Source organism: [Eubacterium] eligens ATCC 27750 (genome assembly GCF_000146185.1).
Classification (GTDB): domain Bacteria; phylum Bacillota; class Clostridia; order Lachnospirales; family Lachnospiraceae; genus Lachnospira; species Lachnospira eligens.
Map to the genome: position 1 here is coordinate 288,358 of NC_012780.1, position 57,671 is coordinate 346,028.

General features: G+C 35.6%; 49 protein-coding genes (2 of these 49 only partly in view). 30 read left to right on the forward strand and 19 right to left on the reverse strand.

The genetic code is table 11. The annotated features are described in order from the left end of the window. The 3 genes from EUBELI_RS11895 to EUBELI_RS11905 all read right to left on the reverse strand — a co-directional run. Window positions 1–591, reverse strand: the 5' end (the start) of a protein-coding gene (locus tag EUBELI_RS11895) for an MATE family efflux transporter (protein WP_012740612.1). 750 nt of this gene lie to the left of the window's left edge; the window shows 591 of its 1,341 coding nt (coding positions 1–591); its start codon is at window positions 589–591; its stop codon lies beyond the left edge, outside the window. Window positions 592–593: 2 nt separating this feature from the next. Then, window positions 594–920: a hypothetical protein gene (locus tag EUBELI_RS11900; RefSeq protein WP_041688930.1), complete on the reverse strand. Its 327-nt coding sequence runs from the start codon at window positions 918–920 to the stop codon at window positions 594–596. A gap of 62 nt (window positions 921–982) precedes the next feature. Then, window positions 983–1,699: an acyl-[acyl-carrier-protein] thioesterase gene (locus EUBELI_RS11905; protein ID WP_012740614.1), complete on the reverse strand. Its 717-nt coding sequence runs from the start codon at window positions 1,697–1,699 to the stop codon at window positions 983–985. Window positions 1,700–2,204: 505 nt separating this feature from the next. Between EUBELI_RS11905 and EUBELI_RS11910 the strand changes: the two genes are divergently transcribed. Further along, window positions 2,205–3,032: a ParA family protein gene (locus tag EUBELI_RS11910; RefSeq protein ID WP_012740615.1), complete on the forward strand. Its 828-nt coding sequence runs from the start codon at window positions 2,205–2,207 to the stop codon at window positions 3,030–3,032. 2 nt (window positions 3,033–3,034) lie between these two features. Then, the gene (locus tag EUBELI_RS11915) at window positions 3,035–4,231 is read left to right on the forward strand and encodes a ParB/RepB/Spo0J family partition protein (protein WP_012740616.1); all 1,197 of its coding nucleotides are present in this window, start codon (window positions 3,035–3,037) and stop codon (window positions 4,229–4,231) included. Window positions 4,232–4,839: 608 nt separating this feature from the next. On the opposite strand, the gene EUBELI_RS11920 is transcribed toward EUBELI_RS11915, so the two are convergent. Together EUBELI_RS11920 and EUBELI_RS11925 are read right to left on the reverse strand one after the other, a co-directional pair. Then, the gene (locus EUBELI_RS11920) at window positions 4,840–6,030 is read right to left on the reverse strand and encodes a hypothetical protein (RefSeq protein ID WP_012740617.1); all 1,191 of its coding nucleotides are present in this window, start codon (window positions 6,028–6,030) and stop codon (window positions 4,840–4,842) included. 754 nt (window positions 6,031–6,784) lie between these two features. Continuing rightward, a complete protein-coding gene (locus EUBELI_RS11925; RefSeq protein ID WP_012740618.1) occupies window positions 6,785–8,191 on the reverse strand; it encodes a hypothetical protein in 1,407 nt (468 codons plus the stop codon). Between the two features lie 225 nt (window positions 8,192–8,416). Here EUBELI_RS11925 and EUBELI_RS11930 point away from each other — a divergent pair, with 225 nt between their 5' ends. Then, entirely contained in the window at window positions 8,417–9,352 is a 936-nt protein-coding gene (locus EUBELI_RS11930; protein ID WP_012740619.1) for a tyrosine-type recombinase/integrase, read from the forward strand. 66 nt (window positions 9,353–9,418) lie between these two features. Then, on the forward strand, window positions 9,419–9,838 hold the full coding sequence (locus EUBELI_RS11935; protein ID WP_012740620.1) for an acyl-CoA thioesterase: 420 nt from the start codon (window positions 9,419–9,421) through the stop codon (window positions 9,836–9,838). A gap of 63 nt (window positions 9,839–9,901) precedes the next feature. On the opposite strand, the gene fucO is transcribed toward EUBELI_RS11935, so the two are convergent. Beyond that, a complete protein-coding gene (fucO, locus tag EUBELI_RS11940) occupies window positions 9,902–11,050 on the reverse strand; it encodes a lactaldehyde reductase (protein ID WP_012740621.1) in 1,149 nt (382 codons plus the stop codon). Between the two features lie 221 nt (window positions 11,051–11,271). On the opposite strand from fucO, the gene EUBELI_RS11945 reads away from it, so the two are divergent. The 5 genes from EUBELI_RS11945 to EUBELI_RS11965 are packed head-to-tail and all read left to right on the forward strand — an operon-like array spanning window position 11,272 to window position 17,960. Continuing rightward, the gene (locus EUBELI_RS11945; protein ID WP_012740623.1) at window positions 11,272–12,429 is read left to right on the forward strand and encodes an FprA family A-type flavoprotein; all 1,158 of its coding nucleotides are present in this window, start codon (window positions 11,272–11,274) and stop codon (window positions 12,427–12,429) included. Between the two features lie 51 nt (window positions 12,430–12,480). Next, window positions 12,481–14,799, forward strand: a complete 2,319-nt coding sequence (locus EUBELI_RS11950) for a coiled-coil domain-containing protein (protein WP_012740624.1) — start codon at window positions 12,481–12,483, stop codon at window positions 14,797–14,799. Window positions 14,800–14,841: 42 nt separating this feature from the next. Beyond that, window positions 14,842–16,242: an alanine/glycine:cation symporter family protein gene (locus EUBELI_RS11955; protein ID WP_012740625.1), complete on the forward strand. Its 1,401-nt coding sequence runs from the start codon at window positions 14,842–14,844 to the stop codon at window positions 16,240–16,242. A 1-nt stretch (window position 16,243) separates the two neighbouring features. Further along, window positions 16,244–17,218 (forward strand): asparaginase, encoded by a 975-nt coding sequence (locus tag EUBELI_RS11960; RefSeq protein ID WP_012740626.1) that lies wholly within the window; start codon window positions 16,244–16,246, stop codon window positions 17,216–17,218. 1 nt (window position 17,219) lies between these two features. Continuing rightward, the gene (locus tag EUBELI_RS11965; protein WP_012740627.1) at window positions 17,220–17,960 is read left to right on the forward strand and encodes a DeoR/GlpR family DNA-binding transcription regulator; all 741 of its coding nucleotides are present in this window, start codon (window positions 17,220–17,222) and stop codon (window positions 17,958–17,960) included. 13 nt (window positions 17,961–17,973) lie between these two features. Here EUBELI_RS11965 and EUBELI_RS11970 read toward each other — a convergent pair whose 3' ends face one another. Further along, window positions 17,974–19,749 carry a GGDEF domain-containing protein gene (locus tag EUBELI_RS11970; protein WP_012740628.1) on the reverse strand — a complete coding sequence of 592 codons (1,776 nt, stop codon included), beginning with the start codon at window positions 19,747–19,749 and terminating at the stop codon, window positions 17,974–17,976. 179 nt (window positions 19,750–19,928) lie between these two features. On the opposite strand from EUBELI_RS11970, the gene EUBELI_RS11975 reads away from it, so the two are divergent. The 8 genes from EUBELI_RS11975 (at window position 19,929) to EUBELI_RS14495 (ending at window position 30,575) form a co-directional block, all read left to right on the forward strand. Further along, window positions 19,929–20,765 (forward strand): Cof-type HAD-IIB family hydrolase, encoded by an 837-nt coding sequence (locus EUBELI_RS11975; protein ID WP_012740629.1) that lies wholly within the window; start codon window positions 19,929–19,931, stop codon window positions 20,763–20,765. 74 nt (window positions 20,766–20,839) lie between these two features. Next, window positions 20,840–22,498 (forward strand): glutamate--tRNA ligase, encoded by a 1,659-nt coding sequence (gltX, locus tag EUBELI_RS11980; RefSeq protein ID WP_012740630.1) that lies wholly within the window; start codon window positions 20,840–20,842, stop codon window positions 22,496–22,498. Between the two features lie 44 nt (window positions 22,499–22,542). Beyond that, the gene (locus EUBELI_RS11985; protein WP_012740631.1) at window positions 22,543–23,400 is read left to right on the forward strand and encodes an NAD(P)/FAD-dependent oxidoreductase; all 858 of its coding nucleotides are present in this window, start codon (window positions 22,543–22,545) and stop codon (window positions 23,398–23,400) included. 21 nt (window positions 23,401–23,421) lie between these two features. Continuing rightward, window positions 23,422–23,925 carry an NUDIX hydrolase gene (locus EUBELI_RS11990; protein WP_012740632.1) on the forward strand — a complete coding sequence of 168 codons (504 nt, stop codon included), beginning with the start codon at window positions 23,422–23,424 and terminating at the stop codon, window positions 23,923–23,925. Window positions 23,926–23,950: 25 nt separating this feature from the next. Beyond that, the gene (locus EUBELI_RS11995; RefSeq protein WP_012740633.1) at window positions 23,951–25,678 is read left to right on the forward strand and encodes an ABC transporter ATP-binding protein; all 1,728 of its coding nucleotides are present in this window, start codon (window positions 23,951–23,953) and stop codon (window positions 25,676–25,678) included. A gap of 47 nt (window positions 25,679–25,725) precedes the next feature. Next, on the forward strand, window positions 25,726–27,549 hold the full coding sequence (locus tag EUBELI_RS12000; protein ID WP_012740634.1) for an ABC transporter ATP-binding protein: 1,824 nt from the start codon (window positions 25,726–25,728) through the stop codon (window positions 27,547–27,549). Between the two features lie 27 nt (window positions 27,550–27,576). Beyond that, entirely contained in the window at window positions 27,577–29,151 is a 1,575-nt protein-coding gene (gene cls / locus EUBELI_RS12005) for a cardiolipin synthase (RefSeq protein WP_012740635.1), read from the forward strand. Between the two features lie 551 nt (window positions 29,152–29,702). Then, entirely contained in the window at window positions 29,703–30,575 is an 873-nt protein-coding gene (locus tag EUBELI_RS14495) for an NUDIX hydrolase (RefSeq protein WP_012740636.1), read from the forward strand. Here EUBELI_RS14495 and EUBELI_RS12020 read toward each other — a convergent pair. Beyond that, window positions 30,518–31,411, reverse strand: coding sequence for a DegV family protein (locus EUBELI_RS12020; RefSeq protein ID WP_049777990.1), 894 nt, complete (start codon window positions 31,409–31,411; stop codon window positions 30,518–30,520). The two genes, EUBELI_RS14495 and EUBELI_RS12020, sit on opposite strands and share 58 nt — an antisense overlap. Window positions 31,412–31,654: 243 nt before the next feature. On the opposite strand from EUBELI_RS12020, the gene EUBELI_RS12025 reads away from it, so the two are divergent. The 7 genes from EUBELI_RS12025 (at window position 31,655) to EUBELI_RS14770 (ending at window position 40,680) form a co-directional block, all read left to right on the forward strand. After that, entirely contained in the window at window positions 31,655–32,287 is a 633-nt protein-coding gene (locus EUBELI_RS12025; protein WP_012740638.1) for an MBL fold metallo-hydrolase, read from the forward strand. A gap of 127 nt (window positions 32,288–32,414) precedes the next feature. After that, on the forward strand, window positions 32,415–33,752 hold the full coding sequence (locus EUBELI_RS12030; RefSeq protein WP_012740639.1) for an MATE family efflux transporter: 1,338 nt from the start codon (window positions 32,415–32,417) through the stop codon (window positions 33,750–33,752). A gap of 171 nt (window positions 33,753–33,923) precedes the next feature. Beyond that, window positions 33,924–35,186 (forward strand): thiamine phosphate synthase, encoded by a 1,263-nt coding sequence (gene thiE, locus EUBELI_RS14900; RefSeq protein ID WP_322576664.1) that lies wholly within the window; start codon window positions 33,924–33,926, stop codon window positions 35,184–35,186. 9 nt (window positions 35,187–35,195) lie between these two features. Further along, on the forward strand, window positions 35,196–36,263 hold the full coding sequence (mnmA, locus tag EUBELI_RS12040) for a tRNA 2-thiouridine(34) synthase MnmA (RefSeq protein ID WP_012740641.1): 1,068 nt from the start codon (window positions 35,196–35,198) through the stop codon (window positions 36,261–36,263). A gap of 28 nt (window positions 36,264–36,291) precedes the next feature. Beyond that, complete coding sequence (locus EUBELI_RS12045) at window positions 36,292–37,491, forward strand: cysteine desulfurase family protein (protein WP_041689112.1); 1,200 nt, start codon at window positions 36,292–36,294, stop codon at window positions 37,489–37,491. 483 nt (window positions 37,492–37,974) lie between these two features. Then, complete coding sequence (locus tag EUBELI_RS12050; RefSeq protein WP_012740643.1) at window positions 37,975–39,285, forward strand: O-acetylhomoserine aminocarboxypropyltransferase/cysteine synthase family protein; 1,311 nt, start codon at window positions 37,975–37,977, stop codon at window positions 39,283–39,285. An 87-nt stretch (window positions 39,286–39,372) separates the two neighbouring features. Further along, window positions 39,373–40,680, forward strand: coding sequence for a response regulator (locus EUBELI_RS14770; protein WP_012740644.1), 1,308 nt, complete (start codon window positions 39,373–39,375; stop codon window positions 40,678–40,680). Between the two features lie 46 nt (window positions 40,681–40,726). On the opposite strand, the gene EUBELI_RS12060 is transcribed toward EUBELI_RS14770, so the two are convergent. Genes EUBELI_RS12060 through alr form a run of 4 tightly spaced genes read right to left on the reverse strand, consistent with a single transcriptional unit; the run spans window position 40,727 to window position 44,348 of the window. Continuing rightward, window positions 40,727–40,957 (reverse strand): hypothetical protein, encoded by a 231-nt coding sequence (locus EUBELI_RS12060; protein WP_012740645.1) that lies wholly within the window; start codon window positions 40,955–40,957, stop codon window positions 40,727–40,729. Between the two features lie 17 nt (window positions 40,958–40,974). Then, window positions 40,975–42,168 (reverse strand): sodium/glutamate symporter, encoded by a 1,194-nt coding sequence (gene gltS, locus EUBELI_RS12065; protein WP_012740646.1) that lies wholly within the window; start codon window positions 42,166–42,168, stop codon window positions 40,975–40,977. Window positions 42,169–42,214: 46 nt separating this feature from the next. Next, the gene (locus tag EUBELI_RS12070; RefSeq protein WP_041688934.1) at window positions 42,215–43,174 is read right to left on the reverse strand and encodes a TAXI family TRAP transporter solute-binding subunit; all 960 of its coding nucleotides are present in this window, start codon (window positions 43,172–43,174) and stop codon (window positions 42,215–42,217) included. A 4-nt stretch (window positions 43,175–43,178) separates the two neighbouring features. Next, a complete protein-coding gene (gene alr, locus EUBELI_RS12075; RefSeq protein ID WP_012740648.1) occupies window positions 43,179–44,348 on the reverse strand; it encodes an alanine racemase in 1,170 nt (389 codons plus the stop codon). Window positions 44,349–44,589: 241 nt separating this feature from the next. Between alr and EUBELI_RS12080 the strand changes: the two genes are divergently transcribed. The 6 genes from EUBELI_RS12080 (at window position 44,590) to EUBELI_RS12105 (ending at window position 50,573) form a co-directional block, all read left to right on the forward strand. After that, on the forward strand, window positions 44,590–45,240 hold the full coding sequence (locus EUBELI_RS12080; protein WP_049777991.1) for a hypothetical protein: 651 nt from the start codon (window positions 44,590–44,592) through the stop codon (window positions 45,238–45,240). 24 nt (window positions 45,241–45,264) lie between these two features. Then, window positions 45,265–45,936: a response regulator transcription factor gene (locus tag EUBELI_RS12085; RefSeq protein ID WP_012740651.1), complete on the forward strand. Its 672-nt coding sequence runs from the start codon at window positions 45,265–45,267 to the stop codon at window positions 45,934–45,936. Between the two features lie 17 nt (window positions 45,937–45,953). Next, entirely contained in the window at window positions 45,954–47,168 is a 1,215-nt protein-coding gene (locus EUBELI_RS13810) for a sensor histidine kinase (RefSeq protein ID WP_012740652.1), read from the forward strand. A 99-nt stretch (window positions 47,169–47,267) separates the two neighbouring features. Then, window positions 47,268–48,425, forward strand: a complete 1,158-nt coding sequence (locus tag EUBELI_RS12095) for a rhomboid family intramembrane serine protease (protein WP_012740653.1) — start codon at window positions 47,268–47,270, stop codon at window positions 48,423–48,425. Between the two features lie 12 nt (window positions 48,426–48,437). Further along, the gene (locus EUBELI_RS12100) at window positions 48,438–49,961 is read left to right on the forward strand and encodes a GH25 family lysozyme (protein WP_012740654.1); all 1,524 of its coding nucleotides are present in this window, start codon (window positions 48,438–48,440) and stop codon (window positions 49,959–49,961) included. Window positions 49,962–49,985: 24 nt separating this feature from the next. After that, complete coding sequence (locus tag EUBELI_RS12105) at window positions 49,986–50,573, forward strand: ATP-binding cassette domain-containing protein (protein ID WP_012740655.1); 588 nt, start codon at window positions 49,986–49,988, stop codon at window positions 50,571–50,573. A 52-nt stretch (window positions 50,574–50,625) separates the two neighbouring features. Here the strand turns inward: EUBELI_RS12105 and EUBELI_RS12110 are convergent, their stop codons facing one another. From EUBELI_RS12110 to EUBELI_RS12140, 7 genes are all read right to left on the reverse strand, one after another. Beyond that, window positions 50,626–51,996 carry an NAD(P)/FAD-dependent oxidoreductase gene (locus EUBELI_RS12110; RefSeq protein ID WP_012740656.1) on the reverse strand — a complete coding sequence of 457 codons (1,371 nt, stop codon included), beginning with the start codon at window positions 51,994–51,996 and terminating at the stop codon, window positions 50,626–50,628. Between the two features lie 264 nt (window positions 51,997–52,260). Then, window positions 52,261–53,055: a hypothetical protein gene (locus EUBELI_RS12115; protein ID WP_041688936.1), complete on the reverse strand. Its 795-nt coding sequence runs from the start codon at window positions 53,053–53,055 to the stop codon at window positions 52,261–52,263. A gap of 18 nt (window positions 53,056–53,073) precedes the next feature. After that, on the reverse strand, window positions 53,074–53,853 hold the full coding sequence (locus tag EUBELI_RS12120) for a DUF6033 family protein (protein ID WP_012740658.1): 780 nt from the start codon (window positions 53,851–53,853) through the stop codon (window positions 53,074–53,076). A 125-nt stretch (window positions 53,854–53,978) separates the two neighbouring features. Then, the gene (locus EUBELI_RS12125; protein WP_012740659.1) at window positions 53,979–54,668 is read right to left on the reverse strand and encodes a TMEM165/GDT1 family protein; all 690 of its coding nucleotides are present in this window, start codon (window positions 54,666–54,668) and stop codon (window positions 53,979–53,981) included. A 16-nt stretch (window positions 54,669–54,684) separates the two neighbouring features. Further along, entirely contained in the window at window positions 54,685–55,686 is a 1,002-nt protein-coding gene (locus EUBELI_RS12130; RefSeq protein WP_041688937.1) for a calcium/sodium antiporter, read from the reverse strand. Window positions 55,687–55,983: 297 nt separating this feature from the next. Next, window positions 55,984–56,643 (reverse strand): hypothetical protein, encoded by a 660-nt coding sequence (locus tag EUBELI_RS12135; protein ID WP_012740661.1) that lies wholly within the window; start codon window positions 56,641–56,643, stop codon window positions 55,984–55,986. Window positions 56,644–57,093: 450 nt separating this feature from the next. After that, window positions 57,094–57,671, reverse strand: the 3' portion of a protein-coding gene (locus EUBELI_RS12140; protein WP_012740662.1) for a DUF1846 domain-containing protein. Its footprint extends 910 nt past the window's final position; only the last 578 of its 1,488 coding nucleotides appear in the window; its start codon lies off the right edge, out of view; the stop codon is at window positions 57,094–57,096.

Below are 57,671 nucleotides of genomic sequence, written 5' to 3' on the forward strand. Positions count from 1 at the left end.
TATTGCTGCACCATAAACGCCCATATGAAGCCCATATATGAACACTGGATCAAGAATGAGATTAATAATTGCACCAAGCATAACTGTCATCATGCCCTTTTTAGGATATCCCTGCGCATTAATAAATCCATTAAGTCCGGTTGAAAGCACTGAAAATATCGTTCCCAGAAGATATATTTTAAGATACTGGTCAGCATATACATAAGTTTCTTCACTTGCTCCGAAAAGGAACAGTACTGGTCTTTTAAATATATAGCATAACGCCATAAGTGCCAGCGATGTAATAAAAAGCAGTGATACAACCTGTCCTAGTATAAGTTCCGCTTTCTTTTCTTCTTTTGCTCCTCTTGCCATAGAAAAGAGCGGCACACCACCTGTTGAAAACAGATTAGTAAATGCCGCAACAAGTGTTGTAATAGGAAAAACCAGTCCTATTCCTGTTAAAGCATTGCTTCCAATAACAGGAAGATGCCCAATGTATATCCGGTCAACAACATTGTACAGAATCTGTATAAGCTGTGCGACCATAAGCGGAATTGCCTGATTAATAACATTTTTCCAGACTTTTCCCTGTGAAAAATCACTTTGCATTACTATTCCTCATCACTTACATGTTCTTTAATATCTTTGGCATCTACAATGATATCTGGTGCTTTGTTGCCTGTTGCAGCAGTACCAGCTGTCTTAGAAGATGCTCCACCTGCCTTATTCTTATAGCCCGCAACAATTTCTCCAGCGACCTCTCCAATCTTATTTCCTGCTATTTTAATACCTTTTTCGGCAGTTTTCGCAGCCTTCATAGCTTTCTTGTCAATTTCCTTTTCCTTAACAAATGAAGAAGCCTTATCTGCCATATTATTAGTAGCATCCACAGCTTTTCCGACTCCATTCAATACTTTTTCTTTATTAATAAGACTCATAATTGCACTCCTTTCCATGCGTTGGAATTTGCATTCCAGAATTATATAACAAATATTAATTTCTAATATTTCAGCATAATTACTGCATTTATCTTATCCGTATTTAAAGATATTATACATCCTTTGTCAATTTTATAAAAATGTGCTTTTACCTCATCATTTCTAAGCAATTCCTTACGATATTCAATACTTACAAAGTTGAATTGTGGTCCGTTAAAATATTCTTCTGGCATTACATCATAAGCAGCATCCAGATAACTGATATTATGCATATGACCAAGATAATCAACATCTCTCCTTAATATATTATATGGAATTTCAATATAACCAGTGTCTGGAGGATCTATTCTGTTTACTTTTTCAGTAAACACATGTATTTCAGGCTCTGATTCATATCTGTCCATTATTTCCGGTGTAATTCTTACCGGTCTTCTCCTGTTAATATCCATATATAACCAGCGTGATGTCGCAATAACAATTGTTTCACCATTCTTATCAGTAATCCTGAAATCTCTCTCCGCAAACAGCTTATCTGCGGATGTTGACCATGTATAAACAGTTAATTCATCATTATATGCAGGGCGCCTTATAATTTTCATCTGCCAGTTCAAAACAACCCATGCACAGCCTGTTTCATTGATTTCATTAAGTCCAAGCCCTACTGTAGCAGAATGCAAGCCTGCAATATCCTCCAAAATAGTAAGAATAGCCCTGTTAGTAGCCTTATTTTCCCTTCCACAATCTTCAAGACCAATTCTGTATGTGTAATTAAATACCATAATAACCTCATAATTCCATAAAAATAATTTGTTTGATAATTATACCGTTAGTTGCAAGATAACTCAATACATCTAATATTAAATTGTGTACTTAAAACATCTGAAGCACTATATATTGTGAAAATGTTTCACATGAAACATGATAAACATATGTTCTAATTTCCATTTTGATTATTCTATTTATTGTTAAAACTTTGAACTCAGTTCAAAAATCTTTCTGTTTTTCACTCATAAACTATCTTATTTGTACATATTATTATAATATTCCAATTTGTATTTCAAATTATATTCAAAGTGCAATACATCATTCCATTTTTTGAACTGAGTTCACTTTTTTCTGTTAAATCTAATTAAATATAAAACTATAAAGTAAAATTATGAAGTATGAACCATGAAGTATGAAGTATGAACTGTGAACTGAGTGCAAAGTTTTTCGAAAAATCAATTGAAAAGTATTTTAAATGATGTATAATTAACATATACTAATATTAAGAAAGGAAATACAATGGCAGAAGTAATTAGTTTAATTAATGAAAAAGGTGGAGTAGGAAAGTCTACCTCTGCAATAACTATTGCACAGATTTTAGCTATTTCAGAATACAACGTATTATTGATTGATCTTGATCCACAGATGAACACAACTAAAATGTTTGGACAGGCAGAAGCTAATCCTGATATTAATTATGAACATCTGTTTTGCGTAAAGCAAAATAATAAAGATGCCGTTATGAATTTTATAACAGATACAGACTACGATAATATATCTATTCTTGCTGCATCAAGGGAGCTTAACAGTCTTATATATAAGATATACGATAAAATGAAAGAAACTAATGTTGAACTTTATCTACGATATAATCTTAATCTTATTAAAGACGAATTTGATTATATTATAATAGACAATTCACCTTTTAAGTCTTATCTTACATCATGTGCAATGTGCGCAAGTGATAAAATTATTACACCTATCTGTGTAGATAATTTCTCTTATGATGGACTTATGTCTCTATTAGATACAATTGAAGAACTTAATGACAAATATGCACTAAGCATTGAATTTGCAGGTATATTTATGACTCGTGTAGCAGGAAGAACTACACTTTTCCGTCAGATGTATGAAAGTTATGAAAATATGTTCGGTGACAGATTTCTTCCAATTTCTATAAGGAACTGCATAGCTGTCAATGAATCAAACACTACATTTGAACCTTTGTTAACATATGACAAGAAGTGTCCGGCATCGCTTGATTATGTTGAACTTGTCAATTATCTTGGATTAATGGACACACCTCATTACCGTAAGCTTGCAAAATATCTGAAAGGAGAGAAGTAGTAATGGCAAAGAAATCATTTAGTGCCGGAACAACTAAATCCGGTGTACTCAATAACGATGGTGGTGAAAAGCTCCGTGAAATACAGGCTAAAGCCCAGTATAATTTTAAATACATTCCAAAAGAAAAGATTATTCCAAATCCTAAGAATGAGCAGTATTCACAGGATGGAATAGAAGCACTCAAAGAAAGTATTCTTGTAAATGGTCTGCGTCACAATCTGTCTGTTTTATATGATGCTGAAACAGACCTATACAGACTTATTTCTGGTGAAAGAAGATATCATGCCATATGCCAGATGACTGATAAAGAATACCGGGATAACTTTCCTGCAGGAATACCTTGTAAAGTAGAGAAATCTGATGTAAATGCTATTGATGAAGAAATTATGCTTATTTCCGCCAATCATGATGTCAGAGAATCAAGTATGGAAGTAAAAAGATGGGAAGTAAGCCGTTTATTAGAACTCTATGAAGCCAAGAAATTAAAAGGTGAAATTAAAAATATACACGCTGAAATTGCTAACCAGCTTAATATCTCTGAAAGACAGGCAAGAAAATATACAACAGCCGAGAAGCTTATACCAGAACTTTCTGAATTACTTAATTCTAATGGCATTGATCTTAATCAGGCAGATAAATTCGGCAAACTTGATGAAGATGCACAGAAAACAATTCTTTCTATTATTCAGAAGAATGGAACTATTGAAAATGCGGAATTCCAGTCTATAAAAAAATTATCAGAAGAACGTGCCGATGAAGCAAGAGAGTATAAGAAGCAGCTCGATTCAGCAACGAAAGAAATCGAAGATAAGGAACAGACAATCCGGTTATTAGAACAGAAAATCAGTTCTATACAGCAAAATGATAAGCCATCTAATACTGAACAGGACAAAGATGACATGGTTAAATTCGCAATGCTGGCAAAAGAAAAAGCCGAAAAGGAAAAGGCTAAGATGGAAGCCCAGGTAGAAAAGCTTAAGCAGCAGCAAAAGGAAAAAGAACAGCGACAGACATCTATCTCTGATTCTGAATTAAAAAGAATAAATTCAATTGCCAAGCTTGAACAGTCTTTAACCTTATTAGAAAATAATTTTGACATTCTTAAAAATAATAAATCAGTTATAAAAAATGATGCTGAGCTTAAAATAAGAGTTGAAATTTTAAAAGACAGACTGGTTGACCTTATAGATAACCTTTAATTTCCTCATATATGAATTTTTGACATATATATACATATTTCATCAAATACATAATAAAAATGCGTATATGGTCATTTTACAAAACCATAATTTTGACGGGTAGTATTCAATTTTAGTTAAATTTGAATATTTACCTGTCATTTTTTATTTAATAATAATTTATAATAGTTCTTTTTAAATCTATATATACATATATATTATTATCATTTAAACATATATTGTTAATTAGCAGTTATGTTAAACCGCATTATTACTAACTTTATTGAATTTTCATGTGTTATTTTTTTTCATTTATGATGACTTATTAAGGTCAATAAGAATTCTTTTTTTTCAAAAAATGTATTTAATTTTTTTATATATTTTTTTTCTTTCAAAAAAGGTATTTTGTTTAATAATTATGTGTTTTTTTATACTTTTTCTGTCGAAAACTTTCAAATAACATTTATTATAGTAGTCGCATAAATACACTTTTACACTATTTTATGTAACAATTTGATAGTAATAAGATGTATCTTCAACATTTTAAAGATGAGAATTTCTTAAATTATAATATTTGACTAAAATTTATGGGATAAATGAAAAAAAAGACACGAAAAAAAGACTGTTTTTTATGCAGCCTTTTTTGATTTATTAAATTCTGATCTTATAATTGTAGAAACCAGACCTCCAAGATTATTAACTGTCTTCTGATACATATAGTATTCTCTATATACAACAGATAAGGCATTAACTACAATGTCATAAGAATAGTGAACTGACAGACTTGCCAGATCATCAATCTCAATTTCTGTAAGTAGCATTGGTTTAAATGGAGCTGCAGATTTCTTATTTTTTATAGAGAAGAAATCGTTCAGATAATCAGGACAAATACCGCCAGAATTAACATAAGCCACATTCTGGTTGAACTCCCATATAAATTTTTCTAATGTTCTGGCATATTCATCATGAACACGAAGTTTTTCATTCTTAGGAATAAACTCTGTATCTATCTGGAATCTGACAACATCATCTTTAAAGGAAACAATAAAAATATCTGATTCCTGACCAAGCTTTTCCTTTATTACCGATGGCTTACAGTAAGCAGGAAGAAGATTTCTGATTTCTTTAATTTTCTTATAATCAACACTAGCTTGTCCTTTTAATTCAGGAGCATCAAGACTTAACAGTTCACGGATAAATATTCTCAATGAAACCAAAGATTTGATATTGCACAGTCTTTTATACAGTTCTTTGGATACAACAAGAAAACCTCGCCCACCCTTATTGGCAGGAAGGTAGTAGTTTTCGTAATCATTAAGAAGTATATTAATCAGTCCATATTCATTTTTAGAATATGAAATATATGTATATTCCTGAAGAGTCTTTAAGTTATTCCATATTGTGCGGACATTGCATCCAACATTAACTGCAAGTTCGCCGGCATCAAGATTTCTGATAATACCATTAGAATCAGGATGATAAAAATGCAGTAACATAAATAATTTTATCGCATTTGCTTTAAGCATAGGTCTATAGCCATAACGATTCTTTTCATTATGGTAAACTTTTTTATACACATTCTTATGGGCTAATGCTTTATGCGGACAATGCTCACAGGTACTGCATGCATCAGAATATGCCCGGCTGTCTTTGCCAAATGTTTCAATGACAGCTTTATATTTACAGTTAATGCAGGCTGCATTATTATAGTCAATGGTTTCTACAGTGGATTCAATTACTTCTGTGTAATTTTTCTGGATACCAAGAGACTGGATTATAACTGATTTACCTATATTTGCAAAATTATCCAAGCATTTCACCCCCTTTTAGACCATAATTTAACAGTATTTTGGCAGGAAATCAAATTCTCTGTTTTACTCCGTTTTTATCCACATTACTGATATTTTTCTCTATTTTTACTCCGTTTTTATCTACAATTTTTAAAAACTGTGGTATTTTACTCTAAATATGTCTACGAAATTTCTTTGATTTTTTTTATGTAGACCACAAATTGCATATTTTGTGTGATTTACTCCAAAAATATCTACATTTAGGTTATGATGTGTTCATATAAAAGGTGCTAAACTAAGGAAATCTAGTATTTAAGCCAAAAATGTAGACATCGAACAGTTTTTTTGAATAAAAAAATGTAGAAAAACAATACTAAAGGAATATATTGCATTCAAATAAGCATACTTATGAGATATATTTTTATGAAAAAAAGCAAAATTTACTCCAAAAATATCTACATTTAATAAATTTACTCCAATTTTATCTACATTATATTAACTTCTTATTATAAATTTACTCCAAAAATATCTACATTTTTTCTTCAAGAATTAATCAAAATTTCAAATAAATCTTTAATAAAATTAAAAATGGCTTAAATAGGGCAGTAGTGAGCATTTTTTATATTAAATTATAAAAATAAACGACAAAACTCTATAAAATCCCATATTTAAGCCAAATAAAAAAAGGATAATTGAAATTAATCAATTATCCTTCATTATTCGACATCAGATTGTCAAATTAAAAAATGTAGACTTACATTCAATATTAAATCGTTTATTAATATCAAATATCAAAACTATCAATCAGCAATCCTTTATCATTCTTATCATTATCAGAATTAAGATCTTCAATCTCAGCATCAGACAACGGCAGAAAAGTTATAATAAACACGCCATTCTTTAATTCAAACTTTTCAATAGCAATATGATTATCGACAAACTCCTGAAGACTTTCCTGGATAAGCTGCAGATTTTTCTTTTTATTCTTGAGCTTGAATCTTACAATCTTCTGGAAGTATGTATAACTATATTCGTTAACTCTTGTTTCCTGATTAGCTATCTGTTCACGCTTTATCGCATAGCATATAATCTTTGAAAGGTTATTATCAAGAACATCATAAGAAGCAGAAGTAATAGAGATAAGCTTCTTCTGAATAATTGCGTTGCTTAGAATCTCTCCAAATTGTGCTATGGCATATGGCCGTTCCGCATCCTCTTTAATAACAATATTATCAAACAAGTTGAAATATATCTTACTGCCTTCAGCTTCATAAGAGAAGTTATACTCTACCAGTTTACGGCATGAATTACTAATCTTATTAAGAACATTCTTGCCTACATGATAATCAACAACCTCTTTACCCAGAGTATTAAGATCGACAACAACAGATTTCTCTTTAGAGAACTCCTGCATATTAATATTAGAGATAAATGCATTGACAAGTTTAAGGTCATCTGTATCCATAGACTTAGGTGGCGTCAGCTTACCATTATCCACAGTGACCTCTAACAGTTCATCTCCATCATCATCAGTAATAATTTCCTTTAACAAATTATTGGAAGCTGTTTCCATCATCAGAGTAAAAGAAGATGGGCTGAATAATGGTTTATCAACAAGGTCAACCGGATACATTCTTAGATAAGAATCAATGTTTCCGGCCAGCTCACTTTCTATATACTTCCATGCACTGATAATTAAATCATTCTTAAGAGAATTATATATTGAATTATTAGTGAAAGAGTAGAGTCCTGGAAAATCAATCAGAAGACTTCCGGAATCATTCTTCCATTTATTAGCTGCAACCTTCTTATCTTTGATAATATCATCAAGCTCTTTATCTCCATAAAGCTTGGCATATTCGTCAGGTCTTAATGATCTGGCCAGAGAAATAAAACTGGCAAGAGGATGCTTGGGATCATCAAGATTCATATTATCAATGTCATTATTGTATGCCTTATACCATCTGGCGCGTTTCTGAAGACGCGACTTTTTTATCTTGTTAATAATAGGCATTAAATCTTCACGACTCGTTTTACCTTCAAGATACTCCATCAATGTTTCATCTATAAGCTCTGCTACATTATCAGCTGGAAAATTCATGAGATTTCTTTTTTTATTATAGAATTCTAGAATAGCAGGGTTGATATGCTTGGCAAGCTCTTCTATAAATCGCCTAGAATACTGTTCCATATTAACTCCTTCAATTTAAATATAAATATATTATACGGACTTTCGACATAAAAAGCAAATGTGAACTGAGTTCAATCAGGAAGCTTTTCTTAATTATTTTGGGTTTTGTTTATTTTATTTTGATTTTATTGTGGAGGAATGGTATAATTTTGTTTGTGGTTAAGACATATGTCGTCATATTTAACTAAACTATACTACACCACTGCTTTAGAGAAAGGATAACATATGATATCAGCTAAATTTGAAGATGAGATATGGATATATTTCCAGACGAATTTGCGTCCAAGAACACGGAAAGAATATTGGAATGTTATAAAAAGTTTTGATAAAATAATCGGACACGACCCACTTAAATTAACAAGAAAAGAGGCAATGAATTATTACAACAACCTTATAGAGAAAGTTAACTCTGGCAGATTGTCATATAATACTGCAGTTATGCGTCTTTCAGTTATGAAATCTGTATGCACATTTATAGAAACTTATACTATTAATCATGGCAAACGATATGTTAATCATTTTGAAAGTATGTCTCTTCCAGAACAGGATAAAATATTGCCAAAAGATGCAATACCTAATACTAAAGAAATTGATAATCTTCTGAGTGCGGCATTAGATGCCAATGACAATAAAGCATTTTTAATATTTTCACTAGTAATTAAGATGGGACTTACCAATCAGGAAATATGCAATCTAAACAAGGAGTATATATGCCGAAATCAGACAGGGAATCTGTGTATTAATATGCCACCAAAGAATCATATAAGCAGATTTCTTATTATACCTGATGACCTTGGTACAATTCTTGATAAATATATTATGGCAGAGAATATACAGAGCGGCGCATTATTTACAAACATACGAAAAAACCGTATTAAAATGCGCGATACAGAACGTCTTCTTGCTTCATACACAGATAAACTTGTGAAAGCCAAAAAATTGCGGAAGCATTATACAATGCAGACACTCCGTCATGCAGCTATAAGCTATATGTTAATGGGAGGAGCATCTAAAGATGAAGTTGCTTCATACACTGGAGTAACAGGAAAATGGATGAACAGATATGATAAAATAATAGCTGACAATGTAATAAATGTAGCTGCTAATTATAATGTAATTAATATCAATCCTTCTAAAATTGACAAAAATGTATCTGAATAACTATAATTACACAATGAAAAAAATTCATAACTGTGGATTATACAAAAACATGTCAGGAGGGATATTATGATATATAAACCATACAAACATCTGGTTCAGTATTATGAAACAGACCAGATGGGAATAGTTCATCATTCTAATTACATAAGATGGTTTGAGGAAGCAAGGTCATTTCTTCTTGAAGAGAATGGTTTCGGCTATAAGAAAATGGAAGAATCAGGCATAATAAGTCCTGTATTATCAGTTAATGCCAGATATAAGTCTATGACTCATTACTATGATACTGTTATTATTAATGTCAAGGTTGTTAAATACAATGGTGTGAAGATTACACTAGAATATACTGTGATTGATGAAAAGACTGGGGAAGTAAGATGTACTGGCGAAAGTGAGCACTGTTTTCTTGATACATCAGGCTGTCCTGTATCATTAAAAAGATCTTTACCAGAATTAAATGTAATGTTTATTGATATGGCTGAAAATTAATAATATACATAAACCGCGATATAGCAATTTACTATACCGCGGTTTATTATTTACATATATTACTTAGATAAGACTCTCATAAAGCTTTGTAATCTCTTCTACGCTTGTTTCTCTTGGATTACCTGGACGGCATGCATCATCATATGCAGACTGTGCAAGGAATGGAATATCTTCTGGCTTAACAATATCCTTAAGATTAGCAGGAATTCCAACATCAGCAGCAAGCTTCTTAACAGCATCAATAGCAGCTTTTCTGTATTCATCCTGAGTCATCTTTTCTGTGCCTTCAACACCCATTGCCTTGGCAATATCACGATACTTTTCACCAGTAGCAGGTGCATTATACTCCATGCCTGTTGGAAGAATAATAGCATTAGCTACACCATGTGGTGTATCATAAAGTGCTCCAAGTGGATGAGCCATAGAATGAACAATACCAAGACCTACATTAGAAAATCCCATACCAGCTATGTACTGACCTAAAGCCATTCCTTCTCTTCCTTCAGGAGTATTATCAACTGCACCTCTTAAACTCTTGGCAATAATCTCAATTGCTTTAAGATGGAACATATCAGATAATTCCCATGCACCAGCAGTAATATAACCCTCAATAGCATGTGTAAGAGCATCCATACCGGTAGCAGCAGTAAGACCTTTAGGCATGCTTGACATCATGTCAGGATCTACAACAGCAACAACAGGAATATCATGAGGATCTACACATACCATCTTACGATTCTTCTCTGCATCAGTAATAACATAATTAATTGTAACTTCTGCGGCTGTACCAGCTGTAGTAGGAACTGCAATAATAGGAACTGCCGGATTCTTTGTATCAGCAACACCCTCAAGACTTCTTACATCAGCAAACTCAGGATTATTGATTATAATACCGATTGCCTTGGCTGTATCCATAGAAGAACCACCACCAATAGCGATCAAGTAATCTGTTCCTGCATTCTTGAATGCTTCTACACCTGTCTGTACATTCTCAATTGTTGGATTAGGCTTGATGTTAGAATATAATTCATAAGAAAAACCATTGTCATCAAGAACCTTAAGAACCTTTGCTGTCACACCAAACTTAACAAGATCAGGATCAGAACATACAAATGCTTTCTTAAACCCTCTTGACTTAACTTCTGTTGCAATCTCCTGTATTGCACCTGCTCCATGATAAGAAGTTCCATTCAAAATAAATCTCTGTGCCATAAAAACGCCTCCATAAATATAAAATTGTTCACTTTTAAAAGTTGACTATATTTTACCACTATGACAAAATAATAACAAGTTGATTTTATTAAAAAAGCATAATAAAATCATGATTTCTTATAAACAATTACCATTTAACTTCTGTCAGATAAATGTTATACTTATAACAATTGATTTTAAGCAATTTATTAATTTCAGAACCAGAAAGAGAGGTACAAATTATGAATATATCAGATAAAATAAAATACATCGGAGTTGATGATACAACAATAGATCTTTTTGAAAGCCAGTATGCTGTTCCAGAGGGTGTTTCATATAACTCATATGTAATCCTTGATGACAAAACAGCCATTATGGATACTGTCGACAAGCGCGGAATGAAAGACTGGGAAAACAATCTTCTTAATACTCTGGATGGAAAGAATGCAGATTATGTAATTGTCCAGCATATGGAACCTGACCATGCTGGAAGCCTTGCCAGACTTATTGAACTTTTCCCTGAAATCACTGTAGTAGGTAATGCTAAGACATTTGTAATGATTAACCAGTTCTTTGAGAATATTAATATTAAGAATTCTCTTACAGTTAAAGAAGGAGATACTCTTAATCTTGGTTCCCACACTCTTACTTTTGTTATGGCACCAATGGTTCACTGGCCTGAGGTTATGGTAACTTATGAAAGCAGTGAGAAGGTTCTGTTCTCGGCGGATGGATTTGGAAAATTTGGTGCTCTGTCGCTTACTGAGAATGCTGACTGGGCATGTGAAGCAAGAAGATATTATTTTAACATAGTTGGTAAATATGGTGCTCCTGTCCAGACCTTACTTAAAAAAGCTTCGGCACTTGATATTAAGACTATATGTCCATTACATGGTCCTGTATTATCAGATAACCTCGGATATTACCTTGACTTATATAACACATGGAGCAGTTATCAGCCAGAAAGCAAAGGTGTATTTATAGCCTATGCTTCAATTCACGGCAATACTGCATATGCTGCTGAACAATTTGCAGAAATGCTTCGTAACAAAGGCGTTGAAAATGTTGTTATTACTGACCTTTCAAGATGTGATATTGCTGAGGCTGTAGAAGATGCATTCAGATATGACAGAATGGTTCTGGCTGCTGCAAGTTATGATGCAGGTGTATTTCCGATTATGCAGGATTTTCTTCATCATCTTCAGGCAAAAGCATTTCAGAACAGAACAGTAGGACTTATTGAGAATGGCTCATGGGCACCTACAGCTGCAAAAACAATGCGAAACATACTTGAAACAATGAAAAATATAACAATTGTTGAACCTGTTGTCACAATTAAATCAGTTCTTAAAGAAACTGATATTCCTGCATTAGAGCAGTTGGCTGATGCAATTAAATAAACATTTCTCCATTAATAATGGAACAACAAAATTATCAAAGAGGGTGTTTTCATGAACAATTTCATTATTATAAATAAAGCAGAGCAGGATGTTGCCAAAGCAAAAGAACACTTATCTGTTCTTAAACAGAAGATAACTGATAGCAAAACTAAGCTTGAAGAAGCAAAGGCTGATTATGAAGCTAATGTTAATTCATCATGCACTGATAATTCAGGGCTTCACGAGCTTACATTATCTGTTGATCTTATAAAAGTTGAATTAAAAAAAGCAGAAGATTCTCTAACAACGCTTAATAATGATTTGGAAAATTCAAAAGAACAATCAAAGAAAGCATCCGAAATTCACTCTGCTGCAAAACAAAAAACAATTGAAACCGGCAATAAATTCTATGATGTTAAGAAAAAGGCTGATGCATTTAAAGACAGTATCAACAAAGTGTCAGACAATATGAAAGCTAAAAAAGCAGTATATGATGAATATCTTGATTCAGCCGATAATTCTACTGACAAAATAAATCAGGCTAAAGAAACTCTTGAAGCGCTTAATAAAAAGTATGCTTCTTCTGTTACTTCCATACAAAGTCTTCAGGAGGAGTATGACCGCAATACTGCATTAATTTCCGGAAGAAAAGCTATGCTTGAAAAAGCGGAAGCATCCGCTTCTGAAAAAAAGAAAGACTATGAACAGGTCCGTTCAGGTGAAACTATAAAGAAAGTTGCATATGACAGGGCTGTAGAAGCGCAGAATCGTCTTAAACCTGCATATGAAGAAGCTGTTGGTATCGAAAATTCAGCTAAAGAAGCTTATGACAATGCTGTAAAAATGCTTAATGAAGCTAACAAGGCTTATGATAATGCCATAGCTGATGAAGCTGCTAAAGAGAAAAATTATAACAGGCAGGTCGATACCGGCCGTGACTCACATAATTACGATTTTGATTCCATATTGGATAGTCTGCGTGCGGAGAGTAATAAGCTGGCAGATATTAAAGACTTCACAATTTCTAATCCTGAAATACAGGATTATTGCAAGAGTCTGATTCTCTATAATCTTTCTGTATGTAATTATAAAGACATAACATTTGGAGAATGGATAATTAATCTTCGTGGTCTTGGCGGTTTATCATATATTCAGGTAAGATTCACACAGAATGGTGTTCCTGCAAAATGTAATTTTTCATGTGACTGTAAAAAAGAACCTGATAATAGCATAGAAATATCTGAATGTAATATAACTGATATGTCAAATATTTCAAAAAAACATTTTATATCTAATAAAGATATTGTGAATGGAACTGATTTGTATCAGTTAAGTTTAAAATCTATACAGGATGACATAAACAGGGCTGAAATCAGTTACAATACTGCCAAAACCACAACTGATGATGCTGCTGTTCATCTTGAAGAATGTAAGAAAAATGTTCCCGGACTAAAAACTGATTACGAGAAAGCAGTTAAAAATGCTGAGTCTGTCAAAATGAATTATAATACACAGCGTGCTATGGTAAACCGGGCTAAAGCGGCATACGATGAGGAAGCTAAAACTACAGCTGCTTCTTACAGTATTTATAGTGAAGCCAAAAAGAAATATGACGAGATGCTTGAGGAATATAACAGAATAACTAGCAATACATCTTCAATTAATATTGAATATGAAAATGCTAAATCATCTGTTGAAAAAATCCTTAATGAAATTGATGCTGCTAAAGATAATATTAAACGACTTGAGGAATTTAATAATAATTCAAGTGATGTGTTAAATAAGGCAAAGCTTGAATATGATAAAGCTGTTGCTGATTATCAGGCAGTTCAACAGGAACAGGCTGATGCTGCACATAATATGCCGCAGCTAAAAAAGCTGCTTGATGAGTGTATTGAAGATGAAGAATTAAAGAAAAAAGCAATGGAAAATTCTCTTAATGATGAAATGAATCTGCGTAAGAAAATTAGCCAGACTAAAGATGAAATAAACAAAATTAAATTTAAGCTTCATGAAGCCTCAGAAAAATTAAGCAAAGCTCAGGCAAATTCTGATGCAACAGGAAGAACAACAGAATCTTTAAAGCTTGCATATGACAATGCAAAAACAGAATATGAAAAAGCTAATTATACATATACACAGAGCAGCAGCATAAGTAATCAGCTTTCAAAGGCATATTATAAGCTTAATTATGAAGCAACAAGAAGTGATTATAATAAAACAGATTTTGATAATGCAAAGTCTGTTTATGATAAAGCACTGATTGAATATACTAATCTTACCGGTATAACCTTTAATATGACAGACGAAACAGATACTCTTATCAATGAAACTGAAACATCAAAGGAAAAGGGATTATTTTCTAAATTTTTTGGCGGTAAGAAAAAATAATAATTAACTACATACTACAATATAAACAGGATGGACTAATTAATGCTTTCAACAATTGAATCAATTAACAGCGTAATCAATAACTTTATCTGGGGACTTCCCGCAATGATATGTATTATCGGTGTAGGAATGGTATTAAGTGTAAGAACAGGATTTATCCAGATAAGGAAATTTCCTTATGCAATGAAAATAACTATAGGGCGCATGCTTAAGAAGCGAAATGCTTCAGACGGCGCCCTAACGCCATTTCAGGCAGTATGTACAGCGCTTGCTGCTACAGTAGGTACAGGTAATATAGCAGGTGTCGCCGGAGCAATTGCGATCGGCGGACCTGGAGCTGTATTCTGGATGTGGATATCAGCAATACTTGGAATGTGCACAAAGTTCTCTGAAGTAGTTCTTGCAGTGCATTTCAGGGAGACCAATGATAAAGGTGAACTTGTCGGCGGTCCTATGTACTACATAAAGAACGGTCTTAAAAAACACTGGCACTGGCTTGCCTATCTTTTCTCAGCTCTTGGAATTCTTACAGTTTTCGGAACTGGTAATGCAACACAGGTCAATACAATCACAGCAGCAATAGATTCAGCATTGCTTAATTACAATATAATATCTGCTGACTCAACCCATATAGTTAATCTAATAATCGGAATTATAATCATGCTGCTTATTGCACTTATTATGATTGGCGGAATTAAAAGAATTGGAAAAGTGACAGAAAAGCTTATTCCATTCATGGCCTTATTATATATAATTCTTGCAATTGGAGTTATAATAGTTAATATTACAAATGTCCCTTATGTATTTAAGTCAATATTCCAAGGTGCATTTTCTCCAGCATCAGTTACTGGTGGTGCTGTAGGCAGTTTCTTTATGAGTATGAAAAAAGGTGTATCAAGAGGTATATTTTCTAATGAAGCCGGTCTGGGTACAGGTTCTATTGCGCACGCATGTGCAGATACAAGAAAACCTGTAAAACAGGGATTCTTTGGTATCTTTGAAGTATTTGTTGATACAATTGTAATCTGTACACTTACTGCTCTTGTAATTTTATGCAGCGGAGTTCCTGTAACATATGGACATGCTGCTGGTGCAGAGCTTACAATATCAGGTTTTACAGCTACCTATGGCGGCTGGATATCAATATTTACAGCTATTGCAATGTGCTGCTTTGCATTTTCAACGGTCATTGGCTGGGGACTTTACGGCCAGAGGTGTATTGAATTTCTTTTTGGTCCTAAATCAGCAAAGCCATTTATGGTTATTTACTCACTTGTTGCAGTTGTGGGTGCTACTATGAATTTAGGCTTAATGTGGAGTATAGCAGAAACATTTAACGGTCTTATGGTAATTCCTAACCTTATAGCAGTATTCCTGCTGTCCGGTACGGTTGTACAACTTGTAAAAGATTACTTTAACACAGAAGGTAAGAAGGTAAAATAATATGAAACATATTTTACTGATAGCTACCGGTGGAACCATTGCTTCTAAAGACTGTGGCAATGGACTTACACCGTGTATTGATGTCAATGCTTTAATTGAATATATTCCATTAGTCAGACAAATGTGCCGGATTAACGGAATATCATTAATGAATATTGATAGCAGCAATATGAATACAAATCACATTGCTGCCATATCAGAATGTATTAAAAAACACTATAATGACTATGATGGTTTTGTCATAACACATGGAACTGATACATGTGCTTATACCGCGGCTGCATTGTCATATCAGCTTATTAATCTCTCTAAACCCGTTATTCTTACAGGTTCCCAATTACCAATAGATGCGGATGCAACAGATGCTGTTATTAATTTGCAAAATGCAATTATATATTCATGTGAAAATATATCTGGTGTATTTCTTGCATTTTGTAATAAACTGATAGCCGGAACATGTGCCAAAAAAATTAAGACTAAAAGTTTTGATGCATTTGAAAGTATCAACTATCCTGTGATTGCTCAGATTGTAGAAAACAGGGTTTTATATAATAATCACCCATTCAAAAATAACAAAAACAATTATTATGATTTCCGTATTGAAACCGACATGTGTACTGATATAGCTGTTATAAATATTTTCCCGGGAATGAATTACAAGCTGCTGGACTATATTAATTCATCTTGCAGAGGTGTTATAATTGAAAGCTTCGGAATAGGCGGCCTGCCAGACAACATTATTGATTATATTTACAAGCTTACAGCAAATGGAATATGTGTTGTTGTCACAACACAATGTCTTTATGAAGGCGTTAATCTTGGAATATATGAGGTTGGGCGCAATCTTGCCGAAGCAGATATTATCAACGGAAAAAATATGACAGTTGAAAACCTTACGATGAAACTTATGTGGTCTTTAGCACATTTTAATACTATAGGTGAGGTTAAAGATTTTATGGAAAAGGAGTTGATTTAATATGCTAACTGAACAAAGACATGAAATAATTCTTAATCTGTTATCTGAAAAAGGCAGTATTACTGTTACCGAACTTAAGGAGGTGCTTAACACCTCTGAATCTACTATAAGACGTGATCTTAATACTCTTGATGAACAGGGCAGACTCACAAAGGTATTTGGTGGGGCGGTTGAAAAAAATAATGGTATATCCACTACCGAATTATCAGTTTCACAGAAAGCTGTGTTTAATACTGAAGAAAAAAAGAAAATCGCAATGTATGCTGCAAGGCTTGTAGCTCCTAATGATTTTGTATATATAGATGCCGGAACAACTACTGAATATCTTATTGATTATCTTGAAGAGAAAAATGCAACATATATTACTAATGCAGTGACACATGCAAGAAAACTTGCAATTGCGGGATTTAAAGTTATTCTTATCGGTGGAGAACTTAAAGGTATAACCGAAGCTGTTGTCGGTAATCAGGCTATTCTTACAATAGACCGCATGAACTTCAATAAAGGATTCTTTGGAACTAATGGAATAACTGAAAAATCAGGCTTTACGACACCAGATATCAATGAAGCATTAGTTAAAGAAACTGCATTTGCTCACTGTCATTTTAAGTATATTCTTGCAGACAGTTCAAAGTTTGGAGAAACAAGCGCCGTAACTTTTGGAAATATCAAGGATGCAACTATAATTACAGATAAAAAAAATGGCAGCTTTGCAAAGCTGCCAAATATAATAACTGTATGATTTCGTAATATATCTATAACACGCTGGCAATGATTTTGCTGATAATAAGTACAAAATTCCTGTCAGAGTCATTCCAGCGGTTTTTATGATTAAATACATCATAAAAGAAATAGTATCTTCTGTATCTGAATTCATACCATGCACTTATAAATGCCATGATATTACTTTCTGATAACTCATTAAACAACCCTTTATGCCATGCTTCAACAGAAGGAACGATACCGATTGACATTGAATTGTTCTTTCCATATCTTGATAAAAATGCTTCATCCTTAAGAATATTGGTCATATCCGGAACTTTCTTATAATCACCACACATATATATAAGTTCAGAATTATCATTATAAATTCGTATTCCATCAATCTCAAACTGTTCCATGATATTCCGGGTAACATCCTCTATAGCATCTTTTCCTCTTGACATCAAATCAAGAATCATATCAGAAACAACACCTGACATATACTCTGAATGCTCAGATAAATCAAGTATTTTATGTATGTGTCTGCCATTATCCTGAATAGAACCATGTATTTCTTCATTATAGATAATAAAACGGTTTCTTCCTTTTTCTTTAGCCAGATATAGACATTTATCTGCTTTTTTAAACAGAATTTCATAATTATTTCCATCTTTTGGATACTCGCTGACTCCCACTGATAAAGTAACACCAAATTCATCGATTCTGCTGTCAAAAGCATACTGAAGTTCTTTTCTCATTGTAGTAAGAAGTATTCTCAAATCTTCAGTATCTTTAATATTACTTGTAAAAATATAAAACTCATCCCCGCCAAATCTGCCTGCAATCCCACGACCATTAAGATTAGCATTAAGGATAGTAGCAATCTTACTTAAAACCTCATCTCCAAAAAGATGTCCATATGTATCGTTGATACTTTTAAAATTATCTACATCAAATATAATCATATAATGAATTTTATTATCATTAGATGCCATCACTGCTTTTGTATATTCCATGCATGCCCTTTTATTAAGAAGCCCGGTTGCAGAATCAACTGCTTCACTTGTTGCATAATACGGTATTATATTATTAACATTTCCATCAGCTGTTTCAAGATATCCAGCAACTATGGGATGCTTGTTATTGGCAAAAAGACTGTCGCCATTAACCTTAAACTTATATAATTCATCATTGTTCTCACCAAGTGGAAGATAAACCATGCAGCTAAACATATTAGAACCTGTTTTAAGATAATTATAAAAAACATTAAATTCTTTTTTTTCTGCATCATTTCGTAACAGTGACAGCATTCTGTCTTTAAACTGCTCAAGAGGACATTTAACCGGTGCTGTACACTGATTACCTCTGTACATATATATAGTAAATATATCTGTATACGAGTTATAATCGAACAAATAATTACGATACACTGAAAGCAGTGTTCTGTATTTATTAATATTATCAAGACCCATAAGATATCTGCTCTCAACCGCTGACAAAAAGAAACATCTTATTTCAAGAATATTCTCACCTGAAAGCACCTTGCCATTATTAAAAATGTACATGTCTGACCAATAATATTCACCAATTCCATTTCTTAACAGAATTATAATTCTGCTATTCTCTCCTGGTTTTAATGATTCAAATGTTGTCTTAAAATCCTTCAGCTGATCAGGATGCACAATATCCAGAAAATTAATTCCAACCAGCTTCTCCACAAAATGATAAAAATGCTCATCCGCATTAATTACTTCATAATTTCTTCTAATTAAGATATCGCAATAAGCAACACAATTTTCTTTTCCAAAATGATTTTCTGATATAATCATATCCCCAATCTCCGTCCATAAAATGTTATGTATATTTTAACATGAATGCATTTAATTATCTAGGACAAATTGTAATTATTGATAAATTATTGGCAAATATATATTGCCTTGAAAAAAATGTTTTAAAAATGTATTCTATATATACATAAAGAAAATAACATATTTACAAGGTGATTATTATGAATACAGATATTAAACTTGTGGCTCTTGATTTAGACAGGACAACTCTTAATTCAGAAAGCCATCTATCAGAAGTAAACAGACAGGCATTAATCGATGCCATAAGCAACGGAGTGCATGTATGTATCGCAAGCGGACGTGCATTTGACACACTGCCTGAGGATATCATATCAGTTCCTGGAATTGAATATGCAATAACCAGCAACGGTGCAGCAATTTACAGAATTGCAGGTAAGGAATGTCTTAAATCATATCTTCTAACTCCATCGTCAGTAAAGACAATCCTTAACCTTACAGCCAATGACACAGTTACATATGAAGCATTTATAAAAGGACAGGCCTTCGCTTCAACAGAGTATATCAGACACCCTGAAAAATACGGTGCTACAGAACACTCACTTGCCTATGTTAAGAAAACAAGAATCCTAAAAGATGATATTAAAGACTTTATACTTGAACACTGTCATGAACTGGACAGTTTAGATATAGTAGTCGGCAACGAAGAATTAAAGAAAAACATAATGGACAGAATACGCAATGCAACTGACGAAGTGTACATGACAAGTTCTATCAGCCAGCTTCTTGAGATATCATATAAAGACGCCGGCAAAAAATCAGGTGTTAAGTTCTTAACAGAATACCTCGGTCTGTCCCGTGAAAATGTAGCCGCCTTCGGTGACGCAGACAACGACACAGACATGATAGAATACGCCGGAACCGGTATCGCAATGGAAAACGCCGCCCCTCACCTGAAACAAATAGCCGACCACATAACCCTCCACCACGATAAAGACGGCGTAGCATACGCATTCCGCAATATACTTAATATATGTTAATTTCAAGGTTGAAATGCGTCTGCAAAATGTGTAAAATACTATGAGATTTATTTAGCAATATAAGGAGATTAATAATGAACGAGCAGGATTGTAAGAAATTAGCAGAACTCTTATTCCCTGATGTGGATAAGACACCTGATTATTATGAGGAGAAATACCCATATAGAAAACTTCCTAATAAGGCAGAAGTAACAAGATTAGGTCCAAGCCCTACAGGCTTTATCCATCTTGGCAATCTCTACAGTGCTTTAGCTGATGAGAGAATCGCACACAAGAATGGTGGTGTATTCTACTTAAGAATTGAAGATACTGATGCCAAGAGAACTGTTGAAGGTGCTGTTGACCTTGTAATCAATTCTTTAAGATATTTTGATATTGAATTTGATGAAGGAGCAGGCTTCCCGGATTCTGACCCGGTTAATGCATACGGACCATATTATCAGACACAGAGAGTTGATATCTATCATACATTTGCAAAGGAACTTGTACTTAAAGGTCTTGCTTACCCTTGCTTCTGTACAGAGGAAGAGCTTGAGGCTGTAAGATTACAGCAGGAGACTGATAAGGTTCTTACTGGATATTATGGCAAATATGCTGTATGCCGTGACCTTTCTTTAGAGACTATCGAGGAAAATCTTAAGGCAGGAAAGCCTTATGTATTAAGACTTCGTTCACAGGGAAGTCCTGAGAATGAAATCACATTTACAGACAGCATTAAGGGAGAGATTAAGCTTCCAGAGAATATCCATGATGTAGTTCTTCTTAAGAAAGATGGTATTCCAACATATCATTTTGCACACGCAATTGATGACCACTTTATGAGAACTACTACAGTTGTACGTGGCGGTGAATGGCTTGCATCTGTTCCAATCCACTATGAATTATTCCATGTATTAGGCTTTAAGATGCCAAAATATGCACATACAGCACACCTTATGAAGTTTGATGAGGAGACTGGCGGAAAGAGAAAGTTATCTAAGAGAAAAGATCCGGAGCTTTCACTTGATTACTACAGAAAAGACGGATATCATCCATACACAATGAAGGTCTATCTTCTTACACTCCTTAACTCTAACTTTGAGGAATGGCATGAGAAGTTCCCTGACAAGGATATCAATGAATTCCCATTCTCAGTAGATAAGATGAGTGTTTCAGGTGCCTTATTTGATAAAGAAAAGCTTCATAACATCTGTAAGAATGAGCTTTCCAAGTTATCAGAGGATGATTTATATGAATTCCTTCACAACTGGGCATTAGAGAATGAACCTGAGATGGAAAAGGTATGGTTTGCTGACAAAGAGAAGTTACTTGCTATATTAAGACTTTACATGGGTGTTGGTGCTAAGAGAAGAAGAAAAGACTTCATGTATGCTAAGCAGATATTTGAACTTATCAGCTTCTTCTTTGATGGCGAGTCTGGTGAAAGAGATGAATTCAGATTAGTTGATGACGAGGTTAAGGCTATTCTTAATGATTACCTTGCAGCTTATGACCATAATGATGATAACAGCATGTGGTTTAACAAGCTTAAGGAAATAGCTGACAAGAACGGCTATGCTTCTGATATGAAGGCTTACAAGGCTAATCCGGAGAACTTCAAGGGTAATGTATCAGACGTTGCAGAGGTTGTAAGAATTGCTGTAACCGGCAGAGCTAATACACCTGATTTATGGACTATCGTTCATATCATGGGCGAAGAGCAGATGAAAGAGCGTATAAGCCGTTTCCTTTAATTAATACTAGTTTATAAGTCAACATAATAAGGAGGCTATGTAATATGTATGACCTTATGATAATCGGCAGCGGACCTGCGGGAATATCTGCTGCACTCACTGCTAAAGCAAGAAATCTTAACTTTATATGGTTTGGTTCAAGAGCACTAAGCACTAAGATAGAGAAAGCCGAGAAAATCATGAATTATCCTGGACTTCCTGCTGTTACAGGAAGCGAAATGCAGTCTGTGTTCTTAAAGCAGATTGACGACTGTGGCATTACTATAACAGAGTCACAGGTTAATTCCATATATGACTGCGGCGGTTATTTTGCAGCCGGTGCTGATAATGAGATATATGAAGCCAAAGCTGTCATAATGACTGTTGGTATGACAACAACAAGAGAGATTGAAGGTGAAGCAAGGCTTTTAGGTTGTGGCGTAAGTTATTGTGCTACATGTGATGGAGCATTATATAAGAATAAGGATATTGCTGTTATATGTGCATCACCTAAATTCGAGGATGAAGTAACATTTTTAGCAGGACTTGCTAATCATATATATCTTTTCACACCTTATAAGGAAACCACGTTACAATATGATAACATAACGCATTTTAACGGACTTCCTGCAAGTGTTGACGGAGATAAGAAGGTTGCTTCAGTAACTTTCAAGGGAGAAGCTATCCCTGTAAGCGGAGCTTTCTTCTTAAAGGATTCTATCAATCCGGGTGTATTATTATCAGGACTTGATATGGCTGGTGGACATATTATTGTTGACAGAACTCAGATGACTAACATTGATGGTGTATATGCAGCAGGTGACTGTACAGGCAGACCTTATCAGTATGCCAAGGCTGTTGGTGAAGGAAATGTTGCTGTACACAGCGTACTTGAATATCTTAAAGAACATAAAGATAATTAGTTTAACAGGAGACAATTAATAATGGGCGAGATATGGGATATCTATGATGTCGATAAACAACTTACAGGCCGTACTATGAAACGTAATGACTGGAACATGAAAGATGGGGACTATCACCTGACTGTTCTTGGCATAATCAAAAGACCTGATAATACATTTTTAATAACACAGAGAGTCTTAACTAAAGCATGGGCACCGGGGCACTGGGAAGTCTCAGGCGGTGCATGCCAGGCTGGAGAGACATCTTTTCAGGCTGTCTGCCGTGAAGTATTAGAAGAAACCGGCGTTGATGTATCACAGGCTGATGGCGGCTTTGAATTTTCTTACAGAAGAGATAATCCTGAAGAAAAGGATAATTATTTTGTTGATATCTATAAGTTTAACATGGATATTACAGAAGCAGATATACATTTACAGACAGAAGAAACTGCCGGTTTCAGATTTGCTACAGCAGACGAAATCAAGGCTATCGCTGACAGGGGAGAATTTCTTCATTACGACAGCATAAGGAAGGTTTTTGAATAATTAATTTAAAGACAGGGAGTTTTATATGCTGAAATATCTTAAAAAATACTGGCTTTTTGCCATTCTTGCACCTTTATTCATGGTGGGCGAGGTTCTTGCGGACCTCGTTCAGCCTCGTTTAATGAGCACCATCGTGGATGAAGGTGTTTTAGGTTTATCAAATAACGGTGTTGGGAATCTGAATCTTGTACTTACCGAAGGACTTAAGATGATAATATTCGTAATTCTTGGCGGATTATCTGGTATCTTATGTGGTGTGTGTTCTAATATTGCATCACAGAATTTCGGTAATGATCTAAGAAAAGACGCATTCAAAAAGATTATGTCATTCTCATTCGAACAGACTGACAAATTCTCTACAGGTTCGCTTATCACGCGAATTACCAACGATATAACACAGCTTCAGAATTTCATACAGATGAGCATGCGTGGTTTTATAAGGACATTTATGCTTTTTGCTGGCGGCATAATATGCATGTTATCCCTTAACTTAAGCTTTGGTGCAGTAATCGCGTGCGCCCTGCCGCTTGTAACCATATGTGTTATATATTTTCTTTCTAAAGCTAATCCACTTTTTTCCAAGCTTCAGCAGAAGCTCGACAATGTTAATAATGTGATGCAGGAAAATGTATCAGGCTTCCGTGTTGTCAAAGCATATGTTAAAGAAGATTACGAAAAAGAACGGTTCGGAAAATCCAATGACGACCTTGTAAATACTCAGCTTAATGTGCTGATGATTTTCTCATATATGCAGCCAATTATGAATATTATTCTCAACCTGTCTGTAGTTGCAGTTATCAAGGTCGGTGGTATTCAGGTTTCCAGCGGTTCTGTTACACCAGGTAATGTCATGGCAGCAATTACATATGTCACGCAGTCACTTAATGCGGTTATGCGAATGACTAATATGTTCCAGACTGCTTCAAGAGGTATTGCTTCAGGCAGACGAATTAATGAGGTGCTTGCCTGCGAGCCTTCTATCAAAAACGGTTCATTTGACGGAAAACCTTCAGTTAAGGGTAAGATTGAATTTAAAAATGTAACATTTGCATATCCATTAACTGGCGATAAGAAGATTCTTGATAATATTAATCTTGTTATCAATCCCGGCGAAACTATCGGTATTCTTGGTGAAACCGGCTGCGGTAAAACAAGTCTTATTAACCTGATTCCAAGATTCTATGATGTATGCGAAGGAAGCGTGCTTGTTGATGATATTGATGTAAGGGAATATAACCTTAAGAATCTGCGTGAGCGTATATCTGTCGCTCTGCAGAAAAGTGAAATATTCCAGAGCACAATTAAAGAGAACATCCAGTGGGGCCGTGAAAACGCAACTGAAAATGACATTGCAAATGCAGCTTCTATCGCACAGGCTATGGAATTTATCAGCACTTCAGCAGATGGATTTGACACTCTTGTAACACAACAGGGAACGAGTCTTTCCGGCGGTCAGAAGCAGAGAGTTGCCATAAGCCGTACAATTCTTAAACAGGCAGAGATTATTATATTTGATGATGCAACAAGTGCACTTGACTTAAAGACAGAAGCTAATCTGTATTCAATGCTTAAAAATGCATATCCGGACACTACTAAGATTATTATTGCACAGCGAATTGCCTCTGTTAAAGATGCTGACAGAATTGTAATTCTTGATGACGGACATATAAGTGCTGTCGGTACTCATGAGGAGCTGCTGAAAAACAGTGCTATATATCAGGATATATATAATTCGCAGTTGAATAAGAAGTAGGCTTTACAAAATGTAAGTTAGAATCTAATCAAGGAGATAGAAATATTATGGCTGAGGATAAGAATACTTCACAAGTTAATATGAAAATTCCCGGCATGAAGGGAGGACCTAGAAACAGGGGGGCAGCTGTCGAAAAGCCTGTCAACGGCAAGGAAACATTTATGCGCCTTATGCAGTATTTTGCTAAAGAAATACCTGTGATTATCGCTCTTTTCATCGCTGTAGTTGTAATGGTTGTATGCTCTGTCTATGCTCCAAAGCTTCAGAGTCAGGCAATTGATTATATTTCTTTAAGAAAATTTAATAATTTAAACCATATACTTATTTTCATGTTGGTGGTATACATAATATACAGTATATGTACATTTATACAGACAAGACTAAGTGCCATATTAAGCCAGAGAATTGTAAAGCATATGAGACAGGATCTTTTTGATAAGATTGTCGGCATGTCTGTCAAGTATCTTGACCAGCATTCACATGGCGACATTATGAGCCGGATGACTAATGATGTTGAGAATATCTCCAACACTGTATCACAGTCCATGAGTTCGTTATTCTCAGGTGTTCTCACTATTATTGGAACTGTCATTATGATGGTTGCTTTATCCCCACAGCTTGCATTATGTTCCTGCACAACAGTAATTCTTACTATATTTGCAACTAAGAATTTGTCTAAAGCTATGAGAAAATTCTATTCCAGACGACAGGTTCTTTTAGGCCAGCTTAATGGAACTGTTGAGGAGATGGTCACTGGTATCAAGACTGTTACAGCATTTGACAGACAGGAAAATGTATGCGGTGATTTTGATAAAACTTCCGACGAACTGACTAAGGTTGGTATTAAAGCTGAGATTCTTGGTGGTTCTATGGGACCTGTTATGAATGTCATTAACAATATCGGCTTTGTCATTATTGCCGCAGCCGGAGGATATTTTGCAATTAAAGGATATGTATCTATCGGTGTAATATCAGCATTTATCGTATATGCCAAGCAGTTTGGCAGACCTATTGACGAGCTTGCCAATATATGGGGTCAGATTCAGACTGCAATAGCCGGTGCTGAGCGAGTATTTGCTGTTCTTGATGAACCTTCCGAGGACAAATCAGGTGAATTTACAATGGATAATTCTACCGGCAACATTGAATTTAACCATGTTGATTTCTCTTATATTCCGGGGAAACAAGTATTACATGATTTCAACCTTAAGGTTAAAGCAGGACAGAAGGTTGCACTTGTAGGAAGCACCGGTAGCGGCAAGACTACTGTTGTCAATCTTCTTATGAGATTCTACGATATTGACAACGGCAGTATAACCATTGATGGTGTTAATATTAAAGATATCGACTGTGAGAATCTTAGGAAGAATACTGCAATTGTTTTACAGGATACTGTTCTTTTTGCCGACACTGTAAAGAATAATCTTCTATATTCAAGACAGGATGCAACAGATACTGAAATCATTGCTGCTGCAAAGAAGGCTAACTGCCATAATATGATTATGCATCTTCCTGATGGATATGATTCCATGCTCGCCAAAGATGGACAGAATCTGTCACAGGGACAACGCCAGTTACTATCAATTGCAAGAGCATTTGTTGCCAGTCCTAAGATTCTTATACTCGATGAAGCAACCTCAAGTGTTGATACACGAACAGAAAAAAAGATTCAGGATGCAATGACTAATCTTATGAAGAACAGAACAAGCCTTATTATTGCACACCGACTGTCAACTATTCAGGACGCTGACGTCATAGTTGTTATGGATAATGGAAGAGTTGTCGAGACAGGTAATCATGAGTCTCTGCTTTCTGCTAAAGGCAGATATTATGAGCTGTATATGACACAGTTTGCTGGAAAGGCAATCTGATTAATAGGACAAGGAGATAAGAAAATTATGGATAATCGCAAGCATATGAGAACCGAAAAGAAAACAGCCGTAAAAAACAGTTTTGGACGGCTTCTGGCTACAGGTATATTTGTACTTATCCAGGTTGCGTGGCTGGCTTATCTTTTATTATATTTTTACAGGGACTACGCATGGATTTCATTATTAAGCACATTTATTGCAATTATTCTTGTGCTTAAGATATACGGAACATCTACTAATTCAGCCATGAAAATGCCATGGATAATTGTAATTCTTGCATTTCCTATACTTGGTATACTTATTTATCTGCTTTTTGGACGTTCCATTGTTACAAGGGCGGTAAAGAAAAGGTTCAATTCAATAGAAGAATCCTATAAAAAATCTCTTTCTCAGGATGAAAACATTCTTAAAGAGGTTAAAGATAAGGATATCTATATATATAACCAGTTCCATTATCTTAGTGATCATGAAGGATATCCTGTATATAAGAATACAGATATTGAATTTTATTCTATAGGTGAAGAAGGCCTTGAAGCACAGCTTACAGAACTTGAAAAAGCTGAGAAGTTCATATTTATGGAATATCACGCTATTGAAGAGGCTTCCAGCTTTGACAGAATTAAGGACGTTCTTATAAAAAAAGCTGCTGCAGGCGTTGAAGTCCGTTTATTCTATGATGATGTAGGAAGTATCTTCTTCCTTAACAAGGATTTCATCAAGGAAATGCGTGCAAATGGCATTGACTGCCGTGTATTTAATCCAATCAAGCTTGCATTTAACATGTTCATGAATAACCGTGATCACAGAAAAATTACCGTAATTGACGGTAAGGTCGGATTCACTGGAGGTTATAATCTTGCTGACGAGTACTTTAACATAACACACCCATATGGGGAGTGGAAGGATACCGGTCTTAAACTGACCGGCGATGCCGTTAAGACTCTTACAATGCTGTTTCTTTCTATGTGGAACTCTATTAAGAAAACAGATGAGCCTCAGGATGATTATGTCAAATATATTAAAGCCTCTGACTATGGCTACAAGGCTGTTAATAATAATCAGTATGTTGTTCCTTACGCTGACAGTCCACTTAATAACAACAGGGTTGCTGAAAATGTTTATCTTAATATTATTAAGAGTGCCAAGCATTATCTTTACATTACAACACCATATCTGCTTATTACAGAAGAGATGTCCAGAGAGCTTGCAATGGCAGCAATGAGAGGTGTTGATGTTAGAATTGTAACACCTGGTATTCCTGATAAGAAGCTTACTTACAGCCTCACAAGATCATATTATGCAGATCTCGTAAGATACGGCGTAAGAATATACGAATACACACCGGGCTTCATTCATGCAAAACAGTGGGTAAGCGATGGAGAAGTATCTGTTGTAGGCACAATCAATATGGACTTCAGAAGTCTTTACCTTCACTTTGAAAATGCCGCGTATGTATATGGCAGGGAAACTGCTGCCGACATACTTAATGATTTCTACAACATTTTCAGAAGAAGTGAGGAAGTAACCGACAAGTACATCAATAAGCCGAGAATCTTGAGAATCGGACAATGTATATTAAGACTGGTTGCACCTTTGTTCTAATTAGTGTATATTCATATTTGTTATTTCGTATGTGAGATTCAGTTTTTAATTGTTTTGTCTGTGTCTGGCATATATGTTTGAACACGTTAAGAATTGCTAATTTATCGGTATTATTTTCGGCTCTTTCGATTGTTTATGTTCATTCGACAGCTGTACACTTTCGCCGTAGTTGTTCGTCTGAGACACACTCTCGATTTATTGTGAGCTGTGTGGGAGTTAATGCCGCTATATACATAAGGGCGGTGCGGGAAAGCACGTTCAAGCGAAGCGCGTTTGATTTACCGCACCGTAATAAACTTTGTAGATAGCGGCATTTACTCCCACTAAGCGAAACACTCATGAGAGAGTGTGCCTCAGACGTACATCTAGGTGAAAGTGTTCATCTGGCGAATGTACACAAACGTATGAGCCGAAAATAACACCTGATAAATTAACGCAATTCTAACGAATCGTTCAAACACATATGCCAGACACAGACAAAATAACTACAATAATGACTCACACACGAAATAACAAATATCAAGTTAATAAACATTTAACAAGGAGAAGTAATGAGAGAAGAAACTGTAACCGTGAAAATCGACCACCCATTAGGTAGCACTGATGAAGATAACCCCTCGGTGGTCTATCCTATTAATTGTGGCTATGTAGATGTCGAAAGAACAGCCGGATTTTCTGAGCTTGATAAACAGAGAGTTTATCTGTTAGGTGTAGATGTTGCCGTTGATGAATATATCGGAGAGCTTATTGCTGTAGCAAGACGCCGTGATGATCCTGAAACTGTCTGGATAATTGCACCTGAAAATATATCTTACACAATCCAGCAAATTGAAGAAATGATATATTTCGAAGAGCAGTATTACGACAGTTTTGTTGAAATAGTTGACGAGGAATTATGGGATGCCTATGATGAGAATGAAAAGCTGTTAGGTTTCGATTTAAAAAGAAGCCAGGCAAAATCTTTACCTGATGGGGTATATCATGTCATTGTCAATGTCTATACTATGACTAAGGATGGTAAGCTTCTTACGACAGAACGTTCACGAAATAAAACATACCCTCTTAAGTGGGAAGTTACAGGTGGTTCTATACTTAAAGGTGAAACAGCGGCTGAAGGTGCGGTTCGTGAGTTATATGAAGAGACTGGCATTAAGATTTCTACTGAAGACCTCATTGTACTCTACAGCTATGTGGATAAGCCTAAACATGCCATATATCACAGTTACCTTAATTTAATAGAAAAAGAAGTCCATGTTACCCTTCAGGAAGGAGAAACCATGGACTACATGTATGTTCCGTATAAGGAATTTGATGAGCTTGTTAATTCTGACAGATTCGTTCCATCAGAACAGCGACGCTATAAGAATCAGGCCGTCTTTACGATGCTTTCACGATTCATTCCTGATTCAGCGGCTTCTACATAAGCAATTCCATATGTTCCTGGACCTACATGAGTTCCAACAGAACAGCCAATAGAGCTTACACAAACATTTCCATTAACATCAGATATATAAGTAAGACTCTTATTAATAAATGTTTCTAAGGATTCAGAGCAGTTGATATGACCAAACATGAAATCTCTTGTAAGACTTAATCCGTCTTTGGTGAGCTTATCATGCATAAGTTTTTCAGCTGCTTTTTTTCCTCTTGTTTTTCCAATCACAACAACTTTTCCATCTTCAATACTTACAACCGGTGTTATATGAAGCATTGTTCCTGCAAATGCAGCCGCTCCTGAAAGTCTGCCTCCCATTTTAAGATATTTAAGCGAGCCGACAACAGCTGTAAGCTTGATGTATTTTGACATCTCTGTACATGCAGTAGCGATATCAGATACATTTACACCGGCATCTCTTAACTTGACGGCTTCTCTGATTAGAAGGGCAGTTCCAATTGATGCACTTCTTGAATCTACCATGTATAATTTCTTTCCTGTTTCTTCTTCAACGTCTAAAGCAGCAAGGCAGGCACTCTGATATGTTCCTGATAAATCAGAAGATATGAATATTCCTAGTACATCATCCCCGTCAGCAACAGCTTCATTAAATACTTTCATGAATGCATCAGGGCTTGGCTGTGAAGTCTTAGGTAATTCATCACATTCAGCAAGTCTTGTATAAAATTCCTCATGTGTTATCTCAACTCCATCTAAGAATTCTTCATCCCCAAACCTTACAGATATTGGAACAATCTGAATCCCCATCTTTCTTGCATCTTCTTTAGATATATCACATGTGCTGTCAGCAATAATTCTTAACATAATCATACTCCTTTAAAGATTTTGATATATTTTGATATTCAAAGTTTCTTGTTGAATGTTATCATTTAATTAAATAATTGTCAAGGGTATTTTGATATTCAAAGTTTTAGCAGGGAATTCTTAAATAAAAATATGTGATTTAAATATCATCATGTATTTTTTTAGTATTTATATATACACAGAATTGATATAATTAGAATATGTATAGATATATTCTAATAAAAATGGGAGGTGTAAAGAATTATGAATATTACAAAACTAGTATTGGGTGCATGCAGCACAAATGTATATATTGTTTCTTCGAATAAGAAAAATGCAATTCTGATTGACCCAGCAGATAATGCTGCTGAAATTATTAAAACAATTGAAGAAAATGGATTGTGTCTTAAATACATTTTTATAACACATGGTCATACAGATCATATTTTAGCATTAAAAGAAGTGAAAGAATATTTTAATGTACCTGTTATTATATCTAAAATTGATGCCGGACGACTTGAAGACGAAGAACTCATTAATGAAAGACCTTATGTTAAAATACCTTATAAAGCTGTAAAAGCCGATATATTAATTTGTGAAGACGATATAATTAATCTTGATGAGTTATCATTTTCTTTCTTAGGTATGCCAGGACATACAGACGGTTCAATGGCAATCATTGTTAATGATAATATTTTCTCTGGTGACACCATTATGTTTGAAAAACATGGTAAAACTTCTTTACCTGGCGGAAATGAGAAATTACTTATTTCATCAATAGAAAAAATGATGAACACTTTAATTGGCGATTATAAAATATACCCTGGTCATAGACAAGAGACATCTCTTGATTATGAACGTAAGTGCAGACTAAGTACTGTTATTACAGGTTATTAATTTTTTATCTTAATTTGCGGCTTGTAATTGTAAATAACATATTTCTTGACATATTTAAAAATAAGCATTAAAATCAAACACTTGGACAGTATCATTTACGAAATTCACATAAGAGGTTTCATCAATTATGGCAAAAGATTTAACTCAGGGCAGAATTATGCCTATGTTAATTAAATTCACAATTCCACTTATACTAGGAAATATATTTCAGCTTACTTATAATGCGGTTGACTCTATTATTGTCGGAAGATTTGTTGGAAAAGAAGCACTGGCTGCTGTTGGAATATGCAATCCAATAACTACACTCATTATTCTTTTCCTTAACGGATTATGTATGGGTGCAAGTATTCTTATGGGTAATTATTTCGGCGGTAAGAAAATGGACACACTTTCCCGCCAGATAAGTACAACTATGATATCAGGTATGATATTCTCACTTGCACTTACACTGATTGCAATAGTATTTACAAGACCTATTCTTATGCTTGTTCAGGTTGACAGATCAATTATGACACTTACAACCCAGTACTTAAGAATAATCATGTTAGGACTCATCTTCACATTCCTTTATAACTTTTTCTCAAGCACTTTAAGGGCATTGGGAGATAGTGCAACACCACTGTATTTCCTTATCATAAGTGCAGTTTTAAATGTATTTGGTGACCTTTTCTTTGTTGTTGTCCTGAAAGCCGGCAGCAACGGATGTGCAGTTGCAACTGTAGTAAGCGAGGCTCTCTGCTGTGTATTCTGCATGATATATATTAAATTCAAAGTACCGATTCTGTGTCTTGGCAAGAAGTGGCTTGTATTTGACCGCTCACTGCTTAAGAAAACTATAAGCTACGGCTGGGCATCTGCTATGCAGCAGGCTACTGTACAGCTTGGTAAAATAGGAATACAGGCTATTATTAACACTATGGGCGTTTCGGTTTCAGCCGCATTTGCAGTAGTAAACAGAATTGATGACTATGCATATACACCCGAGCAGAATATTGCACACGGAATGACAGCAATGATGGCACAGAACAAAGGCGCTGGAAGAGACGACAGAGTAATCAAAGGCTTTAAAGCCGGTATTATTCTTGAGATAATATATGGAATCTTCATATTCTTTGTATGTTTCGTATTTGCAGGACCACTTATGAAGCTGTTCACTTCGGATACTGAGGTTATAAGACACGGTGTAATCTACCTTAAGCTTATCTCTATAATGTACATACTTCCTGCCATCACTAATGGTATTCAGGGATATTTCAGAGGAATCGGCGACTTAAAGATTACACTGCTTTCAAGCTTTATCAATATGGGTGTCCGCGTGCTTGCCGCAATTCCACTTGTATTTGCGTTAGGCATGGGAATAGAAGCACTTCCTTTCTCTTATCTTGCAGGCTGGATTGGCATGCTTATTGCGGAAGTGCCATTGCTTGTTAAGAATTACAGGGCATATATTAAAAGTATAAATTAAAATCCATGCACAAAGTTATAATTGCTTTGTGCATGGATTTTTCTTTTCTCATCTTCTAAACATTTTTCAAGATATTTTATAGAAATTTTTAAAATGTGTCAAAAAATGTATGCCAAAGGTACAGGCAGATGTGTTATTATACATATTGAATTTGATTCAGGAGAATTAATTATGATTAGAAAAGAACAGCTGCGTCTATACGCAATCACAGATACAAGCTGGCTTAACGGAGCCAGTCTCATTGATGTTGTTGAAAATGTATTAAAAAATGGAGCAACATTTTTACAATTAAGAGAAAAGAATGCGACACATGAAGAAATTGTTGCAAAAGCAAAAGCAATTAAGCCAATTACACGAAAATATGGTATTCCATTCGTTATTGATGATGATGTGCAGGCGGCACTTGAAGCTGACGCTGACGGAGTACATATCGGACAGAGTGACACTGACTATATGACTGCAAGAAGTATTCTTGGAGATAATAAGATTATCGGCATGACCGCCAAGACAGTAGAACAAGCGAAAGAAGCCGAAAAACTTGGTGCAGATTATATCGGAACCGGTGCTGTATTTGGCTCAAGTACCAAAAAGGATGCTGTATACATGCCTCGTGAGCGACTGATTGAGGTTGCAGGTTCAGTTAATATCCCTGTCGTTGCAATCGGCGGTATTGATTACGACAACTGCGGTGAGCTTGCAGGCACTGGTGTTGACGGGATTGCTGTTGTTTCAGCTATATTTGCCGCTGATGATCCTGGACTTGCTACGAAAGAGCTTTACTTAAAGACTGGCCGTGTATTTAATTATCACAGGGATTTCATATTTGACATGGACGGAACTATTCTTGATTCTATGCCTTACTGGAGAAATGTTTCCAAGGAATACGCCATGCAGTATGTTGATAAGTTACCTGACGACTTTGACGAGCGTACTTATGTAATGGACCTTGATGAATGTTCTGCTTATTTCCGTGATGAATTAGGCATAAGCACCGATGCAGCAACTATGCGACAGACCGCCGTGGATATTATGACAAGACACTACAGCACAGATATTCCGGCTAAAGACGGAATGCTTGAATTAATCAGACGTGAGCATGAAGCTGGATCTGACATGTGCATATTTACAAGCTCTGACAGAGGCTGTGTTGACGCTGCACTTAACCGTCTTGGAATAACTGACTGTTTTAACAACATTTTTACAGTATATGACATTCCATATAATAAAAAGAATCCGGAAAGCTACAAGCTTATCGCTGAAAAAATGCATTTTAAACCGGAAGATACATGGGTATATGAAGATGTTCTTCACGGCATTGAATCTGCCAAACAGGGTGGATTTAAGATATGTGCTGTATATGATGAGGATTCTAAGAAGCATTGGAACGAAATCTGCGCATTTGCAGACGAAATAAGAGATATAAGAAATGATTGAGGATTAGTAATGAAGAAAAAAGTTGTTGTCGGCATGTCAGGGGGCGTTGATTCCTCTGTTGCCGCTTATCTATTAAAGGAACAGGGCTATGATGTAATAGGTGTGACTATGCAGATATGGCAGGACGATGCAACAGAAGCCGCTGAGAACGGCTGCTGCGGTATCAGCGCTGTTGATGATGCAAGGCGTGTTGCAGGTCAGCTTGACATCCCATATTATGTAATGAATTTTAAGAATGAGTTCAAATGTAATGTAATCGACTATTTTGTTGATGAATATAAAAAAGGCCGTACACCTAATCCATGTATCGCCTGCAACCGTTATGTAAAGTGGGAATCTCTTCTTAAGAGAAGTCTTGAAATAGGAGCAGATTACATTGCAACAGGACACTATGCAAGAATCCACCAGCTTCCTAATGGCAGATACACTATATGCAATTCAGTAACTGCCAGGAAAGACCAGACCTACGCCCTTTATAATCTTACACAGGAACAGTTATCACACACACTTCTTCCTATTGGTGACTATACTAAGGATCAGGTCCGTGAAATTGCATCTAAGATTGGTATCACTGTTGCCAAGAAGCCTGACAGTATGGAAATATGCTTTATTCCTGATAATGACTATGCAGGCTTTATAAAACGTGAAACAGGCTATACTTCTGTTCCCGGTAATTTCATTGACGTTAATGGCAATGTAATCGGAAGACATCAGGGTATCATACACTACACAGTTGGTCAGAGAAAAGGTCTTGGACTTGCTCTTGGAAAGCCGGCATTTGTTGTTGCTATACGCCCTGAAACCAACGAGGTTGTAATCGGTGATAATTCAGATGTGTTCTCACCTAAGCTTTATGCCAACAACCTTAATTTCATGTCGATACCTTCACTTGAAGGTGAAATGCGTGCCAAAGGTAAAATCCGTTACAGCCATGAGGGTGCTATGTGTACTATAAGAATGTTTGATGAGAATACTCTTGAATGTACATTTGACGAGCCTGTTCGTGCCGTAACACCAGGTCAGGCGCTTGTATTATATGACGGGGACAATGTACTTGGCGGTGGAACTATTATTTAATTATTTTTTAATTAATAAGGACAATATTATGGAAAAACTTATATATATGGATAACGCAGCAACTACATCAACCGCACCAGAGGTTGTGTCTGCAATGCTTCCATTCTTTACTGAATATTATGGCAATCCTTCTTCTGTATATAATTTTGCCCAGAAAAGCAAGATGGCTATTGAAGATGCAAGGGAAATTATAGCTGACAGTATTGGCGCTGCTAAAAGCAATGAAATATATTTTACAGGCGGTGGAAGCGAGTCTGATAACTGGGCTTTAAAGTCTGCTGCATTCGGACTTAGAGATAAAGGCAACCACATTATAACAACTAAAATAGAGCATCATGCAATTCTTAATACATGTGCATATCTTGAAAAGAATGGATTCGAGATAACTTACCTTGATGTTGACAGCGAGGGCTTTGTTTCATTAGAAGATGTCGAGAATGCCATCACTGACAAAACAATTCTTATAAGTGTTATGTTTGCCAACAATGAAATCGGAACAATTGAACCTGTCTGTGAAATAGGTGAGATTGCACATAAGCATGGCATTCTTTTTCACACTGATGCAGTTCAGGCTATGTGTCATGTCCCAATTAATGTCACAGAGATGAATATTGACCTGTTAAGTGCAAGCGCACACAAGTTCCACGGTCCTAAAGGCGTCGGTTTCATGTACATGAAGAATTCTGCCAAGTTAGAGCCTTTCATACATGGTGGCGCACAGGAGCGTGCAAGACGCGCCGGAACAAGCAATGTTCCAGGCATTGTCGGCATGGGAAAGGCTGTAAAGCTTGCCTTAGATACACTTGATAAAGATACACATACAATTATTAATATGCGTAATTATATTGTTAACAGGATTCTTGGTGAGATTCCTGACATTACTTTTGATGGACCTTGTATTGATGCTAATGCCGAAATCAATGCTGTTTCGGCAGGTATGCCCATGTGCAGCCTGAAGCGTCTTCCGTCTAATATGCATTTCTGCTTTAAAGATGTTTCAGGTGATTCTTTACTTATTATGCTTGACATGAACGGTATATGTGCATCCAGCGGTTCAGCATGTGCTGCAGGCTCAATCGACCCTTCACATGTGCTTCTTGCTATCGGACGAAGCAAAGGTGAAACTAAAGGTGCTTTAAGATTAAGCATAGATAAGGATTTAACCAAGGAAGATGCTGACTATGCAATAGATGCGCTGAAAGCCGCTGTTGCGAGGCTGCGTGGATAAAACTAAACATTATATCCGTAAATCCATATAATATGGTCTTATATCCAGCAATTTTCATTAAAACAAAGTGAGTTTTCCTATAAATTCATAAATATTATAAGTTTTATAGGTATATTCTATCAATTTTACTATATAAAAAGTCTTTAATGATACCAATATACCTATAAACAATCTGCTTATTTACAACATATAGGCTTACGCAATAACTATCTATATAGGCATCAGAATTTTTGACCTATAAGACATTAAATATACGACTATGTATAGGTATCATGTTGTATAGCATAATGCTATATCATGAATCATCTGTAATGAATATCCTTCAGACTCCCCAATTCAACGACAAAAACAATATAATCTTTAAAATATTTTCAAAAATATCATACAAACCTATTGACATAGTAGGGATAAGGGTTTATATTATCATCAACATCAAGAAAGCAATACATTTTTGAAATAAATTAAAAAGGATGGTAATTAATTATGGCAAAGAAATCTTACTCTGAAAGAAATTTAAAGTTTGAAACATTACAGCTTCATGTAGGACAGGAACAGCCTGATCCGGTAACAGATGCTAGAGCAGTACCTATTTACCTTACATCATCATATGTATTCCATAACAGCCAGCATGCTGCTGACAGATTTGGTCTTAAGGATGCAGGTAACATCTACGGACGTCTTACTAATCCAACAGAGGATGTATTTGAAAAAAGAATCGCAGCACTTGAAGGTGGTGTAGCAGCACTTGCTGTTGGTTCTGGTGCAGCAGCTTTAGCTTATGCTTTCCAGGCACTTGCTCATGCAGGAGATCACATTGTAGCAGCTAAGAATATCTACGGCGGAACATATAACCTTCTTGCACATACACTTCCAGATTACGGAATTGAAGCTACATTCGTAGATCCTTTTGATTATGATGCTATTGAAGCAGCAATCAAGCCTAATACTAAGGCTGTTCAGATTGAAACACTCGGAAATCCTAATTCAGAAGTTGTTGATATTGAAAGAATTGCTAAGATTGCACATGCACACAACATCCCACTTGTTGTTGATAACACATTTGCAACACCTTACCTTGTAAGACCTATCGAATACGGTGCAGATATCGTTATCCATTCAGCTACAAAGTTCATCGGTGGTCACGGTACAACACTTGGCGGTGTAATCGTTGATAGTGGTAAGTTTGACTGGGTAGGAGCAGCTGATAAGTTCCCATGGCTTGTTGAGCCAAATGTATCATACCACGGTGTAAGCTTTGCAAAGGATACAGCACCTGCTGCATTCGTTACATATATCAGAGCTATCCTTCTTCGTGATACAGGAGCTACAATTTCTCCAGTTCATTCATTCATCTTCCTTCAGGGACTTGAAACATTATCACTCAGAGTTGAGAGACATGTAGAGAACGCATTAAAGGTTGTTCAGTACTTAAAGGATCAGCCATTAGTTGAGAAGGTAAATCATCCTTCAATCTCTACTAACGAAGAACAGCAGGCTCTTTATAAGAAGTACTTCCCTAACGGCGGTGGTTCAATCTTTACATTTGAAATCAAAGGCGGTGCTGCCCAAGCACAGAAGTTCATTGATAACCTTGAGTTATTCTCACTTCTTGCTAATGTTGCCGATGTTAAGTCATTAGCAATCCACCCGGCAAGCACAACTCATTCAGAGTGCAACGAAGCTGAGCTTCTTGATCAGGGAATCAAGCCTAACACAATCAGACTTTCAATTGGTACAGAGAATATTGATGATATCATTGAAGATCTTGATGAAGCATTCAAGGCTTTACAATAATTTGCATTGACACATTCTTTACATATCCGACTAATGCTGATAAAATATATTTAATTAATAAATCGTGAATGTTTAGGAGGATATGTAATGTTTTGTCAATTATTTGGTAAATTTCTTATCGAAAAAGAGATTATAGACAGGGATAAGTACAAATCTATAATGGAAAGACTTGCTGAATCAAGAGCAAAGCTTGGTGTAATTGCTGTAGCTGATGGTATTATTACTGACAAACAGGCGAATGAAATTAATCATTTACAGACAACAAAGGATGCAAGATTTGGTGAAATCGCTGTTGGAGAGGGTTATATGACTGAAGAACAGTTAGATGTTCTTCTTAAAAAGCAGGGAAGTGCTTATGCAATATTCCTTTCTGTTCTTTCAGAAGCAGCAGATATATCAGTATCGAAGGTTGATGAGCTTCTTAAGGAATTCCAGAAGGAGCATGGTTTTACTGATGAGGATATGGATGGTCTTAAGAATGATGATTTAGAACAGATTGTTCCAATATTTGCCTTTTCATCAAAGTCATATGTAACTGATATATGCAGGCTTGCACTTGCTAATATTGAAAGATTTGTAACATCTGATTTCTATATAGACAGAATTAAGCATATTTCACAGCTTGAATACAGATGTCTTGCTGGTCAGAAATTAGAAGGTGACCTTGATATTATTGTTGGTTTTGCAAGTGTTGGTGAACAGACAGCTATAGTTGATATAGCTAATGGATTCTCTCATAGTAATATATCTAATCTTGGAATAGAAGTATACGATGCTATAGGTGAATTTACTAATTGTATAAGCGGATTGTTTGCAACAGCACTTTCTAAGAAGGGCAGCATGTTAGAGATTACTCCACAGTTTGCTTATGAAAATCAGTTTGCCAAAGGAGATGCTTATGTACTTCCTATTCATATCCATGACAGTGAAGTTCTGCTTTTCATATCTGCCTCTGATGAAACCAAAGCTGGAGATATGCCTGTTGTAAGAAAGATTATGGCAAAAGCAGGTGGAGAAGTGACATTAGACAGCAAAGGAACAGTAGTTATCGTTGATGATTCAGGAATGTCAAGAAAGATTCTGCGTGATATTCTTGAAGAGGCCGGTTACGCTGTATTAGCTGAAGCAACTGACGGATTAGAGGGTGTACTTGCTTATAAGACATATTACCCTGATATAATTACACTTGATATTACAATGCCTAACATGGATGGTACAGAAGCTCTTAAAGAAATTAAGGCTTATGACTCTAATGCCAAAGTAATTATGATAACTGCTGCCGGACAGCAGCATAAAGTAATTGAGGCTCTTAAGCTTGGTGCTAAACGATTTATTACCAAGCCATTTGATAAAGAAGAGATTCTTAAGAATATTGAAGAAGTTCTTGAGGGTTAAAAAAAAATAATGGGATGATATCACTAAAGGTATCATCCCATTATTTTTATTTATTCTTTCTAAAATGCACTTCTGGAACTGCCAGACTGTCATATGTGACATGTGGCTTATCTGTATTATCATCCGGAACTATATTTGAAGATATATCCGCATCATCTTCTTCACTTCCTGAATCTTTCTTGTGTATCTCAGGAATAGCAAGATTATCATACGACAGACTATAATCCTTTTCAGATGTATTCACTTTATTTTTTACCTTTTTGAATATATTAAACATATTTAACTCCTCTATAATTATAATATATTGATAAAAAAAGTTATAACCAGACTATTCAGGAAATCTGCAAAAAGACTTCCTATAAGTGGTATTAACAGATAAGCCTTAACTGATGGAACATATTTGTCACATACTGCCTGCATATTTGCCATGGCATTAGGCGTTGCTCCCATTCCAAATCCACATGTACCTGCAACAAGAACTGCTGCATCGTAATCTTTTCCCATAATATTGAATACAATAAAATATGTAAATAAAACAATAACAATTATCTGTGCACCAAGAAGTATAACAAGCGGAAGAGCTAGTGATGCAAGCTGCCATAACTTAAGTGTAATCATAGCCATTCCAAGAAATAATGATAAACTTATACCTCCAAGGTCATTAATTTCTCCCATATGAATAACAAGCTTTCCATTTCCTGCATATTCTGCAATGTTACGCATAAGCGCAGCTGCAATCATGGCCCCGATGTATATAGGAAAAGTAAGTCCTGTCTTCGTAAGAGCCCATGAAAAAATAGTTCCTATACCAATAGCAATAATTAGCTGGAATACGGCTGATGCATACATTCTGGAATGTCTTTCATGCTTCTTTTCGTCTTCAATAAGAAGACTGTCATCCTCTGGAATTGCTGTATCTAAAAGGTTTTTCTTCTCAATAAGTCTCTTGCCTAATGGTCCTCCTACAAGACTTCCAAATATAAGACCAAATGTAGCTGCAGCAGTACATATTGTCGTTGCACCCTTAACATTAAAATCTTCAAGTACCGGTCCAAATGCACCCGCAGTACCATGTCCGCCAACCATAGGTATTGAGCCTGTACACATTCCTATAAGTGAATCAAGCCCAATAACCTTAGATAAACCTACTGCAACACCATTCTGTATAAATATAAGTACTATAACTAATCCTAAAAATATCACCATAGATTTTCCGCCCTTTTTAAGTACTTTAAGATTAGCCTGAAATCCTACGGATGTAAAAAAGAATACCATGCATACTTCTTTAAGTGTGTCATCAAATGAAAACTCTAATATATGAGTAACATAACATATACATGTAAATATAGCAAACAACAGTCCTCCTACAACAGGTGCCGGTATACAGAACCTTTCAAGGAATTTAATTTTCTTTCGTAAATAGCTGCCTAGAAGCAGTACAAGTACCGCAATAGCCAGCGTCTGATACATATCTAACTGAACCTTCATTAAATTTCTCCATTCTTTATAGCATTAACCTGATATACAGAATTAATTATTCTGTCAAAACATTGATGCCACGCTCTGTATAATAAGCTGCTGCACCTGAATGGAACGGAATATCTACTCCATCAGCCGCCGTATTTATATCAAATGAAATATCAAGAGATGTAGCATACTTAAAATCATCAGCATGCTCATATATTGTCTTAGTCACATTCTTAATAACATCGTCTGAGAGTGACTGCTTTGCAATCAGAACTGCCTTAACACCAATAGTTGTCACATCAGAATCCTGACCATTATAAGTTCCTGCCGGAATAGTATATTTTTCACAGAGAGAATACGCTGATAACATCTTGTCTATGCATTTGTCATCAAGACTTATAAGACATATGTCACATTCCTTAGATAACTGTCCAATAACTTCTGTTCTTGTTCCTGCTGTACAGAAAAATGCATCAATTTCTCCAGCTTTAAGTTTTTCAGCAGCTTCTGTATAATCCATATTGACCTTATTAATAAGCTCGTCAGTAATTCCACTCATCTTTAATATCTGCTCTGCATTCTTTTCAGATCCTGACTCTGATGCACCGACACTTACAGTTTTATTAATCAGGTCATCAATACCTGTGATTCCAGAATCTTTCCTTACAACAATCTGGCAGCATTCTGTATAAAGGGAAGCAACCGCTTTGTAACCCTTCTGGTATTTTTTATCAGCAAATGTACCAGTTGCATTATATGCATCACTTAACAGATCTGCCTGGACAATAGCAAGGTCTATATACCCATCAGATATAAGCCTTAAATTAGCAACCGAACCAGCAGTAGTCTTTGTTTCAAATGTATATCCATCAATCTCTTTATCTGCCAACTGTGTAAACGTGCTTGCAAATGAATAATACACTCCGCCTATATCTGCTGCACCAAATTTCAAATTCTTACTATGCCCGCTACATCCTGCCATCACAAACAATAAACAGGACATTAATACACATAATATTTTCTTCATTCATTTATCCTCTTAACAATAATTCTTTTTCATAAACTTTGCCATCCTTTATGTACATTCTAGGGACACGCTTACTTACTGCACATGTAAGCTCATAAGGAATTGTTCCTGCAAGCTGTGCCATATGCTCAATAGGATTAGCCTTACCAAATATCTCTACTTCACTACCAACGTCAACATTCATTTTATCTGTAAGATCAATCATGCACATATCCATACATATCTTGCCTCTCTGTGGAGCAGGACCTTCTTCTGTCATAAGTTCATATCTGTTAGAAAGGCATCTGAAATATCCATCAGCATATCCATAAGGAACAACTCCCATTCTTGTCTTTCTGTCAGTCTTGTATATTCCTCCATAGCTTATTGCTGTTCCGGCAGGGTAAGTCTTGATTGTGCTTACTGTTGTCTTAAGTGACATAACAGGCTTAAGTCCAAGCTCCTGTGCAAAATCTCCATATCCATAGAGCAGAAGTCCTGGTCTTACCATGTCAAGCCATGTTTCAGGATATCTTGCAACAGCACCTGTATTGGCACAGTGTCTTATCTTGAATTTCTTTCCAAGTTTTTTCTCAACTTCATCAATCACACTGGTAAACAATTCAAACTGATGCTTAGTATAGCTTTCATATTCTTCTCCAAATTCATCAGATACTGCAAAATGTGTGAATATTCCCTCAGCATCAAGACCTGGAAGAGTACAGCCTTCACATATTCCTTCAACACCACTTTCAAAATAATCTCCGTCACACAGATATCCAAGTCTTGACATTCCTGTATCAACTTTAATATGAATCTTTAATGTACCACCACATTTAACAGCTTCCTCACTGTATTCAAGTGCCTTAGCCCTGCATGTTACAGCCTGTGTTATATTATTCTTAATAAGTTCAGATACTTCTTCCTTAGGTGTATGTCCAAGTATAAGAACCGGCATTGTAATACCATTATGTCTTAATTCTACAGCTTCATCTATACTGCTTACTGCAAGATAATCTGCTCCGGACTCCTGTAAAAGTCTGCTTACCTGTACAGAACCATGTCCGTAAGCATCCGCTTTTACAACGCCTAAAAACTTAACATTTTCTCCAATTCTTTTCCGTAATGTTTCATAATTATGTGCAAGTGCATCCATATCTATTTCAGCCCATGTTCTTCTTAATGTTGAATCCATAATAATCTGCCTCCATTATCTAAACATATTTTAATATTTTACCATTTTATTGATGATTAGTGAATATTTTTTAAATTAATTTTAGGTTGACATTTTATAGTAATGTCAGAACAAAGATAAAAGATATCAGATTGCTTTACGTGCGGGCGGAATTCCAATATACACTGACCGTGATATCTATATAACCGACCACTCATTAGCTTATGTAAAATTTGTTGATGAAAATGAAGAAACAATCGATATGGATGACTATAGCGGATATGGATATGAAGATAACACATATCCAGACACAGTATGTATTAATGATGTTTTATGTTATGTCGAAAAAGCTGATGAAGGCTTATATATTTCTATATGCTCTGATGCAGACTGTAATTCTGTAACTGAAATGTATATTAACGCATGGACAAGAGTTATTCCTAAAGCAGCTTATGACCATTGCAATGATATTCTTATTCTTGAGATGGGAAGTAATGGTGGCTGGGAGAATGATTATGATGAACTTATAAAACAATATCAGAATATAATTGATAACAGCTATTATGCTGATTATATAATTGTTGGTGATACTGATAATCCGGGAGAATCAGCTGACATATATCAGGATATATACGATAATAATGGTAATTATGCAGGACTTCATGCAACATTATGGGAACAAGCTCTGTATGATGCATTTGGAGAACATTTCCTTAACACAAGACTTTATCTTATGGAAAATGCACTATCTGACTGTGGACTTACACCAACCGAAAATGATATAATTGATATACAGACAGGCAATCTTCCTGAACAGCTTCGTGCTGATTTCACACATTTTAACTCTTATGGATATTACTCCAAAGCCAAAGCTATATACTTAAAGGGTATAGAACTTGGCTACTGGAATTAATATTATTCGACTGGAGGATTATATATGAGAATATTATTAGTTGAAGATGACCGCTCATTATCAAGGGCCGTATCAACTATATTACAGAAGAATAATTATTCTGTTGACTGCGTTGAAAATGGTCAGATGGCCCTTGATTATCTAGAAGAAGATATATATGATGCTGTAATTATGGATATTATGATGCCGGTAATGGATGGAATTACAGCTTTAAAGAATTTAAGAAAATGTGGCAGCAACATTCCGGTTCTTATGCTTACTGCAAAGACTGAAATAGATGATAAAGTAGAAGGGCTTGATAATGGTGCTAACGATTATCTTACCAAACCATTTGACACAAGGGAACTGCTTGCAAGAATCCGTGTACTTACACGCTCTGAAAAACAACAAGATAATGTTATTACACTTGGAAATATTTCGCTGAACACAACTACATGTGAATTATCTTCTCCTTCAGGTTCATTTCTTCTTACTAATAAGGAATATCAGATGATGCTGATGTTCATGAATAATAAAACTCAGGTTATTTCGGCAGAACATTTTATGGAGAAAATCTGGGACAGTGAATCTGATTCTGATATCAGCACCGTATGGACTTATATATCTTATCTCAGGAGAAAACTTGAAGCTTTAAAGTCTGATTATTCTATTGCTACAAGAAGAAATATGGGATATTATTTAAAAAATAACAACTAATATAAAGAAGGTATATAATGTCAAAAAATAATAAAGCATCTAATTATAATGAGAAAATGCTTACCCGCTTAAGAATACAATTTATAGTTCTTTCAATGGCAGTTGTAATAATTATGCAGGGATTTATAGTGTATACAAGTGTCAGAAACACATACAATAAGATGGTCGCTAAATCCGACCATCTTGTTTCGTCTATATATATTAATATTTTAGATAAGAAGCCAATTAAAGCAGATGCCAGGTATTTCTATATTACATTTGATAAAGATAACCGCCCCAGAACCATTAATATCGATAACATATCTGATATTTCTGAAGATGAGGCTTTGGCAATATATTATGAGGCATATGAGACAGGCGAACTTGATGGATTTTACAATGGTTACAGATATTGCATATATGAAAAAGAGAAACGTACAATTGCTGTATTCGTACTTCGAAGTAATATGATAGATGATGTTAAGAAAACAGCTGTTTCGCTTATAGAATCATCATGTGCAGGTATTGCGGTTATGCTCCTGATTCTTATATTTACTTCAAAGCTTATCGTCATGCCTATTGCAAAAGCACACCGCAAGCAGAAAGAATTCATAACCTCTGCAAGTCATGAGCTTAAGACTCCGATTACAGTAATAAGAGCTGATGCTGATATATTACAGATGGATAATCCTGATAATGAATGGATTGAAGATATAAAGAAACAGGCAGAAAATCTTACAGCTATGACTAACAGTCTTGTATCACTTGCAAGAATGGATGAGCGCAACGGTCATATAAAACGTGTGGTTTTTCCTGTTTCTGACCTTGCAGAAGAAGCTGTGCGCTCTTATAATGCACTTGCACTTGATTCAGGTAAACATTTTACCTACGATATTACACCTGACCTTACATGCTGCGGTGACGCATCATCAGTACGGCAGCTATTTACAATTCTTCTTGATAACGCATTTAAATATTCATCAGGTAAAGGTAACATAGACTTTAAATTATCTTCTTCAGGAAGCTATATTGTTTTAATCGTAAGCAATGATGTTGATAATATTGATAAGAACCTTACTGACAGAATGTTTGACAGATTCTACAGGGCTGATTCAACATCCGCTAAGATAACCGGATATGGTCTTGGTCTTTCAATTGCAAAGGCTATTGTTTCCGAGCATAACGGAAGTATTAAAGCCAAAATGGATGGTTCTCAAAGAATTATTATTAAAGCACAGCTTCATATTAAATAACACATATTGACCCAATATGTTATAATGAAAAAGAATTTAGTGTAATGCTGAATTCTTTTTTTGTAGAGTGGAAAATTAACATGAGGGGAGAAATATTCTATGGAACCAGATTACAATAACAACTATCATAACAGCTATCAAAGCAGTTTTCAGCCCAATGGATTTGATGACCTTCATCTTGATGATGAAGTATACGAGATTAAATCTGACAGAATTAATCCTGAAGATTTTTATCAACACAGTCAAAAGAAACAATATTCAGAAGTCAGTCTCAGGAACATGCCTGTTGTGCTTATTATAATCCTTGCCAATCTGCTTGCAGGCATTATGTGCATAATAGCAGGCAGTGATCATTTTGAAACAGGTGGACTTAATTACCAGTATATTCATAATAATAAAGAATATATAAGGCTTCTGACTTATATGTTCCTGCATGCTAATTTGCCACATTTTATTAATAATATGGTTGCTCTGTATCTATTCGGCTCAAGACTTGAACCCCGTGTCGGTTCTCTTCGTACTGCAATTATATATTTCGGTTCAGGACTTGCATCAGGCCTTGTATCTGTATATGTATCACACCTTATCAATCCCGATGTAATCCGCTTTGCTGCAGGTGCATCAGGTGCAATATTCGGTGTAATGTGTGCAACACTTTTTACTAATTTCAGTTCAAAAACTGATTCTAATAAGACAACTGTAATCGTATCTATTGCATTAATTGTTGTATATGCTCTTATATCTAATGGTGCAAATGTAGATATCCTCGGTCATCTCGGTGGTGGGATAGCAGGTGGTATTCTTGTATTCATTCTGTACCATGACAGTTTAGATGGTGCATTTTCAGGAACAGTTTCAACACTTCTTGCTGTCATACTCACATTAATAATATGTTTTATCGGTGTGACACGCGCAGGCATTGGTACTAAAGCCAGCGCAATGCAGGATTCAAGAATCGATACAGTAAAAGAACAACAGATATTTCAGGATGAATCTATAACCTTTGGTGAATGTCTGGATAACAAATGTACAGATCCCGAATGGACTATTTTCAGTTCTACTGATAATAAAAAAGTTGTAGAATTCAACGGTAAAGTAGTATATAATAACATGAATTCTTCATTGAAGATTCAATTCACATATGATGAATCCATCAGTTACTGGACAATTAACTATATGGGACTAAATGGTACTGCAATGGATAGTAATGGTGCAGCTCTGCTTCTTAATTATCTGTGCAGCGATTATTTAAATTAGGAGGCGATGTACATGTCTAAGCTGTTTAATTCTGATGACGATGATTTTGGATATCTTGATGATTCTATTCATATTAACTGGAAGAAATTACTGCCTGCAATCATAATTGTTGCAGCAGCAGTAATTGCATTAATAATTGTACTTATTGTTTCTTTCGGTCATAGAGGGAAAAAAGTACCTGCAAATGCATCTTCAACCGAAGAGACTTCGTCTGTCAGTGAAACAGATACCGACGGCAATAATACTTTAAGTGATAAGGACGAGAAAGAACAGGATCCTCAGTATTCCGACAATGATGGAGCAATGAATCAGGATGCAGGTAATGGTGCTTCTGTAATTCTTTCCAACAACACTAATGAAACATCAGATATCACTATCGGCGTAGATGTTTCCAAATTTCAGGGAACTATAGACTGGGCACAGGCTGCTTCATCAGGTGTTGATTTTGCAATGATAAGAGTTGGCTACAGGGCGCAGAAAACAGGCGTTATCTATGCTGACACCAATGCAAAGTATAACATGCAGCAGGCTGCCGCTAACGGAATCAAAGTCGGAGCATACTTCTTCTCCTCAGCAGTTAATGAAGCTGAAGCTATTGAAGAAGCAGACTGGGTTGCAGATTTTATAGCAGATTACAGCATAACTTACCCTGTAGCATTTGACTGCGAGGGCTTCAACACATCTGAAAGCAGACAGAAGAGCATGACAAAGGCTGAAAGAACTGCCGTAGCTGCTGCATTTTTACAGGAAATATATGATAAAGGCTATACACCTATGTTCTATGCCGCTTCATCTGAGCTTACCAATAACAGCCAGTGGAACACTGCCAGTCTTGAACAATCATTTAAGATATGGGTTGCACAATATCCGTCAACGCCTTATCCTGAGACTCCATCCACATCATATGCAGGAACATACAGCATGTGGCAGTATACTAATCAGGGCAGGGTAGCAGGAATTGGTACAAATGTTGATATTAACGTTGCATATTTTGGTTATTCTGAAAGTAACAGCTCTCTAAGTGGTGAAACTGCAGCTGCCGCATCGCCAGATGTAGAAGCAGGCATGGTATTCACGTCTGTTAATGATACCGTTACTGCCAAAGATGAAGTAAGGCTTCGTGACAAGCCTAGTCAGGATACAGATGCAACAGTAATTACAACTCTTGTTAATGGTGAAACAATTACACGGACTGGAACAAGCAGCAGCGGCTGGTCAAGACTTGTATACAATGGACAGACTGTATACGCTGTTACAAGTTACTTAACAACAGACCTTACACCTAAAGCAACAGAAAGTCCTACAACCGGATTTAACACGAAATTCACAGACTGTAACGATACTGTAACTCCTAAGGAAGAGGTTAATCTTAGGAATAAGCCTAGTGTGACAGATGCAGATTCTGTTGTTGTTGCAACTGCTAAAAAAGGCGAGCTTTTTACCAGAACCGGTTATAATACTGAGGTTGGCTGGTCAAGGGTTGTATATAACGGACAGACACTTTACTGTGTTACAAGCCTGCTTTCTATCCAATAAATTTAAAATGTCAGGAGAATTATTGTGAGTATTATAATCACTGATTTATGCAAAACCTTTGATGACAATGAAGTTCTTAAAAATGTCAATATAACCCTTAAAGATAATTCTATATATTGTCTTATGGGAGCTTCCGGAATTGGAAAAACAACGCTTTTAAGAATTCTAATGGGACTTGAACATGCTGATTCCGGCAGTATATCCGGTATAGATATCAAAAGTATATCTTGTATGTTTCAGGAGGACAGGCTTATTCCTTATCTTTCTGCAATAGACAATGTCAGAATCGTGCTTCGTGGAAAAAACAATAGGGATGAAATCCGTAATAATCTGTTATCAATTCTTCCAGATGATAGTCTTGATATTCCTGTAAGTTCATTATCCGGTGGAATGAAAAGAAGAGTTGCACTTGCAAGAGCATTATCATATCCCGGGAAACTTATAATACTTGATGAACCATTCACAGGTTTAGATAAGGATACTAAGTTAAATGTAATAGACTATATCTTAAAAATGCGTAATAACCGTACTTTGCTTATTGCAACGCATGGAACTGATGATGCTAATCTGTTAGGGGCTGAAATAATAAAGCTTGATAAAAATATTAATTAAACTATTAAAGGGAGACTGTCTTATCGCAATCTCCCTTGTTAATATTATGTGACTACATTTCTTCAATAATCTTTCTTGCAACATATACGCCACTTGCAGAAGCGTGTGATAATGAATGTGTAACGCCGCTTCCGTCGCCAATTATGTATAAGCCCTTATATCTTGTCTCAAGATTGTTGTCAATCTCAACTTCCATGTTGTAGAACTTAACCTCAACGCCATACAGAAGTGTATCATCATTGGCAGTTCCCGGTGCAATCTTATCAAGTGCGTAAATCATCTCAATAATTCCATCAAGAATTCTCTTAGGAAGTACAAGACTTAAATCCCCCGGAGTAGCAGCAAGAGTAGGCTTTACAAGCCCCTCCTCAATTCGCTTTTCTGTACTTCTTCTTCCTCTCATAAGGTCGCCAAATCTCTGGACAATAACACCTCCGCCAAGCATGTTGGAAAGTCTTGCAATACTTTCACCGTATCCATTACTGTCCTTGAATGGCTCTGAAAAATGCTTTGCAACAAGAAGCGCAAAGTTGGTGTTCTCTGTCTGCTTCTCAGCACCTTCATAGCTGTGTCCATTAACTGTTACAATGCCGTTAGTGTTCTCATTAACTACAATTCCATTAGGATTCATACAGAATGTTCTTACAAGATCTTCGAATTTCTCTGTTCTGTATACAATCTTACTTTCGTACAACTCATCTGTAAGATGTGAAAATATAACAGCCGGAAGCTCAACTCGCACACCGATATCAACACGGTTAGACTTGGTTGGAATCTCAAGCTTCTGACAGACATTTTCAATCCATTTGCTTCCGCTTCGACCAACGGAAACAATACATTTTTCACAATCCATGTACTCATCCTTATAGAATACTCTGTAACCACCATCAATCACCTCAATATTGCTTACAGGAGTATTAAAGTAGAAGTCTATATGGTCCTTCATCTCATTGTACATATTTTCAAGAACAACATAGTTAATGTCTGTTCCAAGATGTCTTACTGACGCATCAAGGAGCTTTAACTTGTTCTGCATGCATAAAGTCTTGAACTTAGTGCCTGCTGTAGAATACATGTGAGTCTCTTCGCCACCATGTGATGTATTGATTGTATCAACATACTTCATCAGATTGATTGCCTGATCCCTGCCGATATACTCATAAAGAGTTCCGCCGAAATCATTAGTTATATTATATTTACCATCTGAAAATGCACCAGCACCACCAAATCCGTTCATAATCGCACATGTTGGACATTTGATACACGATTTAACCTTCTTGCCGTCTATAGGACATTTTCTCTTCTCTAATGTGTTGCCTTCTTCAAACACAGCCACTCTGGTTTCGGGTGACTTTTTCATAAGCTCGAACGCAGAAAAGATTCCGCCAGGTCCGGCTCCAATAATAATTACATCGTATTCCATACATTATCCTCCTCGGAGAAATTTCTTAGGATATTATATCATAGAATGGAGGGTATGTGGTATAGCGTAAATATTAATTAGAGTATTTAGTATCAATTTAGTATCACAAACAGAACCACGCAAACGGAGTGTTCTGAATCACTTCGTTAAACTATGCTTTAGCGAAGTGATTACCATGTGACAAAATATTTAATCCTTTTAATAATATCCACCCAGACATAACTATTCTTAGTCATATCTGAGTGGATTCCCTATCATACATAATTATACAATTATGTCAACATGCATGTCAGCCGCCTCAAAACCTTTCTTAAGCTTTCGGCTAACTTTTTTAATTTCTGTATTGTATTCTTTCTTGTGATTATCTTTTTCAGATATTTTATCAGAAGCTTTTGTATCTGCGGTATCCTGTGTATTTTCGGAAGCATCAGTAAGTTCAGCATTATCAGCTTTCTCACTGTCTGTTATCTCATCTGATATATCATTATCTGCTGCATCCTGTTCTTTCTTTTCGTCATCAGTTGGCATACTCTGATAATCTGCGGATTTGACAAACTCAAGATGTGCAGCCTCAATGTTGTTAGTCTTTGCAAGTATTTCCTGGGCTTTCGCTAACTTGGCACTTTTAGGTATTGTCGGGTCATTAACGACACTGCTTAATGAACTCTCCAGTTCTCCAAGCTTTTGCAGCTTTACACGGTCAACCTCTTCCTTAGTCTTACACTGTCTGAGTTTTTCCTTGTAGCTTTCTTTTTCTTCTTTAGTTTCACGATATTTCTTTAAAGCAACAGGATCATTCTTTTCAAGATAAGATATTTCCTCAGGCGAAAGACTCCCACCTGACATAATCTTATTATCAATTTTCTGACGCTTCTGTGTTTCTCGATTATGTTCTAACTGGTCCTGAAAATCTGCAATCATAAACTGCTCGGATGTCCATGTAGAACGCTCGTTTAACTCCTGCTTAGATAAAACATTGCCAGATTCCTTTTTCTGCATCCATTTGTTGTTAAGCATCTGCAATTGTACGGTACTTGCTATTGTTCCTGATAATATCACTAGGCACACCCCCTGACATTATACAGAAAAGTCAACATTCTGACCCACATTCTTCTCCTGTGGAGTTTTTACTGTATCACTTAAGAAAAGCTGTTCCTGGTCTTTTATCTTTTCAAGAAGCTCTTCTATTGATGAAGCTGTCACTGTTACGGTCTCTGTATCGTCAGTATCATCGACATCCCCGGTCTCTTTACGTTTCTTTTCCAGCCGCTCCTCATTCTTTTTCTTTTCTGCCTTCTTCTGTGCTGTCTTCTTAGCTTCTTTCTTTTCTACAGCCTTCTTCTCAATGCGCTCCTTCTGTGCAGCACTTGACTTTTCAAGCACAGCAAAATATGATGCTGTACCATTATCATTAACCTGCATTCCAAAGCCCTTTACACTAGTTCCTGTTGCTGAAAGACTGCTTGCAAGCTGTGAGATTCCACTGGCAGCATTTGCAATAATTCCTTCATACTGTTTTCTGTAATTCTCATCAGAAGCCATTCTTTCAATCTTATCCTCATCAATAAGGACAACCATATTATTGGAATTAGCATAACCTGCAGCATTAGCCTTGGCATTCTCTTTCTGATCCTCACTTACAAGAATAAAGTTCATATTAGAGTACTTTTTCTTTAATTGTTCATAATATTTGCTTGCTTTCTCGCTTAACTTGGGATTGCCAATAGTCTGACCACTGACTTTCTTCTTTCCGCTTGTCTCATCGGTCTTAGTTGTCTCTGACTTAGAATAAACAGCCGCTGTATCTGCATACGAACCGGCTATCTGGGAAAAATTCCCTGAAGATATACTACTCATAATTCATTCCTCCTTGAATGTAAATGTATTGGATAAAGTCATCCTTGACTTTTCTTAATATTATATCGACATATTTACAAAAAAAATAATCGCATCACATAAAAAATGATACGATTACTTTCATTCTAATCATTCTTTTCCTTCTCTCTTCTTATAAAAAGACAGACACATATAACAACAAAAACAACAGTTGCAGCTATAAGTATTGGCCATACAGGAATCGGACAGACATATGTTCTTATAAGCTTAAGTCCCTGATAAAGTGTGTATACACCGAATATCGAGAATATTGCGAATGCAAGTGTATTAAGCAGTCCGTCCGGAGTCTTGCTCTTTAACAGATATCCGACTAACATACCAAGAATGTCAGCTGCAAAAAGTCCAAGTGAACATCCTATCCATACAACAAGAGTTGCACTCATACCTTCATTAGCACCAAATGTTATGGCTGTAAGCTGTGTCTTATCACCAAGTTCTGCAATGAAAAATGTACAGAAAACTGCAAGTGGTGCAAACTTAATCTTTGATTTACCGCTGCCTTCTTCTTCGTCATCATCATCCCCTGCAATAGTTGATGCAGCAAAATAAAGAAATGCAAGTGCTGCAATAGTCTTTATAAGCCAGTCAGGAATAAATTCACTGACAAGCCCACCTGCTAAAACAGCAAGTCCGTTAAGTACAAGAATTGCTACAGCAGTTCCTGATATAATATCTCTTAACTTATATTTAGAAGTAAGAGCAATAAGCATGAGCTGGGTTTTATCGCCCATCTCAGCTATGAATTCAGTAAAAAACACTTTTAAAAACAACAGCATTTGTATGTTACCTCATTTATCTTATTATGATATAAACTGCATATATCACATAAAGTGCAACCATTGAAAAACCTTCGATTCTTCCGATTTTCTTCTTTGTTCCAGCAAATATCCATACACATATTGTAAATACAATAAGCACACACAAATCTATAATATTTTCTGTAATTATGCTGATTGGACTGATTGCTGATGCAATACCAAGTACCATAAGTATGTTAAATACATTTGAACCAATTGCATTACCAAGTGCCATATCGACTTCATTCTTTCTGGCTGCAACTATTGAAGTTACAAGTTCTGGAAGTGATGTTCCTATTGAAACTATTGTAAGTCCGATAAGTGTCTGGCTCATTCCAAGGTCACTCGCTATCCTTGAGGCAGCGTCTACGGTAATATCTCCGCCTACTGCAATCGCAGCCGCACCGCCAATAATAAACAGAATACTAAGCGGAACTGAAATCAACTTAATATCTTCATCAGAACCGCCCTCAATCTCGATTTTTTTGCCTTCTTTGCTTGCCTTTAGTGCAATCTTAATCATGTAAAAAATGTATCCTGCAAATGCACCGATAAATATTACACCATCAAAATGTCCAAGCATCATTCCTGACTTATCACCAACCCCAAGGATTCCTAAAATCAATAAAAGTCCTGCACAGATAAGTGAAAATGGGATATCTCTTTTTATTGTTTCTTTTGCAACATTTACTGTTGCAATCATTGCACACACGCCAATAACAACCATCAGGTTAAATATATTAGAACCGACTACATTACTTACTGCAAGTTCATTGTTGCCTGTAATTGATGCAGATACACTGACCGCCGTTTCTGGAAGCGATGTTCCCATTGCAACAATTGTAAGTCCAATAATAATAGACGGAACATGTAGTCTCTTTGCTACACTTGAGCTTCCTTCTACGAAAAAGTCTGCACCTTTAATAAGCAGCACAAATCCAATAATCAGGAACACAATTACAAGCGCAAATGGCGCGTTATTAATAAAATCACCCATATAAATCTCCTTATTTTTCTGCTTTTTCTTTTTCCGAGGGATATAAAAAAACTCATGTATATCAACCAGATTCAGTGATATTGCACACTGAAAATAATTGATATACATGAGTCTCATTATTTAAGATTTGCCAGATTATACTCTCTATTATAATCAGAATGTTGACAAATCACACTTACGCGCTAACTACTCCCTCATGGAATATTAAGTTACTTGATAAATAATATCAAATATAATTATGTGTGTCAACGGATTATTTTTCTAATCTGACTTTTTCCCCATAGCATAATCTCCTTTTTATTTTGTTTCAAATGTATTCATAATTGCATCAACTTCTGTCTGAATTTCTTTCTTTAATGCTTCTGCCTGAGAATCATCTGTTATTATTCCATATATCGCAAATGATGATCTTGGTGTGCTAGAAAGATATCCGTATATATAACACTCTTTGTTATTAGCTGCTCCTGTTGTTTTAGCTGTGTATCTATATGCATCATGTCCATTTATTTTGCATGACTCTTTCTTTACGCATTCAACTTTTACATCCTTTAACAAATTAGGTAATGCAAATTTAACCCAATGTGACGAACCTATTCTCCCCATCAAGTCATTAAATGTTGCATCATATGAACTATCGCTTAACTTCTGGGTTTCATATCCACCATCCATAATTATATAGTAATTGCTACCTTTCTTTTGCAGATATCTTCCTATATCTGTTCCATATGTATAATCTTTAGGATACTTTACACTTCCATTCGGATCTAAACTATATGTAATCCAATCAGATGTATCTGCCTTAGCTTCTGTCTTTGCCTCTGTAGATTTATCAACAACATTACTTTCGCTTACTACAGTTGGTGTGTTAGTTTCTGCTTTATTATCACTTTTTCCACATCCAATAAAACTTGCTCCCATTGCAAACATTATCATACCTAATAAAACTTGTTTTCTCATTATCCTTTATCCCCTCTTATTAATTTAAGCAGATATTTAAACTGCTCTGCTGATTAAGAATATACCTCTCCCCCGTTTTGTCAAGTTTTAATATATAGATGATACAAACAAAAATAACTTGTGAATAATTAGCTTTCTTTTGCACTGGCTCGGAGTTTTGGACTTCAGATTGCTTTATTACTGACTTTGCATAACTTCAAAGTCCAATCTTTCATGTCTAGCTAAGACTTTTGGACTTCTACATGCCTTTCCACCGCCTCAACGTCCAATCTGACAGACTTCAGCAACCCAATTGGACTTCCTCCGTGCCTCACTGCACTAAAAAGTCCAATTTCACGAATCGGCTTCCTATCATGCTTCTCTAACAAATACAAAGACCTACTAACGCGCTCATATGAAATTCGTTAGTAGGTCGTTTATCTGAATAACGCTAAAATTATAATACATTACTTAATTCTTATGAAATCTCTTTTCTTCCTCATAAGCAGGCTCACATGTAAGATTCATGCCCAGTCTCTTAAATGTATCCTTGTCTACCGCTGAAAGAATAACTGTTGAATGAACATCACATGCATAAAGCTTAGGTATCTGCTTTAATGCCTTGTCAGCTAACGGATTGGCTACAACTGAAGATGAAAGTGCAATAAGAATTTCATCTGTATGAAGTCTTGGATTCCTGCTGCCAAGATAGTTAGTCTTTAAGGTCTGGATTGGACTGATTGACTCAGGTGATAGCAGGTCAACTGAATCATCTATTCCTGCAAGCTGCTTTAATGCATTAAGCAATGCTGATGACGCAGCACCTAACAGATCACCTGTTTTTCCAGTAACAATAGTTCCGTCTTCTAACTCAATTGCAACCGCCGGTTTATCACCGCTTTTTGCTGACTTTTCAAGTGCAGCATTAACAACAGGTCTTGAAGATGGTGTGATTCCTGCCTGATTCATTAAAAGCTCAATCTTATAAATTTCCTGACTGTTTACACCAGTTCTCTTCTGGTCGCATAAATATTTGTAATATCTTCTGA

Coding starts and splice junctions, on each gene's coding strand:
- EUBELI_RS12095 (WP_012740653.1), top strand. CDS start 47,268: ATGGAACCAGATTACAATAACAACTATCATAACAGCTATCAAAGCAGT.
- EUBELI_RS12080 (WP_049777991.1), top strand. CDS start 44,590: ATGGATGACTATAGCGGATATGGATATGAAGATAACACATATCCAGAC.
- EUBELI_RS11945 (WP_012740623.1), top strand. CDS start 11,272: ATGAATATATCAGATAAAATAAAATACATCGGAGTTGATGATACAACA.
- EUBELI_RS14770 (WP_012740644.1), top strand. CDS start 39,373: ATGTTTTGTCAATTATTTGGTAAATTTCTTATCGAAAAAGAGATTATA.
- EUBELI_RS12025 (WP_012740638.1), top strand. CDS start 31,655: ATGAATATTACAAAACTAGTATTGGGTGCATGCAGCACAAATGTATAT.
- EUBELI_RS12100 (WP_012740654.1), top strand. CDS start 48,438: ATGTCTAAGCTGTTTAATTCTGATGACGATGATTTTGGATATCTTGAT.
- EUBELI_RS11925 (WP_012740618.1), bottom strand. CDS start 8,191: ATGGAACAGTATTCTAGGCGATTTATAGAAGAGCTTGCCAAGCATATC.
- EUBELI_RS13810 (WP_012740652.1), top strand. CDS start 45,954: ATGTCAAAAAATAATAAAGCATCTAATTATAATGAGAAAATGCTTACC.
- EUBELI_RS11905 (WP_012740614.1), bottom strand. CDS start 1,699: ATGGTATTTAATTACACATACAGAATTGGTCTTGAAGATTGTGGAAGG.
- EUBELI_RS12070 (WP_041688934.1), bottom strand. CDS start 43,174: ATGAAGAAAATATTATGTGTATTAATGTCCTGTTTATTGTTTGTGATG.
- EUBELI_RS12085 (WP_012740651.1), top strand. CDS start 45,265: ATGAGAATATTATTAGTTGAAGATGACCGCTCATTATCAAGGGCCGTA.
- EUBELI_RS12030 (WP_012740639.1), top strand. CDS start 32,415: ATGGCAAAAGATTTAACTCAGGGCAGAATTATGCCTATGTTAATTAAA.
- fucO (WP_012740621.1), bottom strand. CDS start 11,050: ATGGCACAGAGATTTATTTTGAATGGAACTTCTTATCATGGAGCAGGT.
- EUBELI_RS12130 (WP_041688937.1), bottom strand. CDS start 55,686: ATGGGTGATTTTATTAATAACGCGCCATTTGCGCTTGTAATTGTGTTC.
- EUBELI_RS12125 (WP_012740659.1), bottom strand. CDS start 54,668: ATGCTGTTGTTTTTAAAAGTGTTTTTTACTGAATTCATAGCTGAGATG.
- EUBELI_RS11910 (WP_012740615.1), top strand. CDS start 2,205: ATGGCAGAAGTAATTAGTTTAATTAATGAAAAAGGTGGAGTAGGAAAG.
- gltX (WP_012740630.1), top strand. CDS start 20,840: ATGAACGAGCAGGATTGTAAGAAATTAGCAGAACTCTTATTCCCTGAT.
- EUBELI_RS11930 (WP_012740619.1), top strand. CDS start 8,417: ATGATATCAGCTAAATTTGAAGATGAGATATGGATATATTTCCAGACG.
- EUBELI_RS11935 (WP_012740620.1), top strand. CDS start 9,419: ATGATATATAAACCATACAAACATCTGGTTCAGTATTATGAAACAGAC.
- EUBELI_RS11900 (WP_041688930.1), bottom strand. CDS start 920: ATGAGTCTTATTAATAAAGAAAAAGTATTGAATGGAGTCGGAAAAGCT.
- gltS (WP_012740646.1), bottom strand. CDS start 42,168: ATGAAGGTTCAGTTAGATATGTATCAGACGCTGGCTATTGCGGTACTT.
- alr (WP_012740648.1), bottom strand. CDS start 44,348: ATGGATTCAACATTAAGAAGAACATGGGCTGAAATAGATATGGATGCA.
- EUBELI_RS11970 (WP_012740628.1), bottom strand. CDS start 19,749: ATGATTATATCAGAAAATCATTTTGGAAAAGAAAATTGTGTTGCTTAT.
- EUBELI_RS11950 (WP_012740624.1), top strand. CDS start 12,481: ATGAACAATTTCATTATTATAAATAAAGCAGAGCAGGATGTTGCCAAA.
- EUBELI_RS11995 (WP_012740633.1), top strand. CDS start 23,951: ATGCTGAAATATCTTAAAAAATACTGGCTTTTTGCCATTCTTGCACCT.
- mnmA (WP_012740641.1), top strand. CDS start 35,196: ATGAAGAAAAAAGTTGTTGTCGGCATGTCAGGGGGCGTTGATTCCTCT.
- thiE (WP_322576664.1), top strand. CDS start 33,924: ATGATTAGAAAAGAACAGCTGCGTCTATACGCAATCACAGATACAAGC.
- EUBELI_RS11960 (WP_012740626.1), top strand. CDS start 16,244: ATGAAACATATTTTACTGATAGCTACCGGTGGAACCATTGCTTCTAAA.
- EUBELI_RS12000 (WP_012740634.1), top strand. CDS start 25,726: ATGGCTGAGGATAAGAATACTTCACAAGTTAATATGAAAATTCCCGGC.
- EUBELI_RS12050 (WP_012740643.1), top strand. CDS start 37,975: ATGGCAAAGAAATCTTACTCTGAAAGAAATTTAAAGTTTGAAACATTA.
- EUBELI_RS11965 (WP_012740627.1), top strand. CDS start 17,220: ATGCTAACTGAACAAAGACATGAAATAATTCTTAATCTGTTATCTGAA.
- EUBELI_RS12120 (WP_012740658.1), bottom strand. CDS start 53,853: ATGAGTAGTATATCTTCAGGGAATTTTTCCCAGATAGCCGGTTCGTAT.
- EUBELI_RS12020 (WP_049777990.1), bottom strand. CDS start 31,411: ATGTTAAGAATTATTGCTGACAGCACATGTGATATATCTAAAGAAGAT.
- EUBELI_RS11915 (WP_012740616.1), top strand. CDS start 3,035: ATGGCAAAGAAATCATTTAGTGCCGGAACAACTAAATCCGGTGTACTC.
- EUBELI_RS12110 (WP_012740656.1), bottom strand. CDS start 51,996: ATGGAATACGATGTAATTATTATTGGAGCCGGACCTGGCGGAATCTTT.
- cls (WP_012740635.1), top strand. CDS start 27,577: ATGGATAATCGCAAGCATATGAGAACCGAAAAGAAAACAGCCGTAAAA.
- EUBELI_RS11975 (WP_012740629.1), top strand. CDS start 19,929: ATGAATACAGATATTAAACTTGTGGCTCTTGATTTAGACAGGACAACT.
- EUBELI_RS11985 (WP_012740631.1), top strand. CDS start 22,543: ATGTATGACCTTATGATAATCGGCAGCGGACCTGCGGGAATATCTGCT.
- EUBELI_RS14495 (WP_012740636.1), top strand. CDS start 29,703: ATGAGAGAAGAAACTGTAACCGTGAAAATCGACCACCCATTAGGTAGC.
- EUBELI_RS12045 (WP_041689112.1), top strand. CDS start 36,292: ATGGAAAAACTTATATATATGGATAACGCAGCAACTACATCAACCGCA.
- EUBELI_RS11990 (WP_012740632.1), top strand. CDS start 23,422: ATGGGCGAGATATGGGATATCTATGATGTCGATAAACAACTTACAGGC.
- EUBELI_RS12060 (WP_012740645.1), bottom strand. CDS start 40,957: ATGTTTAATATATTCAAAAAGGTAAAAAATAAAGTGAATACATCTGAA.
- EUBELI_RS12135 (WP_012740661.1), bottom strand. CDS start 56,643: ATGAGAAAACAAGTTTTATTAGGTATGATAATGTTTGCAATGGGAGCA.
- EUBELI_RS11955 (WP_012740625.1), top strand. CDS start 14,842: ATGCTTTCAACAATTGAATCAATTAACAGCGTAATCAATAACTTTATC.